This is a genomic window from Cytobacillus praedii, from assembly GCF_001439605.1.
GTDB lineage: Bacteria > Bacillota > Bacilli > Bacillales > Cytobacillaceae > Cytobacillus > Cytobacillus praedii.
Genome location: NZ_LMBX01000032.1, coordinates 1 through 54,594 on the forward strand (window position 1 = coordinate 1; position 54,594 = coordinate 54,594).

General features: G+C 38.6%; 52 protein-coding genes. 40 read left to right on the plus strand and 12 right to left on the minus strand.

What is annotated here, in order from left to right; all coding sequences use genetic code 11:
• Positions 1-128: 128 nt before the first annotated feature.
• The gene (locus ASU02_RS26115; RefSeq protein ID WP_082631908.1) at positions 129-302 is read right to left on the minus strand and encodes a YjfB family protein; all 174 of its coding nucleotides are present in this window, start codon (positions 300-302) and stop codon (positions 129-131) included.
• Positions 303-700: 398 nt separating this feature from the next.
• On the opposite strand from ASU02_RS26115, the gene ASU02_RS27440 reads away from it, so the two are divergent.
• Together ASU02_RS27440 and ASU02_RS22520 are read left to right on the plus strand one after the other, a co-directional pair.
• Positions 701-832: a recombinase family protein gene (locus tag ASU02_RS27440; RefSeq protein ID WP_408607307.1), complete on the plus strand. Its 132-nt coding sequence runs from the start codon at positions 701-703 to the stop codon at positions 830-832.
• A gap of 258 nt (positions 833-1,090) precedes the next feature.
• Positions 1,091-1,609: a hypothetical protein gene (locus ASU02_RS22520; protein WP_057767673.1), complete on the plus strand. Its 519-nt coding sequence runs from the start codon at positions 1,091-1,093 to the stop codon at positions 1,607-1,609.
• 217 nt (positions 1,610-1,826) lie between these two features.
• Here ASU02_RS22520 and ASU02_RS22525 read toward each other — a convergent pair whose 3' ends face one another.
• Positions 1,827-2,111 carry a hypothetical protein gene (locus ASU02_RS22525; protein WP_057767674.1) on the minus strand — a complete coding sequence of 95 codons (285 nt, stop codon included), beginning with the start codon at positions 2,109-2,111 and terminating at the stop codon, positions 1,827-1,829.
• Positions 2,112-2,487: 376 nt separating this feature from the next.
• On the opposite strand from ASU02_RS22525, the gene ASU02_RS22530 reads away from it, so the two are divergent.
• From ASU02_RS22530 to proC, 5 genes are all read left to right on the plus strand, one after another.
• Entirely contained in the window at positions 2,488-4,104 is a 1,617-nt protein-coding gene (locus ASU02_RS22530) for an ABC1 kinase family protein (protein ID WP_057767675.1), read from the plus strand.
• 118 nt (positions 4,105-4,222) lie between these two features.
• Complete coding sequence (kynB, locus tag ASU02_RS22535) at positions 4,223-4,852, plus strand: arylformamidase (protein WP_057767676.1); 630 nt, start codon at positions 4,223-4,225, stop codon at positions 4,850-4,852.
• A gap of 109 nt (positions 4,853-4,961) precedes the next feature.
• A complete protein-coding gene (locus tag ASU02_RS22540) occupies positions 4,962-5,912 on the plus strand; it encodes an MBL fold metallo-hydrolase (RefSeq protein WP_057767677.1) in 951 nt (316 codons plus the stop codon).
• A gap of 102 nt (positions 5,913-6,014) precedes the next feature.
• A complete protein-coding gene (locus ASU02_RS22545) occupies positions 6,015-6,626 on the plus strand; it encodes an NUDIX hydrolase (protein ID WP_057767719.1) in 612 nt (203 codons plus the stop codon).
• A gap of 36 nt (positions 6,627-6,662) precedes the next feature.
• Positions 6,663-7,481, plus strand: coding sequence for a pyrroline-5-carboxylate reductase (gene proC / locus ASU02_RS22550; RefSeq protein ID WP_057767678.1), 819 nt, complete (start codon positions 6,663-6,665; stop codon positions 7,479-7,481).
• 60 nt (positions 7,482-7,541) lie between these two features.
• Here the strand turns inward: proC and ASU02_RS22555 are convergent, their stop codons facing one another.
• Positions 7,542-7,727, minus strand: coding sequence for a hypothetical protein (locus ASU02_RS22555; RefSeq protein ID WP_057767679.1), 186 nt, complete (start codon positions 7,725-7,727; stop codon positions 7,542-7,544).
• 316 nt (positions 7,728-8,043) lie between these two features.
• Here ASU02_RS22555 and ASU02_RS22560 point away from each other — a divergent pair, with 316 nt between their 5' ends.
• Positions 8,044-9,432: an L-cystine transporter gene (locus tag ASU02_RS22560; RefSeq protein ID WP_057767680.1), complete on the plus strand. Its 1,389-nt coding sequence runs from the start codon at positions 8,044-8,046 to the stop codon at positions 9,430-9,432.
• Between the two features lie 168 nt (positions 9,433-9,600).
• On the opposite strand, the gene ASU02_RS22565 is transcribed toward ASU02_RS22560, so the two are convergent.
• The 4 genes from ASU02_RS22565 to ASU02_RS22580 all read right to left on the minus strand — a co-directional run bounded on the left by ASU02_RS22565 (position 9,601) and on the right by ASU02_RS22580 (position 14,623).
• Positions 9,601-10,974 carry a peptide MFS transporter gene (locus ASU02_RS22565; protein ID WP_057767681.1) on the minus strand — a complete coding sequence of 458 codons (1,374 nt, stop codon included), beginning with the start codon at positions 10,972-10,974 and terminating at the stop codon, positions 9,601-9,603.
• Between the two features lie 554 nt (positions 10,975-11,528).
• Positions 11,529-12,830, minus strand: a complete 1,302-nt coding sequence (locus ASU02_RS22570) for an NCS2 family permease (protein WP_057767682.1) — start codon at positions 12,828-12,830, stop codon at positions 11,529-11,531.
• A 162-nt stretch (positions 12,831-12,992) separates the two neighbouring features.
• Positions 12,993-13,991 carry an inorganic phosphate transporter gene (locus ASU02_RS22575; protein ID WP_057767683.1) on the minus strand — a complete coding sequence of 333 codons (999 nt, stop codon included), beginning with the start codon at positions 13,989-13,991 and terminating at the stop codon, positions 12,993-12,995.
• Positions 13,992-14,005: 14 nt separating this feature from the next.
• A complete protein-coding gene (locus ASU02_RS22580) occupies positions 14,006-14,623 on the minus strand; it encodes a DUF47 domain-containing protein (protein ID WP_057767684.1) in 618 nt (205 codons plus the stop codon).
• Positions 14,624-14,948: 325 nt separating this feature from the next.
• Between ASU02_RS22580 and ASU02_RS22585 the strand changes: the two genes are divergently transcribed.
• Together ASU02_RS22585 and ASU02_RS22590 are read left to right on the plus strand one after the other, a co-directional pair.
• Complete coding sequence (locus ASU02_RS22585; protein WP_057767685.1) at positions 14,949-16,013, plus strand: cytochrome-c peroxidase; 1,065 nt, start codon at positions 14,949-14,951, stop codon at positions 16,011-16,013.
• A 295-nt stretch (positions 16,014-16,308) separates the two neighbouring features.
• Positions 16,309-16,569 carry a GlsB/YeaQ/YmgE family stress response membrane protein gene (locus ASU02_RS22590; protein ID WP_053475071.1) on the plus strand — a complete coding sequence of 87 codons (261 nt, stop codon included), beginning with the start codon at positions 16,309-16,311 and terminating at the stop codon, positions 16,567-16,569.
• Between the two features lie 30 nt (positions 16,570-16,599).
• Here the strand turns inward: ASU02_RS22590 and ASU02_RS22595 are convergent, their stop codons facing one another.
• Positions 16,600-17,505, minus strand: coding sequence for an RluA family pseudouridine synthase (locus tag ASU02_RS22595; RefSeq protein WP_057767686.1), 906 nt, complete (start codon positions 17,503-17,505; stop codon positions 16,600-16,602).
• Positions 17,506-17,677: 172 nt separating this feature from the next.
• Between ASU02_RS22595 and ASU02_RS22600 the strand changes: the two genes are divergently transcribed.
• On the plus strand, positions 17,678-18,076 hold the full coding sequence (locus ASU02_RS22600) for a YhcU family protein (RefSeq protein WP_057767687.1): 399 nt from the start codon (positions 17,678-17,680) through the stop codon (positions 18,074-18,076).
• A gap of 46 nt (positions 18,077-18,122) precedes the next feature.
• On the opposite strand, the gene ASU02_RS22605 is transcribed toward ASU02_RS22600, so the two are convergent.
• Together ASU02_RS22605 and ASU02_RS22610 are read right to left on the minus strand one after the other, a co-directional pair.
• Positions 18,123-18,593, minus strand: coding sequence for a thioredoxin family protein (locus tag ASU02_RS22605; RefSeq protein WP_057767688.1), 471 nt, complete (start codon positions 18,591-18,593; stop codon positions 18,123-18,125).
• Positions 18,594-19,031 carry a disulfide oxidoreductase gene (locus ASU02_RS22610; RefSeq protein ID WP_057767689.1) on the minus strand — a complete coding sequence of 146 codons (438 nt, stop codon included), beginning with the start codon at positions 19,029-19,031 and terminating at the stop codon, positions 18,594-18,596.
• 257 nt (positions 19,032-19,288) lie between these two features.
• Here ASU02_RS22610 and ASU02_RS22615 point away from each other — a divergent pair, with 257 nt between their 5' ends.
• The 3 genes from ASU02_RS22615 (at position 19,289) to ASU02_RS22625 (ending at position 23,267) form a co-directional block, all read left to right on the plus strand.
• On the plus strand, positions 19,289-21,034 hold the full coding sequence (locus ASU02_RS22615) for a phospho-sugar mutase (RefSeq protein WP_057767690.1): 1,746 nt from the start codon (positions 19,289-19,291) through the stop codon (positions 21,032-21,034).
• Between the two features lie 463 nt (positions 21,035-21,497).
• Positions 21,498-22,613 carry a GAF domain-containing sensor histidine kinase gene (locus ASU02_RS22620; protein ID WP_057767691.1) on the plus strand — a complete coding sequence of 372 codons (1,116 nt, stop codon included), beginning with the start codon at positions 21,498-21,500 and terminating at the stop codon, positions 22,611-22,613.
• A gap of 12 nt (positions 22,614-22,625) precedes the next feature.
• Positions 22,626-23,267, plus strand: a complete 642-nt coding sequence (locus ASU02_RS22625; RefSeq protein ID WP_057767692.1) for a response regulator — start codon at positions 22,626-22,628, stop codon at positions 23,265-23,267.
• An 81-nt stretch (positions 23,268-23,348) separates the two neighbouring features.
• Here the strand turns inward: ASU02_RS22625 and ASU02_RS22630 are convergent, their stop codons facing one another.
• Complete coding sequence (locus ASU02_RS22630; protein ID WP_057767693.1) at positions 23,349-23,600, minus strand: YhdB family protein; 252 nt, start codon at positions 23,598-23,600, stop codon at positions 23,349-23,351.
• Positions 23,601-23,787: 187 nt separating this feature from the next.
• Here ASU02_RS22630 and ASU02_RS22635 point away from each other — a divergent pair, with 187 nt between their 5' ends.
• From ASU02_RS22635 to galE, 8 genes are all read left to right on the plus strand, one after another.
• Positions 23,788-24,108: a DUF3889 domain-containing protein gene (locus ASU02_RS22635; RefSeq protein ID WP_057767694.1), complete on the plus strand. Its 321-nt coding sequence runs from the start codon at positions 23,788-23,790 to the stop codon at positions 24,106-24,108.
• 111 nt (positions 24,109-24,219) lie between these two features.
• Positions 24,220-24,915 (plus strand): response regulator transcription factor, encoded by a 696-nt coding sequence (locus ASU02_RS22640; RefSeq protein ID WP_057767695.1) that lies wholly within the window; start codon positions 24,220-24,222, stop codon positions 24,913-24,915.
• Entirely contained in the window at positions 24,912-26,270 is a 1,359-nt protein-coding gene (locus ASU02_RS22645; RefSeq protein WP_057767696.1) for a sensor histidine kinase, read from the plus strand. Before ASU02_RS22640 ends, ASU02_RS22645 begins: the two co-directional genes overlap by 4 nt.
• Before the next feature lie 219 nt (positions 26,271-26,489).
• Entirely contained in the window at positions 26,490-27,056 is a 567-nt protein-coding gene (locus tag ASU02_RS22650) for a PepSY domain-containing protein (protein WP_057767697.1), read from the plus strand.
• Between the two features lie 101 nt (positions 27,057-27,157).
• Positions 27,158-27,703: a PepSY domain-containing protein gene (locus ASU02_RS22655; RefSeq protein WP_057767698.1), complete on the plus strand. Its 546-nt coding sequence runs from the start codon at positions 27,158-27,160 to the stop codon at positions 27,701-27,703.
• A gap of 88 nt (positions 27,704-27,791) precedes the next feature.
• The gene (locus tag ASU02_RS22660) at positions 27,792-28,709 is read left to right on the plus strand and encodes a PucR family transcriptional regulator (protein ID WP_057767699.1); all 918 of its coding nucleotides are present in this window, start codon (positions 27,792-27,794) and stop codon (positions 28,707-28,709) included.
• Positions 28,710-28,814: 105 nt separating this feature from the next.
• Positions 28,815-29,921, plus strand: a complete 1,107-nt coding sequence (locus tag ASU02_RS22665) for an ABC transporter ATP-binding protein (protein ID WP_057767700.1) — start codon at positions 28,815-28,817, stop codon at positions 29,919-29,921.
• Positions 29,922-29,993: 72 nt separating this feature from the next.
• Complete coding sequence (galE, locus tag ASU02_RS22670) at positions 29,994-30,965, plus strand: UDP-glucose 4-epimerase GalE (RefSeq protein ID WP_057767701.1); 972 nt, start codon at positions 29,994-29,996, stop codon at positions 30,963-30,965.
• A 60-nt stretch (positions 30,966-31,025) separates the two neighbouring features.
• Here galE and ASU02_RS22675 read toward each other — a convergent pair whose 3' ends face one another.
• Entirely contained in the window at positions 31,026-31,883 is an 858-nt protein-coding gene (locus ASU02_RS22675; RefSeq protein WP_057767702.1) for an AraC family transcriptional regulator, read from the minus strand.
• Positions 31,884-32,050: 167 nt separating this feature from the next.
• Between ASU02_RS22675 and ASU02_RS22680 the strand changes: the two genes are divergently transcribed.
• From ASU02_RS22680 to ASU02_RS22760, 18 genes are all read left to right on the plus strand, one after another.
• Positions 32,051-33,403, plus strand: a complete 1,353-nt coding sequence (locus tag ASU02_RS22680) for a carbohydrate ABC transporter substrate-binding protein (RefSeq protein WP_057767703.1) — start codon at positions 32,051-32,053, stop codon at positions 33,401-33,403.
• A 285-nt stretch (positions 33,404-33,688) separates the two neighbouring features.
• Positions 33,689-34,579: a carbohydrate ABC transporter permease gene (locus tag ASU02_RS22685; RefSeq protein ID WP_057767704.1), complete on the plus strand. Its 891-nt coding sequence runs from the start codon at positions 33,689-33,691 to the stop codon at positions 34,577-34,579.
• Positions 34,580-34,590: 11 nt separating this feature from the next.
• A complete protein-coding gene (locus ASU02_RS22690; RefSeq protein WP_057767705.1) occupies positions 34,591-35,472 on the plus strand; it encodes a carbohydrate ABC transporter permease in 882 nt (293 codons plus the stop codon).
• Between the two features lie 10 nt (positions 35,473-35,482).
• Positions 35,483-37,654: a 1,3-beta-galactosyl-N-acetylhexosamine phosphorylase gene (gene gnpA / locus ASU02_RS22695; RefSeq protein WP_057767706.1), complete on the plus strand. Its 2,172-nt coding sequence runs from the start codon at positions 35,483-35,485 to the stop codon at positions 37,652-37,654.
• Positions 37,644-37,811, plus strand: a complete 168-nt coding sequence (locus ASU02_RS26750) for a DUF6903 family protein (protein ID WP_165571510.1) — start codon at positions 37,644-37,646, stop codon at positions 37,809-37,811. Before gnpA ends, ASU02_RS26750 begins: the two co-directional genes overlap by 11 nt.
• A 729-nt stretch (positions 37,812-38,540) precedes the next feature.
• Positions 38,541-39,272: a GntR family transcriptional regulator gene (locus tag ASU02_RS27280; RefSeq protein WP_057767707.1), complete on the plus strand. Its 732-nt coding sequence runs from the start codon at positions 38,541-38,543 to the stop codon at positions 39,270-39,272.
• Positions 39,273-39,672: 400 nt separating this feature from the next.
• Entirely contained in the window at positions 39,673-40,722 is a 1,050-nt protein-coding gene (locus ASU02_RS22705) for a LacI family DNA-binding transcriptional regulator (RefSeq protein ID WP_057767708.1), read from the plus strand.
• Positions 40,723-40,806: 84 nt separating this feature from the next.
• The gene (locus ASU02_RS22710; RefSeq protein ID WP_057767709.1) at positions 40,807-42,090 is read left to right on the plus strand and encodes a Gfo/Idh/MocA family protein; all 1,284 of its coding nucleotides are present in this window, start codon (positions 40,807-40,809) and stop codon (positions 42,088-42,090) included.
• 79 nt (positions 42,091-42,169) lie between these two features.
• On the plus strand, positions 42,170-43,414 hold the full coding sequence (locus ASU02_RS22715) for an ABC transporter substrate-binding protein (protein WP_057767710.1): 1,245 nt from the start codon (positions 42,170-42,172) through the stop codon (positions 43,412-43,414).
• A 109-nt stretch (positions 43,415-43,523) separates the two neighbouring features.
• On the plus strand, positions 43,524-44,420 hold the full coding sequence (locus tag ASU02_RS22720) for a carbohydrate ABC transporter permease (RefSeq protein WP_057767720.1): 897 nt from the start codon (positions 43,524-43,526) through the stop codon (positions 44,418-44,420).
• Between the two features lie 89 nt (positions 44,421-44,509).
• Positions 44,510-45,268 carry a carbohydrate ABC transporter permease gene (locus ASU02_RS22725; protein WP_082631910.1) on the plus strand — a complete coding sequence of 253 codons (759 nt, stop codon included), beginning with the start codon at positions 44,510-44,512 and terminating at the stop codon, positions 45,266-45,268.
• A gap of 281 nt (positions 45,269-45,549) precedes the next feature.
• On the plus strand, positions 45,550-46,419 hold the full coding sequence (locus tag ASU02_RS22730) for an ROK family protein (protein ID WP_057767712.1): 870 nt from the start codon (positions 45,550-45,552) through the stop codon (positions 46,417-46,419).
• A 15-nt stretch (positions 46,420-46,434) separates the two neighbouring features.
• Positions 46,435-47,601 (plus strand): SIS domain-containing protein, encoded by a 1,167-nt coding sequence (gene agaS, locus ASU02_RS22735; RefSeq protein WP_057767713.1) that lies wholly within the window; start codon positions 46,435-46,437, stop codon positions 47,599-47,601.
• Between the two features lie 45 nt (positions 47,602-47,646).
• Positions 47,647-48,795 carry an N-acetylglucosamine-6-phosphate deacetylase gene (nagA, locus tag ASU02_RS22740; protein WP_057767714.1) on the plus strand — a complete coding sequence of 383 codons (1,149 nt, stop codon included), beginning with the start codon at positions 47,647-47,649 and terminating at the stop codon, positions 48,793-48,795.
• 27 nt (positions 48,796-48,822) lie between these two features.
• Positions 48,823-49,758, plus strand: a complete 936-nt coding sequence (gene lacC / locus ASU02_RS22745; RefSeq protein ID WP_057767715.1) for a tagatose-6-phosphate kinase — start codon at positions 48,823-48,825, stop codon at positions 49,756-49,758.
• Positions 49,759-49,773: 15 nt separating this feature from the next.
• Entirely contained in the window at positions 49,774-50,757 is a 984-nt protein-coding gene (gene lacD, locus ASU02_RS22750) for a tagatose-bisphosphate aldolase (RefSeq protein ID WP_057767716.1), read from the plus strand.
• Between the two features lie 46 nt (positions 50,758-50,803).
• The gene (gene galT, locus ASU02_RS22755) at positions 50,804-52,297 is read left to right on the plus strand and encodes a UDP-glucose--hexose-1-phosphate uridylyltransferase (protein ID WP_198317482.1); all 1,494 of its coding nucleotides are present in this window, start codon (positions 50,804-50,806) and stop codon (positions 52,295-52,297) included.
• Positions 52,298-52,469: 172 nt separating this feature from the next.
• Positions 52,470-53,882, plus strand: a complete 1,413-nt coding sequence (locus tag ASU02_RS22760) for a SpoVR family protein (protein WP_057767718.1) — start codon at positions 52,470-52,472, stop codon at positions 53,880-53,882.
• The last annotated feature ends 712 nt before the right edge of the window (positions 53,883-54,594 follow it).

Consider the following 54,594-nt stretch of genomic DNA (forward strand, 5'->3'; position numbering starts at 1 on the left):
AGTAGTTGTTATTTATGCATACGGTTAAGTGTTTTAAAAGTTACATTTATGAGGATTTTAATGTAACACAAGAGTAATGATGTTTCAAAAAAAGAAAATGCACTCTTAGTTGAATGCATTTTCTAATCTTAAGCTTTTAAGTCAATTGACTTACCTAAAGTGGGATGAGATGTTTCTAACATTTTAATTAATTCAGCACTATTTTGCTCTGTAGACTCCATGACTTTTTTTGTCAGAGCAATGCTAACATTTTGTTTAAGTGTAGCTTGATTCATTCCAATTGATAATGCTGCGATATCCAAAATACTCACCTCTTTTTAATATATCGGATAAGGTTTGAGAAATTAAATAAGCAATTAGTTTAATATTCAACTTAAAACTATCTCTATTTGGAATATCAGCTTGAATAATCTTCATACATATTGCACTCATCTGGTTAGTATTCACATACTTTTGGAAAGAAATATCATCATACGAATAACTTTATAGGATATGCTAGAGTATCTACTCCAAATTAGAACTTACATCTCCAGAATGCTGGTGCTTTAAAATAGTTGAAGAAAAATAACTGGAACGAAAAAGGATCAGCAAGCACTAAATGAAATGTTGAAAATGCTAAGATTCGGTGATCGAGTCGTTTTCTATAAGCTTGATTGAATAAGCCGCAATCGAGCTTGTAGAATTTGTTGAGGAAAAAGGGGTGGAGTTTGTTTCTATCCTGGATAATTATGATACATCTACTGCTTCTTTAGGAAGGTTTTTCTTCCGACCAATGGCTAGTATTGCGGAGTTGGAAAGGGATATAATTAGTAATGGACAAAAGCAGGATTGAGTGCAGCAGGGGAAGGTGTGGAGAAAGGCGAGTAGCTGATCCAAAGGGTAGCCCTAACATGAAAGATGTATGAATCTAAAGATTACAGTATCAGTCAAATTGTACATGCCACTGGAAATAGTTAGGCTACTTTATATACAAATTTAAAGACGCAAAATTAATAGGCTGTTTAATTAAGTCTTTTCTTTTTTATTTGTTAAAAATAATAATAGTTTTTCGTATGTATAATTAAACTTTTAATTAAAGGGGATAAATAAAATGATTCATGAGAGTAATAAAATGAATGAACTGGTTATATCTAGAAGTAATTTAAACTTTGGAAAAATTTATTCTAAATCGTATTTTCCTAGTGAACTAGAAGAGGATATGAAAAAAGCCAACTTATTATTGATCCCATTTGAGGAGTTTAGCACTTTTGAAGGTCCTGTATTTCCTGAGGAAACTAATAAATTCTATGAATTTATAAAGAATTATGATAATAAAGAGTTGGTTGGTGACATTTGTATTTCTGATGATGACTATATAGAAATTGAATTTCAGGCTGATTTAATTACTTTAGCTCATATTATAGTAGATATTGCGGTTTTTCCTATTACTGTAACCTTAATTGGGAATTATTTAGAGGGCAAGATAGAGGGACGAGAAAATAAATCTGAAGTGAAAGCAAAGGTTAACTTGAATGTTGTAGCTGGAGATAAATCGATAAATATCTCATACGAAGGAGATGCGGACAAATTTGAGGAAACAATTAACGCTGCTAATCAACCTGGAAATTGATGGGGGATGAAATACAGTGGAAAGAAAATATTTTGAGGCATACCTACAACTTGATCGTGCATATATTGAACTATTTTTTTGAGAAGGGTGTAGCAAAAAAGTTGATGTATCTCATGGGACGATGAGTTTCTTCATAAGAGGATTAAATACATGCTCAAATAATCTTTATCATAAAAACAGGCTGTCGAGGGTTCTCGGCAGCCTGAATTTTTTTAACTTACCGATGTGCTGGTATGGCTGGTATAACGGGTATGGAATGTGTAGGTACATGTATTTGGCCAATGTTAATAGGTGCAATACTAGGTCCTCCGCCATGCCCAACGTTAAACGGTGTATAAATCGCATTGTTGTATAGATTATGATAAGGGATCGGTTGTCCATGATGGATTTGCTGACTTATAGGAAAATAGGACGGAGAGACAGGGGGATACCATGGTCCATATGGGACACCTGGGTATCCGTAATAAAAAGGGTCATAAAAGCTATTGGTGATTATTGGCATACCTTCGCCTCCTTCTAATGCAATTTATTCAAAATGTTATTTTAAGGAGCTTGTATTCAAAAATATGGTTGATTACCTAATGGATGCTGTAAAGTTTGTACACTTCCATAGGCCGTTAGTCTACTGTCTTGAAAAATTGAATCAAATAATTCTGTCATTGCTATTCTGGTCAGAGTATCTCTCATTTGGTCCAAGGCATCATCCTGCGTATGCTGTTCAAACATGAAGTAAGTGGAATGATGAATAACCAGCCTATCAAATTTTATTAATCTTGAAGTGATTCTTTATAGAGGAATATAAAGATTAAGAAGGAGTCCCGAGCCTTTTTGTTGAACTGTACAATAGAGGCAGTTAAGGAGAAATGAGAGGTTTCTGTATGACAAAGAATAATAAAATGTACCGGATGGGTAAGGTGTTATCCTTGTTCTTTGGCATTTTTGTTCAGATTTACTGGTATAAGATAACGAAAAGGCGAGAAACAGAATGGGAAAAGCTATGGGGCAAAATCGGAAAAAGAGTGCGAAAGACGCTTTTCGAATTGGAAGGATTGCTCATAAAAATTGGACAAATCATTAGTACCCGGGCTGATCTTTTGCCACAAGCATTCATAAGAGAAATAGAAGATCTGACAGATAAAGTTCCTCCTTCAGATTGGAAAGACATTCAAGAGATTCTTGAAGTCGAGTGGAACGGTAAAATTACTGAAAAGCTGCATTCAATTAAGCGAGAAGCGATCGCATCCGCCTCTATTGGAGAAGTGTATAAAGGCACGCTCCTAAATGGAGCAAAGGTAGCAATTAAAGTGCAGCGGCCACATATTGAATCAATTGTTCAAACAGACTTTCGGACTTTGAAAATTGTTATCTGGTTCGCTAATTACTTTGTTCCCCTGCCAAAGGGATTTATTAATCTTAAAGTTTTGTTTTCAGAGATAAAGCATGTAATAGCGAGGGAGCTTGATTTCTTTAAGGAAAAGGAAACGCTTCTTTATTTTAAAGAAAGATTTAAGGAAAGTGAGATGGTTCAAATACCATCTGTTTATTCTGAGCTTAGCACGTCTAAAGTGCTTGTGATGGAGTGGGTAGAAGGAGTCAGACTAACAGATCACAAAGCAATAGAACAGGTACCGGTCTCACGTAAGGAATTAGCCCAGAGGCTCATCAAGATTTTTCTTCCGCAATGGCTTGAGCCCGGAATCTTTCATGCTGATCCTCATCAGGGAAATATACTTGTATCGAAGGATGGAAAAATCATATTACTAGATTTCGGGATGGCAGGCGAAATTTCCAAAAATGATGCATTAGCTTTTCAAGGGTTAATAGAATCCTTCCTTGCAAAAAATTATACAAAGGCGGTTAAATGTTTATCCCGTTTAGGTTTTTTGCTGCCTGAGGCAGACACAAGAACGATTGAAAAACTATTAGCTGAATGGATGTCTTTTCAGCCCTCTCAGTTAAAAGAAATGGACCTTTTCGCATTAAAAATCGAATTGAATGATATGATTCAAGCACTTCCCATTCAGGTTCCAACCCGATTTGTTTTTCTTGGCCGTTCTTTTATCACAATTGAAGGCCTTGTCATCAATCTTGTACCAGAAGAAGAGCTAATAGATTTAGGCAAGCCGGTTTTTATTGAATGGTTAAAAGGACAAGGGAATAAATGGTCATTTATATGGCAAGTGATCCAGTCTCAGCCTGTATTTAAAATCTTTCATTCTGTTAATGAGTTCTTAAAGGCACCGCAAAAAATGGAACAGCTAAAGGAAACGGAACTAAGAAGAAAATTCCAATTTACAATTTATGAAAATCGGAAAAAGTATTCTTTTCAATTGCTATTGCTAGGATTAATCGGGAGCGGGATTGGAAGTTCTCTCTCAAACCCATTGTTAATAAAGCTTTCACTTGGTGTAACTGTTCTAGCAATTACTGGCTATATGATTACAAGCCTGAAGCTCAAAAAATGGATGAAATATATGCATGAAAAGCGAAGATAAGCAGATTCAATGAAGAAGATAACAATGCAGACAAATAGCTCATAATCTCTATAGCAAATTTAATCTGTTTAATTTTTGCAATGAATTCTATAAAAAGGTAAACGTGGAGGAGAATATAATGAATAAGTGGATGGATGTTTCACAGCCTTTAAATAATAACATTCCTGTTTGGCCAGGAGATACGCCTTTTTCGTATAAGATCAACTGGAGCAAGGAGGAAAGCGGATCGGTAAATGTAGGTCAAATTACAATGAGTGCACATACAGGCACACATATTGATGCACCCTTTCATTTTGATAATGAAGGGAAACGGGTAATAGAGCTGGATATTAATTTGTATATCGGTCCTGCGAAAGTTATCCATCTTACGGATAGGGAGAGCATTTGTGTCGAGGATTTGCGCGGTCATCAGTTGTCTAATGTGACGCGTCTATTAATATATACCGGTGCTTGGAAGAATCGTTCAGTCTTTCCTGAAACGATTCCGCCTATTGAACCAGAAGCAGCTTCCTATTTAGCAGAACAAGGGGTCAAGCTGCTTGGACTTGATCTTCCATCTGTCGATAAGCTGGATAGCAAGGAACTGCCTGCTCACCATGAGCTTACTCGTCATGGACTACATATTTTGGAAGGGCTTGTTCTCGACGAAATCGATCCGGGAAACTATGAACTAGCAGCTCTACCATTACCTCTCTCAGAAGCTGACGGCAGTCCAGTACGGGCAGTCTTGAGAAAAATAGAGGAGTAATTCGTTATTTGCAAGAAAAGAGGAAATATGCAAAAATAACAGGGCATTTACAAGGAACATAATTAATTCACAAATTTAAGCAAAAGAGTTTTAGAAAGGCGGTTCTACTATGGATTTAGGCAGAGGGATATCAATTATAGATGCAATGGATTTAGGCAAAGAAAAAAGGACAGGCTGCTACATCCTGCATGCACAGGATTTAACAATCATTGAAACTTGTGCAAGTCCATCCATTCCATATTTATTAGAAGGATTTATAAATCTAGGTATTGATCTAAAAGATATAAAAAATATTATTGTCACCCATGTCCATCTTGACCATGCTGGCGGAGTAGGACTATTACTTGAAAGCTGTCCGAATGCCAAGGTAATTGTCCATCCAAGGGGGATGCGGCATCTAGCAGATCCTTCAAAATTAATTCTCGGCGCAAGAGCAGTATATGGCGAAAAATTTGATGAATTATTCGACCCGATTTTGCCAGTGCCGTCCAATCGGTTACTTGTTAAGGAGGACGGGGATACGCTCCAAATCGGGGAAGGTCGGATTCTGACTTTTTACGATACACCAGGGCATGCGAAGCATCACTTTTCGATCCATGATTCATTGAGTAATGGGATTTTTACAGGGGATACAATCGGAGTATTCTATCCACAGCTATTTGATCAGGGAATTGAATTGTATCTGCCATCTACTTCTCCCAATCAGTTTGATCCTGATGCCATGCTCGATTCACTTGAAAAAATTAAGGCATTAGAGGTTGATCGAATTTATTTTGGCCATTATGGAATGACCGACAATCCTTCTCATGTGTATGCGCAAATATACAAATGGCTCCCAATCTTTATGGAAGCTGGAGAAAAAGTGTGGAAAGATAAACAGGACGATTCCAATGAAACGAAATGTGAAGCATTATTCCAAAAATTATTTGCTGAAATCCACTCGTTCTTATCTGATAAGGAATGCACGTTAGATCAGGAAATGACCGAGATCATAAAGCTTGATTTAAGTGTCGGATCGATGGGAATCATTGATTATTTAGCAAAAAAATATCATAAGTAAGATTTTGTGCGGCCAGATGAATCAATTGTCTGGCCTGTTAGTTCGTTTTTCGCGACCATTCGTATTATAATGGGAAAAAGGTTGATGATATGGGGTGAGAAGTTGAACGTACAAGAAATAATCCAGAAGCTTGAGAACCGGAAGCCTGGTATTTTAGGAAGTGAAAGGTTCTCAAAATACTCCGTTTTATTGCCTCTCATTCAAAGGAATGATGAATTGCATGTTTTATTTGAAATACGGTCTAGTAAGTTAAGAAGGCAGCCGGGAGAGGTTTGTTTTCCTGGCGGAAGAATGGATCCTTCAGATGAAAATGAGCAGCACACGGCTGTTCGAGAAACCACAGAAGAACTCGGAATCAGTGAGAAAAGTATCGCTAATATCTCTCCGCTTGATTACATGATTTCTCCTTTTGGTACGATTATTTACCCATTTGCCGGCTTTATCGAACGTGTAGAGGATATTCGGCCAAATCCAAGTGAAGTGGACTCGATTTTTACTGTTCCGCTATCCTTTTTAAAGGATTACAAACCTGAGATTTTTCAGGTGGAATATAAAGTAATGCCGGAAAAGAACTTTCCGTTGAATCAAATTCCTGGCGGGGAAAATTATAATTGGCAGACAAGAAAGATGGACGAGTGCTTTTACTTCTATGAAGATAAAGTAATATGGGGATTAACTGCTCGAATTCTAAAGCATTTTATCGAGATTATTTAAAAGGTCTAATCACCTTAGAAATAGGAAGTGTTACTTTTGAAAAGAAAAATTGGCTTTATCGGATGCGGCAAAATGGCGCAGGCAATGATTGGCGGAATATTGCAATCAAATACTGTAGTTCCTAAGCAAATTGTTGCCAGTGCTCAGTCACAAGAAACGATTGATCAAGCAGCAGCTAAATTTCAGATTCAAGTTACTGCAAATAATAGGCTTGTTGCAGAGCAAGCCGATATTTTATTTTTGGCGATAAAGCCGAATATCCATGCTCAAATCATCGAAGAAATAAAACATGTAATCAAGCAAGAGGCAATTATCATTACGATAGCAGCCGGGATAAGCCTGAAGTTTCTTGAGGATTCCTTTAATCGGCAAATAAAAGCGATTTGTTCCATGCCTAATACCCCTTCCTTGGTAGGAGAAGGAATGAGTGCCATATGTGCGAATGATTTTGTAACGAAAGAAGAATTAGAGGAAATCATACACGTTTTTTCAAGCTTTGGGAAGGTTGAAGTGATTGAGGAAAAATTAATGAATGCCATTCCAGCGATTAGCGGATCCTCTCCTGCATATGTTTACATGTTTATCGAGGCTTTAGCTGACGGAGGAGTAAAGAATGGGTTAACAAGAGACCAATCCTATCATTTAGCGGCCCAAGCAGTTCTTGGAGCGGCAAAAATGGTTCTGGATTCAGGGAAGCATCCTGGAGAGTTAAAGGATGAGGTTTGTACACCAGGAGGAGCAACGATTGAAGCCGTCGCTGAGCTTGAGAAAAATGGGCTTAGGGCTGCTGTTTTAGCAGCAATGGAAAGCTGTACAGTAAAAACAAATTCTCTTGCACAAAAAAATAACGATTAAACAAACAGGAGGAGCAGTCATTACTGCTCCTCCTGTACTATGAAAGATCAATTTAATGTGCTAATTTTTAATGAGTGATTGGTTCAGTCCCGCATATAAATCCTTTATATGCACAGTAACAATTTTAGCACCTATTTGGACGTGGACCATGTTGTCAAAAACAGCAGTTACAAGGCCGTTTAATGAAACATTCGCACCAATGTTTAAGTCCTTTTTTACGTTCTTGTCTTTTTTATTTTCTGCCATCTTAACACCATCCCATCCAGAATTAGTAAAGGAATCCTATAAAGAATATATCCTTTTAATTGTAAAATAAACATGAAATTAAAAAAAGTCTAATAAAAGATTTTTTATCGACAAATTCCCCTCTCTTTCATCATACTCAGTTGGTCAGTAATGGTCAATTAAATAGCCTCGTAATAAATGGAATAATCTTTTTCAAGCGTGCATATATCCTATAAACCGTAACAGAAGGGAGGGAAAGCGGCAAGATAATTCCTACTAGATGGATGCGGATACAAGATTTAAACAGTCTATTAAAAAGGAATAAGGGGGGGTTATGGTGACAACATGGTTCGTCTTATTAAATATTGTTATCTTGATCATTCTTTTAATCGGTTTATTCTACATGCAGAAGAAGCATATTTCTTTTTCTAAACGTGTTTTTACAGCATTAGGATTAGGGATCATATTTGGGTTTGGGCTGCAGTTCGCTTACGGATCCGCATCTGAAATCGTAGCAGAATCCTCAGGATGGATTCATTTAGTTGGCGGCGGCTATGTGAAGTTTCTGCAGATGATTGTGATGCCTCTCGTATTTATCTCCATTTTAGCTGCTTTTACAAAAATGAAATTAAGTAATAATGTTGGAAAGATAAGTTCGCTAATACTCGGTCTGCTAGTTGGCACAACGGCGATAGCGGCTGCTGTAGGGATTGCAGCAGCAGTAGGATTCGATCTTGAAGCTGTCGAAATTACACAAGGTGAGGCAGAGTCAGCAAGAGGAGAACAACTTGAACAAAGCTTTCAAAGTATTGAAGGAAGAACCTTTCCACAGCAAATTCTCGATTTAATTCCAGCCAATCCTTTTCTCGATTTTACAAGTCAGCGTCCAACATCTACGATAGCAGTCGTCATATTTGCTGCATTCTTAGGAATCGCTTATCTCGGGGTTAGAAGGAAGTCAGCAGAACATGCTGAGCTTTTCTCAAAAATCGTAGACGCAATTTATGCAGTGGTTATGCGAGTTGTCATTCTTATCTTACGCTTAACCCCATATGGAGTATTGGCGATTATGACAAGAACTGTAGCGATGAGCGATGTGGATTCGATACTGAAGCTTGGGAAATTTGTGGTCACATCTTATGTTGCATTAGCCGTCATGTTCTTAATTCATTTATTACTGCTTACATTTGCCGGTCTTAACCCAGTCACCTATATGAAAAAGGCATTCCCTGTTTTAACCTTTGCTTTTACCTCTCGCACAAGTGCCGGTGCACTTCCATTAAATATTAAAACACAAAAGTCCCTTGGGGTGCCTGAGGGGATTGCAAATTTTTCTGGTTCGTTTGGATTATCAATTGGACAGAACGGCTGTGCAGGCATCTATCCTGCGATGCTGGCTGTGATGATTGCTCCAACAGTAGGGGTTAATCCATTAACACCATCCTTTATCATCACTGTCATTGCAATTGTTGCTGTCAGCTCATTTGGCGTGGCTGGTGTTGGGGGAGGGGCTACCTTTGCAGCAATATTAGTATTATCGGCATTAAATCTTCCAGTTGCATTAGCAGGATTACTCATATCGATTGAGCCGCTGATAGACATGGGGCGAACGGCAGTGAACGTCAGTGGATCCATGACATCAGGGATACTAACAAGCCGGATAACCGGAGAGATAGACAGCAGTGTTTATCATGATATGAATGAAAAGATTGAAGCAGAAGCATAATGAAAAAAGTCAGCAGGTCCTTGGACCTGCCGACTTTTTTTCTGCTTGCGCAAGCGTCTTATCGCCTCGAGGATCGTAAGCCAATCTGGCTAGAAGGTTAAAGAATAACCTTCCATCCAGATTGGCTTATGCTTGTCGGGGGTGAGCAAGCCGCTTCCGCCTTTCTAGTTAATCCATCATTTGCACTAATTTTTTCGATACTGAAAGAAGAATTAACCCTAAGACAATCGCCATTAGACCGATTAGTCCGAAAATTTCAAAGTAACCAAGGGTTTGTGTGAATGCAGCAAGCTGTCCTGCTAAGATATTTGCTATACCTGAAGCGGCGAGCCAAACACCCATCAATAAAGAGGCAAGCTTTATAGGAGCAATTCGGCTTACAAGCGAAAGTCCTACTGGTGAAAGCATTAATTCACCCATTGTATGCATGAGATACGTTAAAACGATAAACATGATATTTGCTTTTACTTGAATATTAGCTTCATCGCTTCCAGTTTTCATTACAGCAATTAGGAGGATCATGTATCCAAGTCCAAGAAGAACCATCCCAATTCCCATCTTTGAAGGAACTTTAATATCCCCACGTTTAGAAGAAGCAAGCTTAACCCAAAGAATGGAGAAAAGTGGAGCTAAAATAACAATAAATACAGGGTTTACTGATTGGAACCAAGCAGTTGGAACTTCCCAGCCAAAAATTTGTCTGTCGACAAAACGTTCTGTATATAGTGTTAAAGAACTGCCAGCTTGTTCAAAACCAGCCCAGAAGAAAATGACAAAACAAGTTAAGATAATAATAACAGTCGTTCTTTGTTTTTCTTTCTTAGTAAGTGGTTTATTTTTAGCTTGTGCATCAACAGTTCGATCAGGTGCGCCAGTTGGCTTCTTCCCGATATCCCCAAGATAGCGGTTCCCAAATACGTTAAAGATTACTTGACCAATAATCATACCGATTGCAGCTGCTAAAAATCCGTATTTAAAACCATATTGGATGATTCCATCCATAGTTGTTGTTTTAAAGAGATCATTGTATAAGAAACCGATTACTAATGGTGAGAGGAACCCTCCAATATTAATACCCATGTAGAAGATAGTAAATGCTGCATCCCTGCGAGGATCATTCGCTTCATACAATTCTCCAACAATCGTAGAGATATTTGGTTTAAAGAAACCGTTTCCAACAATTAACAAGATTAAACCTAAGTATAAGGCTCCTGCACTTTGGTGTGCGAATAAGACAAGGTTACCTACAACCATTGTAATACCGCCGATGGTGATTGCAAGACGCTGACCTAAGAAGCGGTCAGATAAGTATCCCCCGACCATTGGGGTGAGGTAAACGGCACCAGTGAAAAATCCGTAAAGCATCATTGCATAACTGTCACTAAAGCCCAGTCCACCGCTTACAAATGATGTAGTTAAGTAAAGGACGAGGATCGCTCTCATTCCATAATAACTAAAGCGCTCCCACATTTCTGTTAAGAATAATAAGTACAAACCAGGGGGATGCTTTTTTCTGGCTTTATTGTCTACTGCTGCATCCATTTTCTATGCCTCCAATATTTAAAATTTATAGTCAACTTTATTATTGTAAAGTAATGATAATTTTGTGGCAATAGAATCAAAATAAGTGGTAAAACTTAATATATTAGCAATTCATCAAATATTATTATTTATAAAATAATGGTGAAGTATACAGGGGAATTTTTGTAATATAATTTTTGAGGAAAATAGGGTAGATAAGAGGCTAAACAAAGCGGTATTCTTTGCGTAACCTCTTACAAGTAGAATAAAAAAATATAAGCTCTTTATAACATTAAAGAACTGATTAGCGCCTATCGCCTAACCAAACTTCAGGTCCCCTCCCTACGATAAGTCGACATCAATTCGCTATCGCTCATTGTGTCTCCTTTATCTCAGTCGGGTACCTTCCAGTTTGAACGGCGATGACCAAGCCGCCTCCGCTTTTCTTGATGTCTAGCTTCGGCGGCTAGGGGCTCGAGGTCATAAGCCAACTCGTCAAGAAGGCTAAAGAACAGCCTTCCTGCCGAATCGTCTTATGCTTGTCGCCCTTGGGCAAGCCGCCTTCGCTTTTCTATTTAATGCGGTAAAAAGGCAAGCTGATAAAAGAATAAGACAGCAAAAATGTAAACGAGCGGATGAACATCCCGCCACTTTCCCTTAAAAACCTTCATAATAGGATAAGAAATAAAACCTAGTGCAATTCCTGTGGCAATGCTTGATGTTAAGGGCATGCTCAAAATAATCAGGAAGGCTGGGAATGCTTCGTCAAGTTCTCCCCACTTAATTTGTGCAATGCTTCCCATCATTAAGCTTCCTACAATAATAAGGGCAGGAGCAGTGATGGCTGAAAGACCTGACACAGCACTCACTAATGGCCCAAAAAAGGCAGAAATCATAAATAGTACAGCAACGGTCAGAGAGGTTAACCCAGTTCGGCCTCCCGCAGCTACACCTGCTGTTGATTCAACGAAAGCCGATGTTGGACTTGTCCCAAACATCGCACCAACAGTTGTCGCAATGGAATCAGACAGCAATGCTTCTCTAGCCCTCGGCATGGTCTTCCCTTTCATTAAACCAGCCTGCTGTGCAACGCCAACCATAGTTCCGGTTGTATCAAAAATGGTCACTAGCAAAAAGGAGAATACAACAGCGTATAAGCTATGCTGAATAACGTCACCTAAGGCATGAAACGGATTAAGAATGATTAGACCCTCAGGAAGGGATGGCAATGATAAAAAGCCCTGATCAAATGAAAGCTGGCCTGTGAAGAAGGCAATTAAACCAGTAACAATCATTCCGAAGAAAAGCGCGCCATTCACGCGTAAAGTCATTAATATTAATGTAACAGTTAGTCCGATTAAAGCTAAGATCGCTGATGGCTGATGTAAATCTCCAAGTGCAACAAGATTTGACGGATGACTCGTAATAATTCCTGTTTGGCGTAAGCCAATAAAAGCAATAAATAAACCAATCCCAGAAGTGATTCCGTGTTTTAAATTATCGGGAATGGCTTCAATGAGTTTCGAGCGAAAAGGGGTTAAAGATAAAATAATGAAAATAATACCTGCGATAAAAACAGCCGCAAAGGCAGTTTGATAATCTATATTTCCATGCGTGCCAACAACTGAATAAGCGAAATATGCATTCAATCCCATTCCAGGAGCAATGGCAATCGGATAATTGGCGAAAATGGCCATCCACAGTGTCCCGACAATAGCAGCAACGATTGTGGCTGTAAATACTTGTTCAAAGGGTACTCCTGCATCGGATAAAATTACCGGATTGACAACGACAATATAAACCATTGTTAAAAAGGTTGTTATCCCAGCAAGGACCTCCGTTTTAGCATTTGTTTGATTCTCTTTAAGTTTAAACATGATAGTTCCTCCAAATACGAACATTAAAAAGCACATTTAATATAATATTCGTTATTAGAATGGATTACAAGTCCTTATTTACTATTATCTATAGAATGAACGAAAATCATTCAGCAGATTGGACACAAAAAAAAGATGGCCGTGTGACCATCCTCAAAAAGCTTAAAATATAGCATTTAATAAAAGGTAAATAAGTCCTGCAACAGTTGCGGAAATAGGTAAAGTAATGACCCATGTGATTAGCATTCTTTGAGCAGTTCCCCATTTTACACCCTTTAAACGATGCGCTGAGCCAACACCAAGAATAGAAGATGAAATAACATGGGTTGTACTAACTGGCAAATGAATTAAAGTAGAACCGAAAATAATCATAGCACCAGTTAAATCTGCTGCTACTCCATTAACAGGTCTAATTTTCATTATTTTGCCGCCGACAGTTTTGATGATTTTCCAGCCGCCAACAGATGTTCCAAGCCCCATTGCTAGCGCACAGGAAAATTGTACCCAAAACGGAATATCTGTACTTGTTACGTAATTGTTAGCAATTAAAGCCATTGTTATAATTCCCATTGCCTTTTGTGCATCATTTGTTCCATGTGTATAGGATTGCAGGGCGGCAGTGAAAATTTGGAAAAAGCGGAAATTTCTGTTTGTTTTTGTTAAATTATTATTTTTAAATACAACTTTAAAAATACTGTAAACGATATAACCAACGGCAAAGGCAATTAATGGTGATAAAAGCAGTGCCTCGATAATTTTTAGAAAGCCTTTATAATTAAGTGATGAAAACCCAGCTGCTGCTATGGCCGCACCAGCAATAGAGCCGATAATCGCATGAGAGGAACTGCTCGGTATTCCATAATACCAAGTAAGCAAATTCCAGAAAACTGCAGCAATTAGTGCAGCTAAGATGACGAGAGAGCCATTTTCTAAAGTGAACGGGTCAACGATATCCTTCGTGATCGTCTTTGCCACACCAGTAAAAGTCATGGCACCCACAAAGTTCATAACTGCTGCAAGAATAATTGCATGCCGGGGCTTAAGGGCTTTTGTCGAAACAGCTGTAGCGATGGCATTCGCTGTATCGTGAAACCCATTAATGAAATCGAACGCTAATGCCATAACGACAATTAAGATTGTTATTAGTAAAAATCCATCCATTTTGTTAAAGCTCCTTACGCATTTTTCATAATAATGGTTTCCAAAGTATTTGCTACCCCTTGACAGCTGTCAGCAATTTCTTCTAGATTCTCATAAATTTCTTTCGTTTGGATTATGCGTACAGGATCCTTCTCAACGGAGAAAAGATGCTTAATAGATTGGCGCAGTACTCCATCACATTTTGATTCATAGTCCTTTATTTTAATCGCATGTTCACGGATTTGCTGGAGTTTTTTATTTGATAGAAGTTCAATTGATTTCTCAATTTCATAAGCACAGTTTTTTATTGCATCCACAAATTTAAGCATAAAGTCATCTGCCTGTGTAATCGAATACATTTCGAATAGGGCTGCACAGTGTTCAATGCCGTCAATGACATCATCCAAACTCATTGCTAGGGCAAGAATATCCTCCCGCTCAATCGGTGTGATAAAGGCATTATTTAACTCCTTAATCACCTCATGTACATATGAATCCCCTTTTGATTCATAATCCTTCATTGTCTCAGAAAAAACTTTCAGATCACTGACATTATTTAGTTTATAATCTGCAAAATAATTTGCACCTTCTTTTACATTGAGTGCAATATTGCTTAACAGCGTATCAAATTTATCTTTCTTTTTAAAAGCCATTTTTTAACCTCCAAGGAATAAATATCATCCAAACGAAATAATTTTATACGAAAAATGGCGAATTAGATAGTTATATGCCTAAAAAAGTTGAAAAAAGTATTTAAAACTACCATTTTTTTTATTATGTGATTATTTTCATGGAAATATGTTTCCAATATACTTACTAAGTAAAACTTACATTGTGATTAATGTCACAAACTTTTCGAAAATGATACGTAAATAAGAATAAGTTTAATTATATAATCACTTTAAAGATGAATGGAAGAAATGGTTATACTTTCCACCTCTTCTGATGAATCTAACAAATAAATAGGGGGAGCTATTTATGAAAAAAATGGGTTTAGGGATCTTGCTGCTATTTGTTCTATTAATTCTTGGTGCTTGCGGTGCCAAAGAGGAAACCGCAGCTCCTGCTGACAAAAATGCGAATGAAACTGAAAAAGAAATTGTCATTGACAAAGAACTTGAAGAGGCTAAGGCTAAATTTGAACCATTAGGAGAAATTCCGGTTCCAGCTGATAATCCAATGACAGAGGACAAAATAGAATTAGGAAAAACCTTATATTTTGATCCTCGCCTATCAGGGAATAATGTTCAAAGCTGTATGTCCTGTCACGCGCCAGGAGCAGGCTATGGAGATGGAATGGCAAAGTTTATTGGCTTTGAAGGCTTTAATGGTCCAAGAAATAGCCCTACCATTATTAATTCCGGCTACTATCCATCAAATTTCTGGGATGGACGCGCTGGCAGCTTAGAGGAACAAGCATTAGGGCCGATACAATCGGAAGTAGAAATGAATCAAGATTTAGATGAGCTAGTGATTGAATTAAATGGGGTTCCAACCTATGTAGAGCGATTTAATACAGTCTTTAATGACAAAATATCTGCTGATAATATTGCAAAAGCGATTGCCGCGTTTGAACGAACGATCGTGATAGCTGATACAGCATTTGATCGTTATCTTCAAGGGGAGGAAGATGCCATTAGTGTCGATGCAAAAGAGGGAATGAAGTTATTTGCCGGCAAGGCAGGCTGTATTTCTTGTCATGCAGGTCCGCTGCTATCTGATTATAATTATCATAATTTAGGTATGAGTGGGGATGAAGGCCGTTTTGCAGTTACGGGAAATGAAGAAGATAAAGGGAAGTTCAGAACATCTGGATTAAGAGGAGTGGCCCATACTGCACCATTTATGCATGATGGCAGTCTTGAGACCTTGAATGATGTTATTGCTTACTATAATGAAGGCGGCGGAAAACATCCGAATAAAAGCGTTCAGATGAAACCGCTTAATTTAACTGATAAAGAAATAAATTCACTAGTTGCATTCCTGGAAAGCATGAGCGGGGAACTTCCAGTGGTTGAGAAGCCTGAAATCCCAAGTAACTAATTGCATTATTGATAAGACCTGTGGAGTCCTTGTGAAATATTGAAAGGGTTCCATAGGTTTTTTTTCTATAAATGATTATTCTTTTGTTTAGGACAATTTTAGTACGGGTAAAAGTGAAGTAACCAATCATTACGAATCCCGGCCATTGCCGTTAATATAGATTGCGATTGCTAAGACAGCAATCGCTTTTTACATTTTTCAATCACACAAAAAATTCCATTATATTCCTAAAGGGTTTTTGTAATAAAAACGGAAAAAAGACGAAAACTACGATAAAACAGCAAGGAGTGATCAAATGTTTACCTTTTTATGGGCATTAATTATAGGTGGAATTATTGGATGGATTGCAGGGATGGTTGTTGGTAAAGATATTCCAGGTGGAGTATTCGGCAATATTATTGCAGGATTTGTCGGAGCATGGCTTGGGACATTAATTTTTGGTAACTGGGGTCCCGTTGTTGCAGATTTTGCTATTATCCCTGCACTAATAGGTGCTGTACTGCTCGTATTTCTTTTAAGCCTGCTGATGAGAGCATTTAGAAAATCGACTGATTAAAAAATAAAAGCCTTCCAAGATGGAAGGCTTTTATTTTTTGAGCAGATGCAGGAATGGAATAGTCTTGAAATCTTCCACAACAATATTTTCATCTGTAAATGGATGAGGAATGACTAGTTTTCCAGCGTGCAGTGCTTGTCTCTCGAACAGCGGTTTTCCACCGTATAGTTTATCACCAACTATTGGATGTCCAATTGAGCTTAAATGAACCCGAATCTGATGTGTTCTTCCTGTATCAAGCTGACATTGAATGAGGGAAAGATTCTGTTTAGAATTGTATTCAAGAAGCTCATAATGGGTTATTGCGGGCTGTCCTGATGCAGATACGCGCCTTTTCGTAGGATGATGCCGGTCACGGCCAATGGGCTCCTGTATGGTTCCTTTTTTCCTTTTTAGTTGACCGTGGACGAGTGCAAAATACGTCCGTTTAATCGACCTTTCCTCAAGCGTTTTATCTAAAATGGAACCGGCAAGCGCGTGCTTAGCAAATAGAATGGCCCCAGTTGTGTCACGATCTAAACGGTGCACATGCTTAATTTTTCGCCGCTCGCCTTTTGCTTGTAAATAAAACGCTGCAGCATTTGCCAATGTGTTTGTTTGCTCAAGGGTATTAGGGTGTGTATCCATGTTTGCTGGTTTATTAAAAACAATCATGTGCTCATCCTCATAAAGAACATCAACCTCATGATAGGCTGGAATGACACCAAACTCCTCTTCCATAAAAAGCTTAAGCTGAAGGCGATCATTTTTCTTTAGAGGCTGAGTCCAATTGATCAGTTCTCCGTTTACCTTTACATGTTTTTCCATTCTTATGGTATGGATTTGTTTCTTTGGTGCTTTCCACACAATCCTAAATACATCATCTATGGAATATCCTTCCCAATTTGAAGGCAATGTGATTTCAAACCATTCGCCAAAACATTTTGTTTGTATCATTCTATTCTCCCTTTTAGGTAATCCAGTTTTTTACAGTGTGTACTATCCCTTGTCCTATCTGTATTTTAACCATTTCATGGATTTAATTACCACCCGAAAAACAGAAGTGGATGTGATATTCTTATTGTATATTACAAAATAGTTACATGGGTTATAAAGGTGGGTTTTATCGGTGAAAATCGTATTTGCATCAACTCCTGAACAAGAAGAAGAAATCAGGAACCTTGTCCAAAAAATGTATTCTACTATTTTTCCAAATTATTTTCCGGATGAAGATATTAAAGAATTTAAACAATTAAATGTGTTACATACTTCAACTAGGCATTTTGAATATTTTGGCACATTAAAGGAAGCCTATCAAGTGATTGTTAGCTTACAAATCATCACTTGTATTCTGGAGACAGAGAATCTTGGGGAAAGGTACGAAAAAATTTTCGATAAAAATGTAAGCATTTTACATGACTTTGGATTGTCATTTCCGTTTACCTTCAGCAATTTTTATCAGGGAAAAGGGATGAAGAACGATATGCTCAGTATGTACACAAAGGCTGCAAATGAATTATTAATTTGAATAAAAAATGCCTGCAAGCTATATGCAGGCATTTTTTATTTGAAAATTATTTTGTATTTTCATTAAACCATTTTTCAAATACTTCTTTTTCTTGATACCCAGTAATGCGATTTACTTCTTTACCAGCCTTATATTGAACAATGGTTGGCGTCTCCGTAATTCCATATTGATTCCAGCCATTATCAAATTCAAGCAGGTTAAACTTTGTAAGATTAATATTCATATCCTTAGCAAGGGGTGAAACGACAGGTGTAGTTCTTTGACAGTGAGAGCAAGTAGGGCTATAAAAATAAACTGTTACATCCTCTTTTTTATCTAGCTTTTTCTCTAACTGATCGGGAAGGATTAAGTTTTGATAATTTGGATCATCCAGCTGGGCAATCGTTTCCGGATGGAGGTCACTTTTCCCGTATGGATTCTCTTCTGAAACCTTTTCTTCATTCTGCATCTTTGTTAATAATGCAACAGCTCCGAATAAAAGGACAATGACTGCTAAAAAAATGATGACCTTCTTCATTTATGCTGCCTCCTTCGACTTTTTCCATAGTAAATAACTGCAAATGAAAATAATAATAAAAGCGATTAATGCCAAAAATGGGATTGTAATAAATCCGAGCCAATTTATGTATTGTCCCGTGCATGGCACTCTTCCGCAAGATGCAGCATGGTCTGCTAAAAAAGAAATTTTCTGGATTGAGTAATGATATAGAGAGATGCAGCCGCCAATTGCAGAAAGCACCATTGTATATATACTAATCCGATAATCCTTCCTAATGACAGCAATGCCTAATATGATAACCATTGGATACATAAGGATTCGCTGATACCAGCATAGCGTACAAGGTTCATATTGACGGATTTCTGAAAAATAGAGGCTTCCGAACATGGCAAGAACGGATGCAGCCCATGAAACAAATAACCATGTTTCCCTTTGATCTTTTCTTGTTTTCTCCATCTTATACTCCTCCAATAGATAATTACGATAAAATTATGACCTACTGTCCTGCCTTTGTAAATCAACATTTTCACAAAATCCTTGTTTGTTCTGAGTTTCGTCATAGTTTTGACATTCATTGTTACAAATAATATCGTAAGGAATAGATGAATACAATTAAAAGCAGAGGGTATAAATCTTTGCAGAAATATTTGGATGATTAGTAGATTTTTTTAGAGCAGAATGTTTTAATGTAGGAGAGTTTTGGAGGGATGTATATGAATTGGAAAATGAAAACTGAACGCTGGATTAATTTTGAAAAATTAGATCAAGAGTTAGTTTCAGAGCTTCAAAAGTTAGCATTAGATGAAAAAAAGCTTGAGGATGCTTTTTATAAAGATTTAGAATTTGGTACTGGCGGGATGCGTGGAGAAATCGGTGCTGGTACAAATCGAATGAATATTTACACGGTTAGAAAAGCTTCAGCTGGGTTAGCCGCATATATAGAAGAAGCAGGAAAAGAGGCAATGAAACGAGGAGTTGTTATTGCCTATGATTCACGTCATATGTCATTTGAATTTGCAATGGAAGCTGCAAAAACGTTAGCGACAAAAGGGATTCAGACATATGTGTTTAGTGAACTGAGACCGACCCCAGAGTTATCATTTGCTGTGAGGCATCTGCAAGCATTTGCAGGGATAGTTGTAACAGCGAGTCATAACCCGCCTGAATATAATGGCTACAAAGTATATAGTTCAGATGGTGCTCAGCTGCCGCCATCTATTGCAGATGTGGTTATTTCTAAAGTAAATGAAATTGAAAATGAACTGCATATTGCTGTTCAGGATGAAACCATGCTCAAGGAACAGGGTTTAATTAAAATGGTTGGGGAGGAAGTTGACAGCAAGTACATAGAGAAGCTTGTCACGATTTCGGAAAATCCAGCTATTAGTGAGGAGGTAGACCTTTCAATTGTCTTTACTCCATTACACGGAACAGCTAACAAGCCTGTAAGGGATGCTTTCCGGGCACTTAATTATAAAAATGTTCAAGTTGTTAAAGAGCAGGAGCTCCCAGACCCAGAGTTTTCAACGGTAAAAAGTCCAAATCCAGAGGAAAAATCGGCCTTCGAACTGGCCATAAAGGTTGGGAAGGAATCTAATGCAGATTTATTAATCGCAACAGATCCTGATGCCGACAGATTAGGAATAGCTGTGAAGGATCAAACGGGTGAATATGTTCTCCTGACTGGAAATCAAACAGGGGCGCTGCTGCTGGACTATCTTCTGTCACAGAAGAAGGAAAAGCATACAATTCCGGCCAATGGGGTGGTACTCAAAACAATTGTTACCTCAGAATTAGGAAGAAAGATTGCTTCCTCCTATGGAATTGATACGATTGATGTATTAACAGGCTTTAAATTTATTGCAGAGAAGATGAAAGAGTATGATGCAACAGGAGAATACACGTTTTTGTTTGGGTACGAAGAAAGCTATGGCTACTTAATTGGGGACTTTGCCAGAGATAAAGATGCCGTACAAGCCGCTGTCCTAGCAGCCGAGGCAGCCGCCTTCAATAAGAAAAAGGGATTGTCCTTATATGATGCCCTATTAGCGATCTATGAACAATATGGCTACTATCTTGAAGGACTCCGCTCAATCACGTTAAAAGGAAAAGAAGGCGCCGAGATTATTCAGCAAACATTAGCTTCATTCCGTGAGAATCCCCTTAAAGCGCTTGCCGGTCTGAAGGTAACCGCAGTTGAAGATTATTTAGCAGGTGTTCGAACGGATAACAAGGGACAGAAGCAGGTCATTGATTTACCAAAATCAAATGTTATTAAATATATCTTTGAGGATGGAACATGGATTTGTATGCGCCCATCGGGAACAGAGCCAAAGGTTAAATTTTATTTCGGCATTAATAGTCCATCATTAGAAGGAAGCAGACAAAAGTTAACTGCGATAGAAAATGAATTCATGAAAATCATTGATGAAAAAATAAAAGCATTATCATTAAAATAGATTGGAACAATGACACCGAGGGATGATCTCTTCGGTGTTTTTTGCAAGTAAACATGGAGGTTAGAGAATGGTTTAGCAATTCTCCAATCGTCTATCAAATCTCCTTGCGATAAGTCGACATCAATTTGCAATCGCTCATTGTGTCTCCTTTATCGAAAGAACCGGCCCTTCCAATTTGTACGGCGATGAGCAAGGCGCTTCCACTTTTCGATATGTCTAGCTCCAGCGCCTATCGCCTATCAAACTTCAGGACCGCTCCCTGCGATAAGTCGACATCAATTCGCTATCGCTTATTGTGTCTCCTATATCTCAGTCGCGGCCCTTCCAGTTTGTACGGCGATGAGCAAGGCGCTTCCGCTTTTCTTACAACTTTAGTCGTATGTGTTTTCATCCTAATTCCTAACGATTGTTTATTTGAAAAGTATTATAATAGTGAAAGGAATTAGTTTTTGGAGGAGAAACGGTGGAAAAACATCATTCTGAAATCCGGATATTAAAGGAAATCGCTGAATTATTAAATGAAGGAACCGAAGTCCAAGGAATTCTGTCAGAGGTACTGGCAAAATTGCTTCATGTCACAGGATTAACAAGCGGGTGGATTTTTCTAATTGAGCCTGATGGGAAGTATGTGCTTGCAGCAAAAGAAAATCTTCCTCCAGCACTCTCGCGCAATGAGTGTAAACCAATGTGTACAGGGGATTGCTGGTGTATTGACCGTTACAATAATGGCAGGCTTCATAAAGCCATTAATATTATTGAATGTAAAAGAATTGAAACAGCCCTGTTAGAAAAAAGAAATGACACAAACGGTTTGACTCATCACGCAACTGTACCTTTGCGGGCTGGGGATGAAAAGTTTGGCATTCTCAATGTAGGTGCCCCAGATAAAACTCATTTTGAGCCAGAGGAGCTTGCTTTGCTGGAGTCGATTGCCTTTCAAATTGGCACCGCACTCAAACGGATTAAACTGACCGAGGTAGAACAAGAAACAGCTCTAACGGCAGAGAGGAATCGGTTAGCAAGGGATCTTCATGATTCAGTTAATCAGCTGCTATTTTCTTTAAGCTTAACAGCCAGGGGCGGAGCTGAAATCGCAAAAGAAGCTGATTTAAAGGAAACGTTTTTATATATTCAAGATTTAGCCCAGGAGGCACTTAGTGAAATGAGAGCCTTAATTTGGCAGCTTCGTCCACGAGGCTTAGAAAATGGACTCACCAGTGCTTTAAACGGCTATGGTGAGATGCTCGGCCTTACACTGCAAACAGAGGTTAACGGTGTGATTTCCCTTCCAGGGAAAGTGGAGGAAGCGCTGTGGCGAATTGGCCAGGAGGCATTAGCAAATTGCAAAAAGCATTCGGGTCAGACAAATGTTGAATTAAGTTTATCAATTGAAAGACATAGAGTAATTATGGTGATCTCTGATTGCGGATTAGGATTTAATTATGACGGAAAGCAAGGGCGGATTCCTTCACTCGGCTTAAAGAGTATGAAGGATCGCACGGAAAGCTTGAATGGCGAGTTTGTTCTGCAAACCTCCCCGCAAAAAGGAACAAAAATTAGGATCACCATTCCAATATAAGGGGGAGTAGTAATGGCCATTCGAATTCTTATTGCTGATGACCATCATGTTGTAAGAAGGGGATTAGTATTTTTTCTCAAAACACAGCCGGAAATAGAAATCATTGGCGAGGCAAGGGACGGGAAAGAGGCAGTTGAAATGACGATGAAGCTCTTGCCGGATATTGTGTTAATGGATTTAGAAATGCCAAATATGAATGGAATAGAAGCAACACGTGCAATAAAACAAGGATGTCCAAATGTGAAAATTATGATGCTTACCAGCTTTTCTGATCAGGACCATGTGATTCCTGCCATTGAAGCAGGTGCTTCGGGATTTCAATTAAAGGATATTGAACCGGACGAGCTTGTACGTGCGATCATTCAGTTAAAAAATGGGGAAAACCAATTACATCCGAAGGCTACCTCACATCTGCTATCTCACTTAACAGCCAAAAATAGTGATGAAAGAAAACCTTTGGATGGGTTAACAAAAAGGGAATTAGAAGTGCTGAAGGAAATCGCAAAAGGAAAAAGTAATAAAGAAATTGCTTCAGATTTATTTATTACTGAAAAAACAGTGAAAACACATGTCTCGAATGTTCTTGCCAAGCTGGAATTAGCCGATCGAACACAAGCGGCACTTTATGCAGTGAGGAATGGACTAACAAAATAATATTTTGAACCTGAAATGAATGTAAAAACACGATCCGTTTGATTGGATCGTGTTTTTTATTGGTGGAATTCTTTTTGATGCTCAAGGAAGAATGGAAATCGTTTCAAGCATGTCAGTTTCTTTAAATTCATTCGCATGGTCGATGTATCTGAGTAAAGAATATAAATGTTTTTCAAGAATGGAGTAATCCTTTTCAAAATGATAAGCATGCAGGAAATGCTCAATTTTTTTTGAAAGAAATTGGTCCTCCGTTCTTACCATCAAAATTAATAAATTATCCCATTCGGATCGATGGGTGTAGAATAGAGCACGGTCATAATCAAGCTTATTCATTTGTCCTTTCCTCCTCTTTCAGGAGTTGATTATAGTTTGCGGTTCTTCAGGAGGAACTTGCACTGTAAATGTTGGACATGTTGATTTAATGGGGTTTTCAAGTTTTACCTTGAATAATGTTTGCATGCATAATATTAGAAAAGTCGTGAAAAATAGGGGTAATTACAATTGCAATCGGAGGGATAGAATGAAAAAGTTTTTGTTTGTTTTTATAATTATTAGCTTTTTTATGTGTGCATGGACTATATCAGCTGCAGCTAGCGAAAAACCTGATTATGAAAAATACGGTAGAATTGCAACAGCCGTTGTGAAAGAAGATTTCCCTGGTGAGGAAGTAGTCGAGTACCAATATACAGGCAGGCAAAAAGTATCTGCTGCTGATGTAATAGATTCATTTACATTCCAAGTAAATGAAAACGGGAAGCCGGTTACCATAATTGTGAAAGTCACCCATAGTCCTGATAATAATAGAACACTTCGTTTAACGGTTGAGGAGAAGAGAGGCTGAAGCCTCTCTACTCCTTTTTTTGTGTAATAACCATTGTAAATAATGAATTTCCCTAAGATTTCTGCTACTCTTGTTTTAACATGATTGGACGTTAGAGAAGGAGAGATCAAGTTGCCAAATGAGTCTATTTTAGTCGTTGAAGATGAGGAGAAAATCGCGAGACTATTGGAAATTGAATTGGAATATGAAGGATATACGGTGACAAAGGCAATGGATGGATTAGATGCGCTGGCGTTATGCAGGAAACAAGATTGGGATTTAATTTTATTAGATGTCATGCTTCCAGGGTTAAGCGGGATTGAGCTGCTTAGGCGTATCCGGGCGCATGATTCGCATACACCAGTCCTTTTACTGACAGCAAAAAGCTCAGTAGAGGATAAGGTATCTGGACTTGATCTTGGGGCGAATGATTATATTACAAAACCATTCCAAATTGAGGAGCTGCTGGCGAGAGTACGTGCTGCCCTAAGATTTAAAAGGAAAGAACAAATAGAAGATGAAACCGATTGGCTGACCTTAGCTGATTTAAAATTAAATGAAAAAACAAGAGAGGTGGTTCGAGGGGAAGACGCCATTGAGTTAACTCCAAGGGAATTTGATCTGCTCGTATATTTCATGCATAACAAGCGCCAAGTGTTAAATCGTGATCAAATAATCGAAGCAGTGTGGGGCTATGACTTTTTAGGTGATACAAATGTAGTGGATGTCTACATTCGCTACGTTAGGAAAAAGATAGATGCCATAAATAAACCAACACTTATTCATACCATTCGCGGGGTTGGATATGTGCTAAAGGAAGCAAAATGAAGCTGCGCAATAAGATTAATTTGTATACAGCCGTTCTGTTTTCATTTTTATTACTGGTAATGAATCTTTCTATATATGTTCTATTCAGCAATTTAATTCTTGAAAGTGAAACGAAGGCAGTTAAAGAAGAAACAGGAAAAATAGCAGAAATATTTAATCAATCAACAAATATGGCTCAGGAAAGGGAATTCTTGCGTGCCTATGTTCCAATTGATGGCATGATAAGAATCGTGAATCCTGCACTAACAGTGAACTCGACTGTCTCTCCATCAGAAAAGGACTTAAGCAAGCTAAAGGTCAGTTACTTCTCAGGAGAAGTGAGTGAAAGGAAGAGGTTCAATCATCGCACATATGCCTTTGCTTCTATGCCAATTATTCTGCCGAACGGGGATATAGCAAATTTGCAAATCACAAAAAGCATAGAAACGGCAATCGGAAATTTAAAAATCCTTCGTATTGTCCTGATAACGGTTACTCTGTTAGCGCTTATACCTGTATTTATTTCAAGCCGTGTTCTAAGTAATTTATTAATTAAGCCTGTTACGTCCATGATAAAAACAATGATTGAAATTAGGCAAAGCGGCCAATTTAAACGGCTTTCTCTAGATATGAGGTCAAAGGATGAGCTTCATGAAATGGGTGAAACGTTTAATCATATGATTGACTTGCTGGAAACAAACTTTGAAAAGCAAAAGCAATTTGTTTCCAATGCGTCACATGAGCTGAAAACGCCACTAACGGTCATTGAAAGTTATGCAAGCCTGTTAAAACGAAGAGGACTTCAGGAGCCTGAGCTTTTTGGAGAATCGATTGAAGCCATTCATTCTGAAGCGATTCGAATGAGAGAATTGACGGAGCAGCTGCTTTTGCTGGCAAAACATAATGAGCAATGGAATCTGCATCTATCACAAGTGAACTTAAACGAATTCTTAAAGAAGACACTTCATGCCTTTCAAAGTGCTTATAACCGGAAAATTATTTACAATACCGAAATCCAGGGGTCACTTGAGGTTAAAACAGATGAACAGAAGCTCAAGCAGCTCCTATATATCTTTCTTGATAATGCGAGGAAATATAGTGATAAGGCGATTACTGTATTAACAGGGGAAAAGGATCATCAAGTTTTTATTCAAATCAGCGACCAGGGCATCGGTATTCAAGAGGATGAATTGCCAAAGGTGTTTGATCGTTTTTATCGAGTGGATAAGGCCAGAAATAGGAAAAGCGGAGGATCAGGTTTAGGGCTTTCACTCGCTAAGGAGCTTGGAGAGGTGCTAGGCATCAGGATAGGCATTGAAAGCAAAGAGGGCATCGGGACGACAGTTACACTTTATTTGCACGTTAAGAATGGATAAGTTTTCAGTTGAAAGTATATTTGCGAGTTAAATATTTTTGGCATTAAAGGTCGCACTAGCTGCAGGGGATGGCTGCGATGAGCGGATATGTGCAAAGGCGTATCTATCTTCGCCTTTGCAGGACCTGCTTTTCGGCGAATGTTCTTAAATAATAAGGCGATTTCTCAGCAAAATCTCATTTTTATGTAAGAAAATAAAGAGATAAAGTGAGGTGTAATAATGAGAAAAAAGCTATGGCTCTGGATTGGAGGCAGTGTGCTGCTACTTGCACTGCTGTTTATAGGGTTTCAGCAATGGGGGAGAGTGACCACCTCGGCTGAATCTTTGTCACGGAATGAAGCAAAGGATCTAGTTGAAAAAAGATACAAAGGTGAAATTACGAACATTGAGCAGAAAGATGACAAATATGTGATAGAAATGGATAGAAATCAGATAATCTATGAAATAAAATTAAATGCTTTCAATGGGGAAGTGCTTTCCTTCTCAAAAATTGGCAGCAAGAAGGAGGAACAAGAGCAGGAGCCTTTTGAGGAGGGGCAACCAGATCAGGAGAATCAGCAGGAATTAGGCGAAGCGGGATCTGGCACAAAGGTAATATTATCGGAGTCTGCTGCGAAGGAAATCGCTTTAAAAGAAGTGGATGGGATTGTAGATGATATTGATTTAGAAACATCAGATGATCTAATGTACTACCTTGTTGAAATAGAGACGGCTGATGACAGGGAAGCCGTTGTTGAAATCCATGCTAGCACAGGAAAGGTACTCTCGATATCATTTGATGATTAAGCATTTCTCATCAAATTCTAATCTTTCTTTCCTTTTCCTCTAATATTTGCGGGGTATATTGTAGATGTAGCAAAGAAAGAGGAAAATAAAGGAGGAAATAAATGATGAAAAATAAACTATTAATAAGCGGAATTGCGGCAGCATTACTTGTAGGTGGAACGGTTGCAGTAAGTGCAGCTAAAAAAGAGCCAGTGGTTAATGAAGGGAAAATGATTACTGCTCAGGAGGCAGAAAAAATAGCGTTAACAAAAGCAGAAGGCAGGGTTGAAAGCGTAGAGCTAGAAAATCGATTTGGACAGCGTTATTTTGATGTGGATATTGAAAATGGAAATATGGATTATGATATTCATATTGATGCATACAGCGGTGATGTCCTAAAAGTGAAAGAACAAATGGATATGGATGATGACTGGGATGATGACAATTTTGATGAGAAATTAAATACATCAAACAAGAATCTCCTCTCATCTGAGAAAGCCATCGAAATTGCAGAAAAAACAGTGAATGGCAAAGTAACAGAAATGGACAAAGATGAAGATGATGGCAGAATGATTTACGAGTTTGAGCTGAAGACAAACAAAGGAAAAGTGGATCTTGAGCTTGATGCAATCACTGGGGATGTATTAAATGTGGAATACGATGATTAATATTGGAAAAGCAGGAGACTTGAATCTCCTGCTTTTTCTATTTTTATTATAAAATAGAATTAAATACTATATATAAAGTAGGGATAACATGCTTGAAAAACTAAAAAGGTATTTTCAAACAGCCTATACAGAACCATTTAACCAAGATGATAAAGATAGCTATTGGTTTCAAACGGATGATGGTCATACATTTGGAATTCGTAAAACTGAACTTACGGAAGATGAACTCAACCTATTAAACCATTTATTTACCTCTATTGATTTTTATTCAGATAGAAAATATACCTCTCGTTTAAAGCAAGAATGGCATGAATTTTTATATGAGCATTCCAATGTTCTTCCCGTTTCTAGTGTGGGAGAGACGGTGCGCTTATTTTATTTTTACCTTAAAACTCCGCTAGAAGATCCTAATAGCTTTGAAGAAGCAATTATCGGAGGATTTGGTCAGCCCATTTTATTTTGGCAGAGCCATACACATGGAGTTATTATTGATCAGCATCCTCAGGGTGCTTTTACTAAAAAGGAATGTAATGAATTAATTGATACATTGACTAGTGATTTTTTTGTTGAAATTCACGGGTATATCGGTCAATTACATAAATTTGATCTGACATTGAAAGAAAAGGTTTCTTACGAAGGGCAATGTATTGAGATCATGCATCAGGGCGTTCATCAGGAAAAAGTAATAACTTTTTATGAAGGTTTTCCATTATTGCTTATTGAATCACCTTCATTGGCAAATCCATGCATTTTATCGGATTATTTGCTAGAGAGTGTACAGGAACAAGAAATGCTCCACACCCTTCAAGTGTTTTTTCGAAATAATTTAAATGCTTCTTTAACGGCAAAAAAGCTATATATTCACCGAAACAGTCTTCAATACCGATTGGATAAGTTTATTGAAAAAACAGGAATTGATATTCGTACGTTTTCAAATGCTGCCTTTGTCATGCTGGCAATCCTATTAATAAAAAAGAAAAATTCCTTGATTGTACACGGTGCCTAATAATAATTCTGAATATTTCGTGCAGTTTGCATATTTACATACTCTATTAATGATTATTAAACTAATAATATCGAAAACTATACAACTAAAAAGAGGGGGAGAAAAATGGCTGAATTAAAACTGCAGCAAATTTATAAAAAGTATGATAATAAGGTAACAGCAGTAAAAGACTTTAATCTGGATATAGAGGATAAGGAATTTATTGTTTTTGTTGGACCCTCAGGATGCGGTAAATCGACAACTTTACGTATGATTGCAGGCTTAGAGGAAATTTCCGAAGGGGAACTTCTCATTAATGGGATGCGCATGAATGATGTTCCGCCAAAGGATCGGGATATTGCTATGGTTTTTCAGAACTATGCTCTTTACCCTCATATGACGGTTTATGATAATATGGCTTTTGGATTAAAGCTTCGTAAGTTTCCCAAGGCCGAAATCAATAGCCGTGTAACGGAAGCTGCACGTATACTGGGTCTTGAAGAGTATTTAAACCGTAAACCAAAAGCTCTATCTGGCGGTCAGCGTCAGCGGGTTGCATTAGGACGTGCCATAGTCCGTGATGCAAAGGTCTTTTTAATGGATGAGCCATTATCAAATTTAGATGCAAAGCTGAGAGTACAAATGCGAGCTGAGATTACAAAGCTTCATCATCGTTTACAAACAACAACCATATATGTTACGCATGATCAAACAGAGGCGATGACAATGGCATCTAGGCTTGTTGTAATGAAAGATGGTATTATTCAACAGGTGGGAACTCCTAAAGAAGTTTATGAGACACCTGAAAATGCTTTTGTTGGCGGCTTTATTGGTTCACCAGCGATGAACTTCTTTAAAGGAACGCTTTCAAATGGGAAAATTAATATTGGGAACGTTTCAATCGCTATACCAGAAGGGAAAATGCAATATTTACGTGACCAAGGGTATGTTAACAAAGAAATAATGATGGGGATTCGTCCAGAGGACATTCATGATGAGCCGATTTTCATTGATTCTTCTCAAGGTTCAAAAATTGATGTGAAAATTGAAGTGGCTGAATTAATGGGTGCAGAAACCATGCTATATTCCCAAGTAGAAGATCAGCAATTTATTGCTCGTATTGATTCTCGTACGGAAGTAAAAACAGGGCAAATGATCACTTTAGCATTAGACATGAACAAGGCTCACTTCTTTGATGTTGAAACGGACAATCGTATTCGCCCAGCGAAATAGATGAAGAAACAAAATCCAAGGATCGATTGATGATCAATCGATTGTAGAAATTGCAGCTGAGGAGAGATAAACTTGATTCTTGTTGTAGGCGGGGCTGGCTATATAGGCAGTCATCTAGTTAAGGAACTGGTAGAAAACGAAGAGGTCATTGTTCTTGATAATCTATCAACTGGGCATCGAGAAGCGGTGGATTCCCGTGCCATCTTTGTTGAAGGCGATCTTGGAAACGAAGAAGTGCTGCAAATGATCTTCAAAAGCTACCCAATCAAGGCTGTTATGCACTTTGCAGCTTATAGTCTAGTTGGCGAATCCGTAATAGATCCGCTCAAATACTATGAAAATAATGTGGCTTCTACATTAAGACTGTTAAAAGTAATGATGAATAATCATGTGAAAAACTTTATTTTCTCATCAACGGCAGCAGTTTATGGCATTCCTGCTGCTGAAATGATTGACGAAAAAACAGAGACATCTCCGATTAATCCTTATGGACATTCTAAATTAGCGATTGAACAGATTCTAGCAGATTTTAAAGCGGCTTACGAATTACATTATGTCATTTTGCGTTACTTTAATGCAGCAGGTGCGCATGAATCTGCTCAGATTGGCGAGAGCCACAATCCTGAGACACATTTAATTCCAATCATCCTTCAGCAGCTAGCAGGACATCGGGATAAAGTTTCTGTTTTTGGTTCAGATTATGAAACGCCAGATGGCACGTGCATTCGTGATTATATTCATGTGAATGATTTAGCTCGTGCCCATATTCTTGCACTCAAAGCCTTGTTATCAAAGGAAAAATCAGCAGAAGTTTATAATCTTGGCAATGGGCATGGTTTTTCTGTTAAAGAAGTGATTGAGACATGTGAAAAGGTAACAGGGCTAAAAGCAACGGTCGAAATGGCTGATCGCCGTGCGGGGGATCCAGCAAGACTTGTCGCCTCTTCACAAAAGATCTTTTCCGAGCTTGGATGGAAGGCAGAACGGAATTTAGAACAAATCATTTCCGATGCTTGGAAATGGCACCAAACTCAATTATATTAATGCAATGACCCTTGTTTACAAAAGTAAGCAAGGGTCTATTTTTTTATGGACTAATTTTTTTTAATGTCTTATAATTCTCGTTTTATTTTTCTTCGTGTTTTTCGACTTTCTATATTGTGAAGGAGATAGATTCGTCTCACGTTTAAAGGACTGTGCAAAGAAGGATTGGGACGAAAAGCCGGTTATGGTTGAAATATTGGAAATCGGATAATTAGTTGTTTCCAGTAAAATTTTGCTTTCTCTGATACGGGTTTGAATTAAGTATTCAATGGGAGAAATACCCACAATCTTTTTGAAGGAATGAGCCAAATAGTATTTATTAATATGGCTGGCTTTTGCTAAAGTATCTAGATTGATATTTTCGCGAAAATGCTGCTTAATATAGTTTTTGATAAATGCGATATCCTTATTAATTTTTTGAGTGGAGGTTTTCTCTAAGTTGAAGGCTTTTTTTCTCATCATTTTCAGCAGCAAAACTTCTAAAATATCTTGTATGACCAATTCATAATCTTCCTTTTGATTCTCCACTTCTTCAATCAATTGCTGGAGATAAAAGAGATAGACCTTCTGTTCCATTTTGTAATTGTAAAAAGAAACCTGTCCGGGATGATCTGGAGATGAGAAGGCTAGTCCTTGAATGCCTAATGCAATATATTCGAGCGGGTGATCGGCACAAGATTTTTCTGTGTGTTCGACATTCGGATTGATAATAATTAAATCATGCTCTTTAACGGGGATTTCTTCATTGGAAAATATAAAAGTTCCTTTGCCCTGAGTAATATACAATAGCTCTGTAAAATGATGCGTATGGTTCGTACTATGCCAATCTTTATCATATTTTGATTTGGTTACATAAAGAAGCTTTACCGAAAGATGGCTTCTTCGCAATTGCGGTACAGCATATATCTCATTAGACAAGCGATTCCCTCCCTCTAAAGAATTTTTAATTCATATTATAAGGATATTAGTAGATTATTACAATGGAAAGCAAGATACCTAAAAAACTGAACAAGATGTTTATTGTGAAAGCGCTTTTATCTTTCGTATACTTTACCTATTAAGGGAAAAGTTGGAGGGGGATTTGGATGAAGGGCAAAAAGAAGTTTTGGCTAGCTGGAATGACAGTATTAATATCTATTAGTTTAGTAGCTTGTCAGAGCAATGAAACGACAAAGACTGACGATTCTGGCAGTGAAAAAGACTCTAGTAAAAAACAAACCTTACATGTTGCCGCACTTGAATCAGCCTATGGGAAGGATATGTGGACAAAGGTAATCGATGCCTATGAAACGGCTAATCCAGATATTGATGTGGAATTAACAGTAGATAAAAATCTTGAAGAAGTGATCAGTCCCAATATGAAAGCGGGAAATTATCCGGATATTGTTTTATTAGCGACTGGAAGAAAGCTCGCATTGACAGAAACATTAATTAAAGACCAGGCCTTAGAGGATATTACCGATGTTTTGGATATGAATGTTTATGGTGAGGAGATGAAGGTTAAGGATAAGTTAGTACCGGGCTTTACTGATACCCTAGCAACAAACCCCTATAATGATGGAAAAATGTACTTATCCCCAATGTTCTACAGTCCAACAGGATTGTTCTACAATGCTGGATTGTTAAAAGAAAAAGGCTGGGAATTGCCAAAGACTTGGGATGAAATGTGGGCATTAGGTGATCAAGCAAAAGCAGAGGGAATTTCTTTATTCACCTATCCTACTACAGGTTACTTCGATGCTTTCGTGTATTCACTATTATTAGAAGCTGGCGGACCTGATTTCTATAATAAAGCAATGACATATGAAGATGGAATATGGGAATCGCCCGAAGCAGAGTTGGTGTTTGAAACAATTGGAAAATTAGCGGAATATACAGAACCAACAACGGTGGCAAATGCAAATGATAAAGACTTCACGAAAAACCAGCAAATGATTCTCGATAACAAAGCACTATTTATGCCGAATGGGACGTGGGTAGTTGGCGAAATGGGAGAAGCCCCAAGAGCAGACGGCTTTGAATGGGGAATGACTGCTCTACCAGCTCTTGAAGAAAGTGGCGACCAATACGCTTTTACATTCTTTGAACAAATGTGGATTCCTGCTGCAGCAAAAAATAAAGAGGCAGCTAAAGAATTCATGACCTATGTGTATTCAGATGAAGCAGCGGGCATTTTTGCTGAAGCTGGTGCGATTCAGCCAATCGACGGAATTTCTGACAAACTGACTGGCGACAATAAACTATTCTATAGCATTTATGATTCGGGTGCAAAAGCAGGAATGGGCGGATTTGCAGCAACAGAAGCGGTTGAAGGTGTAAGCATGGCAGATACATTATTTGGAACGATTAACAGTATTGTTTCTGGAGATAAGAAGGTAAAAGATTGGCAAGAAGCCGTTGAAAAAGTAAGTGACCAAATGCGTGATGCATTAAAATAACTAGCATTATAGTTTACACTTCGTATAACGGTGAGTCTCCTTGCTCACCGTTTTGTTTATTAGCAGTCTATGAATTTATAAAATCGAATGTTGTGAGTAACTCTAGGAAAAAGGAAATTGTCTAGCACAAGCGGCCTATCGCCTATCAAACTTCAGGTCTCCTCCCTGCGATAAGTAACATCGGTTCGCTCACTCACCGTGTTTCCTTTATCTCAGTTGAAGCCCTTCTGCGTTTGTATGGCGATGATCAAGAAGCTTGCGCTTTTCTTATTAGGGGTGATGGGAATGAGTAAAACAATAGAAAAAAGAATTTTTATCTTTGCTTGTACAGCACCTGCATTGCTATTGTTTGCCATCTTTATGATTGTGCCGACAATCGAAGTATTTAGGATGTCCTTATACAAATGGGGCGGATTTTCGAACGAGAAAGTATTTGTCGGTCTGAATAACTTCAAAATTTTATGGAATGATATGAACTTTATTCGTTCTCTCCAAAACAGTATTGTTTTAATTGTTATCGTCACACTCATCACTATGGTACTAGCAATCTTGTTCGCTACTCTATTAACGAGGGAAAACTTAAAAGGAAATAGTTTCTTCAGAGTAATTTTCTACATTCCCAATATTTTATCAGTTGTAGTTATTGCAGGGATCTTCTCTGCAGTATACGATCCAACCACTGGGCTGCTGAATAATATGCTTGCCTTATTTAACCTTGAAAATCTTCAAAAAATGTGGCTTGGTGATCAAAAGATAGCGATTTACAGCATTGGAGGCGCGCTTGTTTGGCAAGCGATTGGCTATTATATGGTCATGTATATGTCTAGTATAGCTAGCATTCCAGAAAGCTTTTATGAAGCAGCATCATTAGAAGGGGCAGGCCGTATAAGACAGTTTTTCAGCATTACGCTGCCGCTCATTTGGAATAATATTCGAACGACATTAACTTTTTTCATTATCAGTACGATTAATTTAAGCTTTCTGCTCGTCCAAGCGATGACAGGCGGCGGACCTGATGGATCGACAGAAGTATTTTTAAGCTATATGTATAAACAGGCATATACGAATTCTTCTTATGGGTATGGGATGGCGATCGGCGTGGTTATTTTCCTATTTTCATTCGTATTATCAGCCGTTATTAGCTATGTTACCAAACGGGAAGTGCTTGAGTATTAAGGGGGATGAACATGAAAAAACAAAAAGGCATGAGCGCGGAAACAATATATCGTTTGTTTATCTACGTCGCCTTGATTACATTAGCCATTTCAATCATTATCCCTGTTGCATGGGTTTTCTTAGCCTCAGTGAAGGAAAATGCGGAATTCTACGGAAGCCCATGGGCTATGCCCAAAGGCTTCTACTTTCAAAACTTCATCGATGCGCTGCAAAAGGCAAACATGGGGACGTATATGTTTAATTCTATTTTAGTGACTGCTTTGGCACTAATGATCTTATTGATTGTCGCTTTGCCAGCAGCTTACGTATTAGCAAGATACACCTTTAAATGCAGCCGATTCATGAATTCATTGTTCAAAGCAGGTCTTTTTATCAATGTGAACTATATCGTTGTTCCGATTTTTTTAATGCTATTGGATGGGGATACTTTCTTCCGCAGCCAATTTGGTGATAGTTTCTTGTTGGATAATTTATTTGTCCTTGCTGTCGTTTATGCAGCAACAGCTTTGCCATTTACGATTTACTTGCTATCTAGTTATTTCCAATCACTTCCATCCACATATGAAGAGGCAGCATTTGTCGATGGAGCGGGTTATTTCAAGACAATGATTAAGATCATGCTTCCAATGGCACGGCCAAGCATTATTGCCATTATTTTATTTAACTTCCTTGCCTTTTGGAATGAATACATCATTGCATTAACTTTGATACCGGGTCCAAATAAGACCTTGCCTGTTGGGTTAATGAATTTAATGGCAGCTCAAAAATCAGCTGCCAATTACGGGCAAATGTATGCGGGAATGGTTCTCGTTATGCTGCCAACCTTGATTCTATATATCATTGTTCAAAAAAAATTGACACAAGGAATGACCCTTGGTGGTTTAAAGGACTAGGAGGATTTATATGAATAAGAATAAAGGACGGGTAACCCTGCCAAGTGAAGAAAACTTTTTAAAGGAAACAAAGGAATTGATGGAGCGCTGGGGAGCAGATGCGATTCGTGATAGTGATGGAACCAAGCTGGATTCAGCTATTAAACAATTAAATGCGAAGATCTATACGACTTATTTTGTTGCACGGGGACAAAATGAGTTTGCTAAGAACCATATGGATGAATGCCAGCAGCTTTATTTGATGAGCTTATTTCATACAGCAACTGCAGAACAACTGGAAATTGATTTTATGAAAGGTTATTTTGAAGAACAATTGCAGCCAGATTATCTCCATGATCCTAAGAAGTATTGGGAGATTATTGACCGGACAACCGGAAATGTCGTTGATGTGAAGGATTGGGAAGTCAATGAAGAGATGAATCGGGTCATTATTACGAAGGCGATTCCTTGGCATGAATACACGGTATCCTTTCTGGTATTTGCGATTTGGGACCCTACCCAAATGTACAATCATATCACAAACAATTGGGGAGAGAAGGAGCATGATATCCCCTTCGATGTTAGGCAGCCGCATTCCAATGAATTTATGCAAACCTACTTAAAACAATGGCTGACTGAAAACCCGGAAACAGATGTTGTTCGATTTACCACCTTTTTTTATCACTTTACTCTGGTGTTTAATAATCTTGGCAAAGAAAAATTTGTTGATTGGTTTGGGTATGGGGCTAGTGTTTCAGTTGCAGCCATGGAAGCTTTTGAAAAGGAAAAAGGCTATCGTTTAAGACCTGAAGACATTGTTGACCAAGGATATTACAACACTTCATTCCGAATTCCAACACCAGCCTTTTTAGATTTTATGGATTTTGTCCAAAAGTTTGTTGCTGAAGAAGCAAAGAAACTTGTGGATATTGTTCATGATAGCGGCAAAGAAGCGATGATGTTCCTAGGCGATAACTGGATAGGGACAGAGCCGTATGGGGAATATTTTGAAAATATCGGCTTAGATGCAGTCGTTGGCAGTGTGGGTGGTGGTGCTACATTACGAATGATAGCTGATATTCCACATGTCCGTTATACGGAAGGACGCTTCTTGCCATATTTCTTCCCAGACACCTTTTATGAAGGGAATAACCCAGTGATTGAAGCAAATGAAAACTGGCTGACAGCCCGAAGAGCGATTCTGCGGAACCCTGTGGACCGTATCGGCTACGGCGGGTATTTGAGCCTAGCTTATCAATTCCCTGAATTTGTTACCTATATTGAAAAAGTGACAGATGAATTCCGTGAAATATATGACACAATCAAAGGAGTTAAACCATACTGCGGTCTTAAAGTCGCCATTCTGAATTCATGGGGCAAGCTCCGAACGTGGCAGACGCATATGGTCGCCCATGCTTTATGGTATAAACAAATATATTCCTATTTAGGTGTATTGGAGTCTTTGAGCGGAGCTGCAGTGGAGGTTACATTCATAAGTTTTGATGATATCATCAATGATGGAATACCTGATGATATTGATGTGATTATAAATGCCGGCGATGCGGATACGGCTTTTTCAGGAGGGGCTCATTGGATTAATGAAAAGGTAGTCACAACCATTAAAGCTTGGATCTATAATGGCGGCGGCTTTATTGGGATCGGAGAGCCAACTGCGTATCAGCATGAAGGGCATTATTTCCAATTGGCGAGTGTCTTAGGCGTTGATAAAGAACGAGGATTCAGTTTATCAACAGATAAATATTTTGTCACTCCTGTTGAAAACCACTTTATTTCAGCTGAAAGCACCGTATTCGATTTCGGTGAGGGAATGAAAAATGTGTATGCATTAACAGAGGAAACCGAAATAATTGAGTACTCAAATGGAGAAGTTCATCTTTCCAGTCATCCTTTTGGAGAAGGAAGAGCGATCTATATGGCAGGCTTGCCATATAGTGAAGAAAATACGCGTCTATTGATGAGAGCGTTATATTATGCAGCACATAAAGAGAAAGAATTCGAAAAATGGCATGTAAGCAATATGTATTGTGAGATCCATGTCTATCCATCCATTCAGAAAATGGCTATTGTCAATAATACGATGAAGGAACAAACAACGTTTGTGTATGACGAGCAAGGCAATAAGAAGGAAGTAATATTAGCCCCGAGTGAAATCAGATGGGAGAGTTTTTCAAATGAAGGCTAATGCTTTAGTCATAATAAAAATAGTAGTTTTTATTAGCTGTCTTACACTGATAGTTATTGGTCAAAAGACAGCAGGAAAGCTCGAGCTGGGAATGATGTTAATAGGATTAACTGGCCTTTTAGCACTGCTCTATGATTACAATCGAAAATATATTTAAAGAGGGTAAAACTTTATTGAGGTGATTTAACACTTCAATAAAGTTTTATTTTTTTTAAGAGTTTCAGAATTTATAACTTAGGAGTTTGAGAATTGTCTAGCTTCGGCGGCTAGGGGCTCGAGGTCATAAGCCAATCTGGCTAGAAGGTTAAAGAACAACCTTCCATCCAGCTCGTCTTATGCTTGTCGCCCCTGGGCAAGCCGCCTCTGCATTTCGTGATGTCTAGCTACAGCGCCTATCGCCAACCAAACTTCAGGTCCCCTCCCTGCGATAAGTCGACATCGGTTCGCTCTTGCTCACCGTGTTTCCTTTATCTCAGTCGCGGTCCTTCCAGTTTGTACGACGATGATCGAGGCGCTTCCGCATTTCGTGATGTCTAGCTTCGGCGGCTAGGGGCTGGAGGTCATAAGCCAACTCGTCAAGAAGGCTAAAGTGCAGCCTACCTGCCGATTCGACTTATGCTTGTCGCCCCTGGGCAAACCGCTTCTGCATTTCGGATTGTCTAGCTGCAGCACCTACCGCCTACCAAACTTCAGGTCCCCTCCCTACGATAAGTCGTCATCAATTCACTATCGCTCATTGTGTCTCCTTTATCGAAAGAACCGGCCCTTCCAGTTTGTACGGCGATGACAGAGGTGCTTCCGCATTTCTTTTACTTGTTGGGTTGACACGATAAGTGTCAATGATATAATTTGTTAGAAGAAATGGTTGGAAGGTAGGCATGTGATAATGGAACCATTGCAATATGATAGTGTCATCCCGCTTTATCACCAATTAATGGAGAGATTAAAGGGTGCGATTCAGAAGGGGCATTGGACACATGGGGATAAAATCCCCTCAGAGAATCAGCTGATGGATCAATTTAGTGTAAGCCGGAATACGGCAAAGAAAGCGATTGAAGAGCTAGTGCAAGAAGGCATCCTTTATCGTGTTCAAGGAAAAGGAACCTTTGTGGCAAAGCCAAAATTGCAGCAGTCATTAATGGGATTTTATAGTTTTAGCAAAGTTTTAAAAGAAAAAGGGATGAACCCAAAGGATATCATTCTAAAAATAGAGGAAACGAAACCAACGGCAAAAATAAGAGAAGCGCTGATGCTGGAAAAAAACGATTATGTGATAGAAATGAAACGTCTTCGCTGCGCAAATAATGAGCCGTATATTTTGGAATCATCTTTCATTCCGAAAAGCGTGGTTTCTACGATCGACCAACTGAAAAATGTTGGGGAAATTTCCTTATATGATTTATTTGCACAACAATTCAATATTGTAGTAACGAGGGCAAAAGAGGCGTTTGAACCTGTTTTGATACGTCCGGAAGAAAGTGAGTATCTTCAGACAGAGGTGGGCAGTCCAGCCCTATTGCTTGAACGAACTGCCTATGATAGGAATGGAACACCTGTTGAATTTTGTCTTTCCATTGTACGAGGCGACCGATGCCGCTTTTACACAGAATTAACATAAATGATTGCTCATAGCGTTTTGGCTATGAGTATTTTTTATTCTTGCTTTAAAAATGTCCTGGAAAATAGGGGTTATTGTAAAGGTGAAAAAAATATCAGATTATTTTTTTAGTTGTTGGGTTGACAGGTTAAGAGTGAGAAGTTTATATTTATATTACTTATAATTTTCTGTTAACATTATAATGCCCCATCTTAGAAAACAGAAAATATGAGGCTATTTTTTCGCTTGTGTTGTACCTACAACCCAACCTCTATTCGGGCAATAGATTCATAGGATGCATGGAAATAGAACAGCTCTTAATAAATTTACAATATTCAAAAGATCTTTCTTATAAGGGATGAAAATTTGGTATCCTAGTAAAGAAGGATCATCAGTACATAATTTAAGAGGTGTTTTATCAGTGACAAGATTAAAGGATATAGCGGAACATGTAGGTGTTTCTATCTCTACTGTTTCGAGAGTCATTCAAAATGATCAGACTCGAAATGTTAATCAGGAAACAAAAGCAAAAATTTGGGAAGCTGTTAAGGAGCTAGGGTATGTACCAAATAAGCATGCGAGAAATTTAGTTGCTAACAAGAAAGAGAAAAGCAGCATACGGACAATGAAAATAGGCTGGGTAGCCAACCCAATACAGGCGGAAATGAACCCTTATTTTGCAACGATTTATACAGGTATTCGTGATGCCTTAGCCAAAAATGATTACAGCTTGGTTAGTATTACTAAGGATGAGCTTGAAAATGAGACACTGCTTCTAAAGACCATTCATGAGCTGGGAATTGAAGGACTGCTTCTTATCGATCAGATTGATTGCAGTATTATCGAATATATTCAACAAACGATTCCTCTAGTAGGATTAGACTTTTTTTACACGGATAAAAATATTGCGACCGTAGATTATGATCGTGAGGCAGCAGTCAAAATGGCTGTACAGTATTTAGTAAAGCAAGGTCATAAAGAAATTGGCTTTATTGGTGGAGGAATGAATGAAACGCTGGAAGGTCTTTATGCTGAACACCGTTTCAAAGGCTTTCAACAGGGCATGGAAGAGGCTGGCCTTGCCATTCGACCCGAATGGATTATACATACAAAGTGGAAAATGGAAAATAGCTATGAGAAAATGGGGACTTTGATTAAAGAACAGCCACTGCATTTGCCAACAGCTATGGTATGTGCAAGTGACTTAATGGCGATCGCTGCGATGAGGGCAGCTAGAGAGAATGAACTTAGAATTCCAGATGATATCGCTTTCTTCGGTGTTGATAATATTGAAATGAGCAACTATTCATCTCCACAGCTGTCAACGGTTGATATCCCAAAATATGAAATGGGAAGAATGGCAGCGAAAACAATAATGGAAATGGTGGAAGGGAAAATTACTCTTCCTATAAAAATGATATTGCCTTTTGAATTAGTCCTTCGGGAGTCATCTAACATAAAACGAACCTAAATGGTTCTTTTTTTAAAAGCTGTTGGAAAACGTTTGGCTAAAAAGAGGAAAACATCAGGAAAATGAAGGTGAGGAGATCTTAATATGAAACCATTAACAGCAATTATCATCGGAGCTGGTGATAGAGGTGTAAGAGCGTATGCGCCATTCGCGCAGAATTACCCAAATGAACTAAAAATCATCGGGGTTGCAGAGCCTAATATGGAAAGAAGAACTAAATTACAGCAAACACATAATATTTCCAAAGAATTTTGTTTTGAATCTTGGGAAGAAGTATTCAATCAAGAAAGAAAAGTTGCAGATATTGCGATTATTTGTACACTTGACCGCAATCACTTTAAGCCAACGATGAAAGCGCTAGAACAGGGGTATCATGTGCTGCTGGAAAAGCCAATGTCGCCAGACCCTCTGGAGTGCATTGCAATGGAACAAGCAGCGAAAAAATATAATCGCAAGCTTACAATATGCCATGTTTTGAGGTATACAGAATTTTGGGCAACGATAAAAAAAGTGATTTCATCAGGAGAAATCGGGGAGGTAGTATCCCTTCAGCTTAATGAAAATGTAGAAGTGATGCATATGTCTCATAGCTTTGTACGAGGCAATTGGAATAATAAAGAAAAATCAAGTCCGATGATTTTGCAAAAGTCCTGTCATGATATGGATATTATTTCTTTTGTAATTGGCAAGGAATGCAAGCGTGTAAGTTCTTATGGCTCCCTTATGCATTTTAGGGAAGAGAATGCACCAATTGGAGCACCGAAGAGATGCTTAGATGGCTGTCCAGTTGAACATGAATGCCCTTATCATGCTGGCAGATATTATCTTGGTGAAGGAAAAGGGTGGGCAAAGAAATTTACGGAGGATTATACAAATGAAGGAATTATTAAAGCATTAAATGAAACACCATACGGAAAATGTGTGTACCGCTCAGATAATAATGTGGTCGATCATCAAGTTGTCAACATGGAATTCGAGGGTGGAGCAACAGCTACATTCAGCATGTGCGGATTCACAAGAGAGCAGACGCGGATTGTTCAAATCATGGGAACAAAAGGCGAAATCCGCGGAAATATGGAGGAAAACAAACTATCCATTTTTGATTTTCTCACTAAACATGAAACAATCATCAAATTTGACAATCCAATTGGCGGACATGGAGGTGGTGATAATGGCATTATGAGAACTTTCTTAAGAGAAGTTCGAAATGGAAGCAAGGAGGGCGATGTTTCTTCAGCATCCGCTTCAGTAAGAAGCCATTTAATGGCATTTGCAGCTGAAGAGTCAAGATTAAAACAAGGACAGTCCATTAATATTGACGATTATTATGCTAGTTTAGCAGCTGATTCCACAAGTTATGTCAATTGAGCTCCATCCATAATGTGTAAATGTTTTGAAGAACTCAATTTATGAGTCTATTAAACTACAAATGAAAGAAGGGGAAAAGATGAAAAAGTGGCTATTGATGTTTGTAACTGTAATTATTGGATTCATCGTGTTAGCTGGGTGCAGCAAGGATGATGCTGCATCTAGTGATGGGAAGGTCGAAATTACATATGGATTTTGGGATAAGAAACAAGTCCCTGCCATTGATGAAATTATCAAATTGTTCAACGAAAAAAATCCTGACATTAAAGTGAAAACAGAGATTACTCCTTACGGTCAATATTTCCAAAAGCTAGAAACAGCTGCAACAGGCTCTGCATTGCCTGATGTCATGTGGATGAATGGGGCTCATGTGAATCAATATGCTGATGGAAAAGTAATCCTTCCGCTTACAGATCTTGCCCAAAAAGATAATTATAGCCTAGATAATTACCCTGAATCATTAATTAAACTTTATACAGTGAATGAAGACATTTACGGGATTCCAAAAGACTTGGATACAACAGGCTTATGGTATAACAAAAAGATTTTTGATGAAGCTGGCGTGCCATACCCTGATGAAACATGGGATTGGGATAAGTTAAAAGAGGTAGCAAAAAAATTAACAAATAAAGACAAAGGAATTTGGGGTTATGCAGCTTTAATGGGAAACCAAGGAGGCTATTATGATTTCATCTGGCAAAACGAGGGATATGTTATTTCTGAGGATGGGAAATCTGTCGGATTTGATCAGCCCGAGGCGATAGAAGCACTTAAGTACAATGTTAGTTTCATAGAGGAGGGTTTATCACCAACTCAAGCGCAGATGACAGAAACGGCAGCTTCTGAATTATTCTCATCTGGCAAAATTGCGATGATGTTTGATGGCCCATGGATGGTCCCTGAGTATAAAAAGAATCCTGATGTAGATGTGGCAGTTGTTCCTAAGGGAAAGCAGCGTGCAGTTGCTATTCATGGACTAGCTAATGTTATTGCTGCAAATACAAAACATAAGGATGCCGCATGGAAGTTTGTTCAATTTCTAGGCTCTAAAGAGGCAGCAGAGGTATTTGCTAAAACTGGAACAGTTATTCCTGCATACAATGGTACACAAGATGCTTGGATACAAGCTGTTCCAACGATAAATCTTCAAGCCTTTATTGATGGAATCGATTATTCTTTTCCTTTGCCTAGTGTGAAAAGCACAGGGGAGATTTGGCAATATGAAATTGATGTGCTTAAGAAAGCCTGGAGTGAGGAAGTAAGTGTGGAAGAAGCGGTGGAAGAGCTAACGAAAAAGGCAAATGAGGCACTAGCTAATGAATAAAGAAATGAAGAGAAGAAACTAATTCTTCTCTTCACTTTCCTTAAAAGGAGGGAATACAGTGAAAGGAATTCCTCAACAAGTAGAAGTGAAAGCGAATACAAAGGTGAAGATGTCTAACTTAGCAAATACTAGGAAACGATCAGATTATTTTTGGGCCTATCTGATGATCGCCCCCACGATGCTTGGATTGATGATCTTTTATTTATGGCCGATTCTCCAAACCTTTTATTATAGTTTTACTGAATGGGGGGCTTTTGGTCAGTATGAGTGGACAGGCTTAGATAATTATAAGCGAATGATTGAGGATACAAACCTTATTAAGTCGTTTAAGAATACGGGGATTTATATTATTTTTACTGTTCCAATTGGCATTTTCTTATCTATTCTAATAGCGGTGCTACTGAATCAGAAAATTAAAGGCAAATCTATTTATCGAACCTTATATTTCTTGCCAGTGATTACGATGCCGGCTGCCATCGCCATGGTGTGGAAATGGCTTTATAACTCTGATTATGGACTGCTAAACTATCTTTTATCATTAATTGGAATCAAGGGCCCGCAATGGGTAAGCGATCCTAAGATTGCATTATATTCACTTATTGCAGTAGCAATCTGGAGTGGAATTGGATATAACATGGTTATTTTTCTTTCTGGATTACAGGGAATTCCGAAAACATATTATGAGGCAGCGGAAATGGATGGAGCTGGCCCCATTCGGGTATTTTTTAAAATTACATTGCCACTTCTCTCCCCAGTCATTTTCTTTGTGAGTATCATGTCATTAATTGGTGCTTTTCAAGTATTTGATTTGATTTTTATGATGATTGGGAAGAGCAGTACCGCATTGGAAAATACACAATCGATTGTTTATTTATTCTATCAGCATGCGTTTGTATTGAACGATAAGGGCTATGCAGCTGCCATTGCTGTTCTTTTATTAGTCGTTATTCTGATTATCACAGCTATACAATTTGTCTTACAGAAAAAATGGGTTCATTATGATTGAGGGAGGGAGAACCATTGGAAAGAGCGAGACAGCTTGTAACAAGTAAGACATTTTTAATTCATTTCATCCTAATAGTAGGATCTATCGCAATGGTTGTACCCTTTTTATGGATGATCTTAACCTCATTAAAGACGTACGCAGAATCTATTCATGTTCCACCTGTTATTTTTCCGGAGAAATTTCAATGGGGGAACTATAAAGAAATTTTTGAATTGCTGCCGTTTTTCAAGTTTATGTTAAACACGCTTATTATTACGATTGTACGGACAGTAGGACAAGTATTCTTATGCTCGCTAGCCGCCTATGCCTTCGCTCGGATTGAATTTCCGGGCAGAAACTTCTTATTCTTATTAGCGTTAGCAGTATTAATGGTGCCAGGACAAGTATTTTTACTGCCTCAATATATGATCATGGTTAAACTTGGATGGCTGAATACATTGCAAGCGGTTATCGTTCCTGGTTTGTTTAGTGCATTTGGTACATTCCTGCTAAGACAATTCTTTATGGGACTTCCAAAAGAACTGGAAGAGGCTGCAAGACTTGATGGCTGCAACCATTTCCAGATTTATTGGAAGATTATGCTACCGCTAGCGAAGCCAGGTTTGGTTGCTTTAGGGATTTTCACTACTCTTTGGAGCTGGAATGAATTGATGTGGCCAATGATTGTGAATAGTTCACCAGAATCAATGACTCTTTCTGTCGGATTATCATCGCTTCAGGGACAATACTTAACCAACTATCCGATCCTAATGGCAGGCTCCTTTTTAGCGATACTCCCAATGCTTATCTTATTTATCATCTTGCAAAAGCAATTTATTGAAGGGATTGCTGTCACGGGAGGAAAGTAAGCAGATAAATATTTTGCTGTGTCGGGTTGACCCAACAAGTAGTAGTATTATAAAATTACATTGTAATATTTTTGAAGACTGACTTTCTTTTAGTGGTTTCATAGTGAAAGAAATTAAAAAAGACTCATAGTATACTGACTATGAGTTTTTATTAAGTATAACTTGTACCAACAACCCAACTTTAAATGTCAGGTAAAAAGCAAAAATTTGTGCATAAGTTGAGGTTCGGTGTAATAAGTGTTCCCAATGTAGAAGACGTCTTAGTTTTTAGGGGTGAAAAGATGAAAAGGGCTCTCGGTATTGATATAGGAGGGACAAAGATTGCTGCAGGAATTGTTTCAGAATCAGGTGAACTGCTGCGTCGTGTAGAGGTGGAAAGTGAACCTGCTGACCGTGAACGCATGTTTAAACAAGTAGCTATAGCTGCAGAACAGGCTCTTAAAGGGACATCACTTTCTGACTTGGCAGGCATCGGCGTTGGGGTACCTGGAAAAGTGGATCGCGAGAACGGCATTGCTATTTTTCAAAACAATCTGCCCTGGCAGCAGTTTCCGCTTACTGCAAGGCTTCAGAAGCATTTTGGCATAAAGTCAATTACCTTGGATAACGATGTCTATATGGCAGCTTTTGCTGAATGGAAAACTGGACAAGGAAGGACAAATGAAACATTTGTTTATGTGACGATCAGTACAGGCATTGCCTGTTCGATTATTCATCATGGGGACTTTATCAGAGGAGCTGGTTTTGCTGGGGAACTGGGGCTCATTCCAGTTCTGTCGAAGATGGGGAATGAACGGCTGGAAACAATCTCTGCCGGTCCTGGCATTCAGAAAATTGCTGGCATTCCAACAAAAGATGTCTTTAGTGGATATATAAATGGATCAGAGGAATTTCAATCAATTATTGGAGAAATGGCTAATCACTTGGCCCAAGGACTCTATTCCATTTCTAGCTTACTAGATCCGCATCGCATGGTCTTTGGCGGCAGTGTAATTGTGAATAATCCCTTTTTACTTGATTTAGTTAAAGAAAAATTGAAAATCTATCAGCTTCCCGAACAACAGCATCTTTTAGACATGATGAGCATTAGTACGCTAACACATAATAATGGCGTTATAGGTGCGGGATTACGGGTATTCGAAGATATATAAAGAGGAGTGTCGGAAATGTTTACGCTTAGTAAAGAAAAATTAACATCTTTAGGTGCATTCATTACTACTGAAGAAATCAAGCAGCAGCCTGAATTATGGGATGAAACATTTGCATTATATGAGCAGAAGAGGGAAGAAGTTCAAGCATTCTTGAAGAACATATTAGATAAACATGAAAGAATTCGTGTCATTTTCACTGGTGCTGGGACTTCTGCGTATGTTGGTGATACGGTTACCCCCTACTTAAAAGCGAAAGTGGATGAGCATAAATGGGAATTATTGAGTATTCCAACAACAACTTTAGTGTCCAATCCATATGAATTCTTTAAAGATGATTTTCCGACCTTGCTTGTTTCATTTGCACGAAGCGGGAATAGTCCTGAAAGTGTAGCAACAGTGGAATTAGCTAAACAACTTGTAACCAATCTTTATCAATTAACAATTACCTGTGCAAGTGGCGGAGAATTGGCTCTTAGAGCAAAAGGGGATGAAAATAATCTATTATTGCTTATGCCCGAAAGAGCGAATGACCAAGGGTTTGCCATGACTGGAAGTTACACATGCATGACATTATCAGCGCTGCTTGTCTTTGATACGTTAGCATGGGAAGAAAAAACGGAGATAGTTCAATCCATTCGTCAAATGGGTGAAAGTGTTATTCATAGAGAACAGGACATACAGCATATGATTGATCGTGATTTTGACCGAATTATTTACCTCGGTGCCGGCAGCTTAGAAGGTTTAGCAAAAGAAGCACAATTAAAAATTTTAGAACTAACAGCTGGAAAAGTTGTTACCGCATATGATTCGCCGCTAGGATTTCGTCATGGTCCTAAGTCTTTTGTCAATGAAAAAGCAGCAGCCTTTGTTTTCGTTTCAAATCATCCATATACACGTCAATATGACTTAGATATGTTAAATGAATTAAAGCATGATGAAATTGCCAACTATATCTGTGCCATTGAAGTGAAGGGCAAGACGAATTATGATGGGCACACTTTCGCATTTAATGAGAATGGCCAATCGATTCCAGATGCATACTTGGCATTGCCATATGTGATGGTGGGGCAAACGATCTCACTTTTGGCTTCTATTAAAGTAGGAAATACCCCTGACACACCTTCACCAACTGGAACGGTTAACCGTGTAGTGAAAGGCGTTACTATTCATAGATATGAATAATAGATTTGGCAGTCTAGAACTTTTTAATAGTTAGGGGAAATAAACATGTCTGCATTTATTTGTGCCGATCAGTTTTTTCTTGATGATCAAGTGGCAGGCCCAGGCTTCTTAGAAATTGAAAATGGGAAGTTTGGTGCTTTTACTGAAAAGAGACCGGATGCAGGAGCTGAAATCATCGATTATCGTGGACATTGGATTGCACCTGGTTTAGTAGACACACATATTCATGGCTTTAAAAATCACGATATTATGGATCATAACTTTGATGGATTGAACCAGATTTCAGAAGGTCTGTTATCCTGTGGTGTCACTTCCTTTTTGCCTACTACTTTAACATCCTCTCATGAATTATTAAATAATGTGGTTGAAATGATTGGAGCCAATTATGCGAAAGTGCAAGGGGCAAAAATTAAAGGAATCTTTTTGGAAGGGCCATTCTTTACAGAAAAGCATAAGGGGGCCCAGAATACAAAATACTTCCGTGACCCTTCAATTTCTGAACTGGAGATCTGGCAGGAACGATCGAATCAATTGATAAAAAAAATCGCGATTGCTGCTGAAAGAAAAGGGGCCTCAGAATTTATAGAATATGCAGTGAAAGAAAAGATTGCTGTTGCCCTAGCCCATAGTGATGCTACATATGAAGAAGCGAAGCATGCGGTCGATAAAGGGGCATCCATTTTTGTACATACCTTTAATGGGATGAGTGGTCTGCACCACCGCGAGCCTGGAATGGTTGGTGCTGCTATGAGCTTAAAAGATGTCTTTGCTGAAATTATCTGTGATGGGCACCATGTTCATCCAGTCGCTGCCAACATTTTAATGAATGCTCGTGGCAGAGATTCAATGGTTATGGTAACTGATTGTATGATGGCAGGCGGGATGCCTGAGGGAATGTATCAGCTAGGAGAATTTCCTGTTGAGGTTAAGGCCGGCGCTGCCCGTATGGAAGGCGGGAGCTTGGCAGGGAGTATTCTGCAATTAAAGGATGCGGTCAAAAATGTTGTCCAATGGGGAATTGCCACACCTTCAGAGGCCGTTTATATGGCAAGTACTATTCCGGCAAAAAGTGTTCATATTGATAGTGAATGCGGAAAGATAGCAAAAGGGTACGCTGCTGACTTTATCGTTTTGAATCCTTCAATGGATTTAATAGCGACTTATTTGAACGGTATCTGTCGTTATCAGGCTTAGCCTAATCAACGAGAAAGAGTGAGTGCAATGATTTTAGCTGTAACAATGAATCCTTCGGTTGATATTTCTTATCACGTTGATCCATTCAAGCTAGATGATGTCAATCGTGTGGAACATGTCAGCAAAACAGCAGGCGGCAAAGGCTTAAATGTTGCCAGAGTAATTGTACAAATGGGTGAGAACGTGTTAGCAACCGGTGTGCTGGGTGGCACGATTGGTGAATATATCATTCAAGAATTAAACAAAAATTCCATTCCCAATACCTTTTTAAAAATTGAAAAGGAATCAAGAAATTGTATCGCGATTCTTCATGGAGGCAAGCAAACAGAAATATTAGAAACAGGTCCAGCTTTATCTGAAGATGAAGGGAAAGCGTGTTTAGATAAATATGAAGAATTGCTGTCTTCCATATCACTTGTCACCATTTCAGGCAGTTTGCCGAAAGGCTTACCGGCTGATTTTTACTGCAACATGGTGGAGATCAGCAACAGAAGAGGCATACGAGTGATTCTGGATACTTCTGGGGAAGCATTGAAACAAGTGCTGCAGCAGGGTGAAAAGCCATTTGCTATTAAACCGAATACAGCAGAATTATCACAAATGCTTGGTATGGATGTGAATAATGATTCAAATAGTATTCAGCAAGCCTTGAAACAGGATATTTTCCAAGGAATTGAATGGATTATTGTCTCCATGGGCAGTGAGGGTGCCATCGTCAGACATCAGGCGGACTATTACCGGATTACGATCCCAAAACTAGATGTCATCAATCCTGTAGGATCTGGGGATGCGACCGTTGCGGGATTTGCGGTAGCCCTGACACGGGATAATCCTCCAGAAACTCTGCTGAAAACAGCGATGACGACTGGAATGTTAAATGCGATGGAAAGCGGAACTGGCTCTATTAATATGGAAAAGTTTGACCATTACTTTGATTTAGTTAAGGTAGAAAAAATAGATTGATAGAGGAGAATGATGATGGTGGAACTTACCACAAATAAATTGGAAGCACTAAAACGTATATCAGATGAAAATGGTGTAATAGGTGCATTAGCGATCGATCAGCGCGGATCTTTGAAAAAGATGATCGCTGCTTATTCGAATGAAATTGGTGATGCAGGAGTGACGGACTTTAAAAAGTTAATTTCTGAAGAATTAACTCCCTACTCCACATCTATTTTACTCGATCCTGAATATGGTTTACCTGCTGCAAAGGTTCGCGATAAAAATGCCGGCTTATTAGTGGCTTATGAAAAAACGGGCTATGATGCAGCAGACGAGGGACGTTTGCCGGATTTATTATCTGAATGGTCAGTAAAACGTTTGAAAGAAGCGGGCGCTGATGCGATCAAGTTCCTGCTTTATTATGATGTGGATCAGGCAGAGGAAATTAATGACTATAAACATGTTTATATGGAGCGAGTGGGGTCAGAGTGTGCAGCTGAAGACATTCCTTTTTTCTTAGAAATTGTTACATATGATGCAAAAATTGCTGATGCGAAGAGCAAAGAGTATGCAAAAGTGAAGCCACATAAAGTAATTGAAGCCATGAAGGAATTCTCCAAGCCACAGTATCATGTGGATGTGCTGAAAGTTGAGGTTCCTGTAGATATGAATTTTGTAGAAGGCTATGCAAAAGGCGAGGCTGTATATAGTCAAGAAGAAGCTGCATCCTATTTCAAAGAACAGAGTCAGGCAACCGAGCTTCCATTTATCTTCTTAAGTGCTGGTGTAAGTGCAAAGCTATTCCAAGAAACACTAACATTTGCTAAAAGTTCGGGATCTACTTTTAATGGGGTATTATGTGGACGTGCAACCTGGAAGGATGGCGTGGCCCCATTTGCTGCAGAGGGAGAAAAGGCAGGACGCGACTGGCTGCAGCATTCAGGAAAAAGAAATATAGAGGAACTAAATGCAGTATTAAGGAAGACTGCTAGTTCTTGGTTTGACAAAGTAAAGTAATTTTATGCGTGACTAGTAAAGTATGCTTCAGATAGAGGTGAAGAAATTGATTAATCAATGGGTTCAACAACTAATCAATCAAGCGTTTGCTGCCCATTTAATTGAGCAGGAAGATGTGATCTATGCCCGAAATCAAGTCTTATCACTTCTGCGTCTTGCTGAGTTCATAGATGAAAATGAAGATAGGGGAAATGACGATAATATCCCTGATTTACTTGAAAAAATAGTTGATTACGCTTGTGCTCATAGAATCATAGAAGATGTTTTTGATGAAAAGGAAATCTTCTCAAGCAAACTAATGAATGTCTTGATTGCACGTCCATCTGCCGTTAATCAAATTTTTTATGATAAATATGAGCAGAGTCCCATGTCTGCAACTGAGTATTTTTATGAATTAAGTAAAAATAGCCAATACATTCATATGAAGAGAATTCGTCAAAATATTGAATACAAGGTCGATACTGAATATGGAGAATTAGATATTACGATTAACTTATCGAAGCCAGAAAAAGATCCAAAAAGTATCGAGCTTGAACAAATGGCTAGAAATATGAACTACCCAAAATGCCTGCTTTGTATTGAGAATGAAGGATATGCGGGGAGAATTGGCCATCCTGCCCGCTCGAATCATCGGATGATTCGTTTGAAGTTGCTTGGGGACAGCTGGTATCTCCAATTTTCGCCATATGTTTATTATCAGGAGCATTGTATTGTGCTTTCTGAGAAGCATACCGATATGGTGATCAGTGCTGAGACGTTTTTACGGCTGTTAACCTTTGTGGAGAAGTTCCCCCACTATTTTTTAGGTTCGAATGCGGAGCTGCCGATTGTCGGCGGATCGATTTTATCCCATGAACATTACCAAGGGGGCCATTACGAATTTGCGATGGCTAAGGCAGATTCCGAGTGGACCTTTGAACTGACTAGGTTTCCAGATGTGGAATGTTCTATTGTCAAATGGCCGATGTCATTGATCCGTCTTCGTTCAAAGCAAATCCAATCTCTTGTTGAGGCAGGAGCCCATTTTTTAGAAAAATGGCGAAATTATAGTGATGAAGCATTAGAAATCATTGCGAGAACTGATGAGATTCCTCATAATACGATTACCCCTATTGCCAGAAAAAAAGGGAGCTTCTTTGAATTAGATATAGTTCTGCGAAACAATCGCACGAACGAAGATCATCCACTAGGGATTTTTCATCCTCACGAAGATGTTCATCATATAAAAAAGGAAAACATCGGTCTAATCGAAGTGATGGGGCTCGCCGTTTTACCTGCTCGTTTAAAAGAGGAACTTGAGGAAGTGAAAAAGTATATTCTTGGCGAAGTTCATATGGTTGCCGACTATCATAATGCATGGGCTGAAGAACTAAAGGGAGGTTACCAATCGATTGCCTCTGAAGCGGATATTGACTCATTTGTAAGTAAGGAAGTCGGGAAAAAGTTTTTAAAAGCACTAGAGGATGCCGCAGTTTTTAAGCGGGACGAAGAGGGAAGAGAAGGATTTCAACGTTTTATCAGCGCTTGTCAAAGTGACTAGGCATAGTATTTGATTATTAGCAGCTTGCCTCTGTTATTCATTCCGTATGGTGATGTTCTAGAGCATCTCCCTATGGGATTTTTTTTGTAATCCTTGGAAGATTAACCTTATAATACATCATTCCTGCCTTTTTCTCATAGATTGTGATAAGACGAAAAAGGGGGAGTAGTGAATGCGTGAAGACGAAAGGAAAGCACTGAATTATGCAATTCAGGAGATTACAGAAATTGCTACTGGCTTCGGACTCGATTTCTACCCTATGCGTTATGAAATTTGCCCTGCTGATATCATCTATACATTTGGTGCATATGGAATGCCAACACGCTTTTCTCACTGGAGCTTTGGCAAGCAGTTTCATAAAATGAAGCTCCACTATGATCTGGGGCTGTCAAAAATTTATGAGCTGGTCATTAATTCAAATCCTTGCTATGCATTCTTGCTCGATTCGAATGCGTTAATTCAGAATAAATTAATCGTCGCCCATGTTTTGGCCCATTGTGATTTCTTTAAAAATAATATGCGCTTTCAGAACACGAAACGGGATATGGTAGAAAGCATGGCTGCCACAGCAGAACGCATTAGACAATACGAAATTGAACATGGAAAAAAAGAAGTCGAAACGTTTCTTGATGCCGTTCTGGCAATTGAAGAGCATATTGATCCCTCCCTCATGAGACCGAAGCTAACATGGAATTTGAACGATGATGAATATGAGGAAGAAGAATCAATCGCCTCATCCCCTTATGATGATTTATGGAATCTGGATGAAAGAAATAAACCAAGAGCTGTCCGAAAAAGGAAAAAGAAATTTCCTCCACAGCCAGAAAAAGACTTGCTCTTATTCATTGAAAACTACAGCAGGGAATTATCTGATTGGCAGCGAGATATTTTAACGATGATGCGAGAAGAAATGCTGTATTTTTGGCCGCAGCTGGAAACAAAAATCATGAACGAGGGCTGGGCATCGTATTGGCATCAGCGGATTTTGCGTGAAATGGATTTAACAAGCGGAGAGGCATTGGAATTTGCAAAATTAAATGCTGGGGTTGTCCAGCCATCAAGAACAAGCATTAATCCATACTATCTTGGGTTAAAAATCTTCGAGGATATTGAAGAAAGATATGATAATCCGACTGAAGAAATGAAAAAACGAGGGGTGGAACCAGGATCTGGCCGTGAAAAAATGTTTGAAGTTCGTGAAATAGAATCAGACATCTCATTTTTGCGAAACTATTTAACAAAAGACCTTGTTATGCGTGAGGATATGTATTTGTTTCAGAAACAAGGCAAGGACTATAAAGTAGTTGATAAACAATGGGAAAATGTTCGTGATCAGCTAGTCAATATGCGTGTCAATGGCGGTTTCCCTTATTTAACAGTGAACGATGGCGACTACCTGAAAAATGGCGAGCTTTACTTAAAGCACTGGTTTGAAGGGATCGAACTAGACCTGAAATATTTGGAAAAGGTCCTGCCGTATGTCCAGCAGCTCTGGGGCAGAAGTGTCCATATGGAAACAATCGTTGAAGGGAAAAATATGCTGTTTACGTATGATGGGAAGAGTATTCATAGGAAGTATTTATAATTCCTCGATTGGATCGGTGCTAGCTTATGAATCTTGCGGATTTCGGTCATCACAAGAAGAGATCGAATATAATTTTAGCAGATTTAAGCCAAGTCCATTATTAAATGTAACTTAATCCTTTAAGTAGCTAAAATATGTTTGGCATTGTGGAACTGGAAGAGCATCCCCTTCCAGTTTCACAATAATTTATGTTTCCATTCGCGGATATTGAGTTCATAATTCCACAATTTTGCAAGGTTACGCGAATCAATGAGCTCGATTGAGTCCATATTTCCGCTATTTCACAGCGTCCTGGGAATCAATGAGCCCAATTGAGTTCATATTTCCATCAATTCGCAAAGTTAAGGGAATCAATGAGCCATATTGAGTTCAAAATTCCATCAGTTTGCATTGTTAAGGGAATCAATGAGCCAAATTGAGTTCAAAATTCCATCAGTTTGCATTGTTAAGGGAATCAATGGGCTATATTGAGTTCATAATTCCATTAGTTCGCAATGGTATGGGAATCAACGGGCCATATTGAGTCCATATTTCGATTAGTTCGCAATGGTATGGGAATCAACGGTCCATATTGAGTCCATATTTCCATCAGTTCGCATTGTTAAGGGAATCAATGAGAGTCAAGTCCGGATTAATGTGTAAAATCAAAAGCAATTGTTTTCAGCTTTACCTTTGAATATTCTCTATCCATACCCTTTCATTTTTTTTAGCG

What these genes read in the sequence shown, in the direction of transcription:
- ASU02_RS22520 (WP_057767673.1), top strand. Translation starts at nt 1,091, where the DNA reads ATGATTCATGAGAGTAATAAAATGAATGAACTGGTTATATCTAGAAGT.
- ASU02_RS22525 (WP_057767674.1), bottom strand. Translation starts at nt 2,111, where the DNA reads ATGCCAATAATCACCAATAGCTTTTATGACCCTTTTTATTACGGATAC.
- ASU02_RS22530 (WP_057767675.1), top strand. Translation starts at nt 2,488, where the DNA reads ATGACAAAGAATAATAAAATGTACCGGATGGGTAAGGTGTTATCCTTG.
- kynB (WP_057767676.1), top strand. Translation starts at nt 4,223, where the DNA reads ATGAATAAGTGGATGGATGTTTCACAGCCTTTAAATAATAACATTCCT.
- ASU02_RS22540 (WP_057767677.1), top strand. Translation starts at nt 4,962, where the DNA reads ATGGATTTAGGCAGAGGGATATCAATTATAGATGCAATGGATTTAGGC.
- ASU02_RS22555 (WP_057767679.1), bottom strand. Translation starts at nt 7,727, where the DNA reads ATGGCAGAAAATAAAAAAGACAAGAACGTAAAAAAGGACTTAAACATT.
- ASU02_RS22565 (WP_057767681.1), bottom strand. Translation starts at nt 10,974, where the DNA reads ATGGATGCAGCAGTAGACAATAAAGCCAGAAAAAAGCATCCCCCTGGT.
- ASU02_RS22570 (WP_057767682.1), bottom strand. Translation starts at nt 12,830, where the DNA reads ATGTTTAAACTTAAAGAGAATCAAACAAATGCTAAAACGGAGGTCCTT.
- ASU02_RS22575 (WP_057767683.1), bottom strand. Translation starts at nt 13,991, where the DNA reads ATGGATGGATTTTTACTAATAACAATCTTAATTGTCGTTATGGCATTA.
- ASU02_RS22580 (WP_057767684.1), bottom strand. Translation starts at nt 14,623, where the DNA reads ATGGCTTTTAAAAAGAAAGATAAATTTGATACGCTGTTAAGCAATATT.
- ASU02_RS22585 (WP_057767685.1), top strand. Translation starts at nt 14,949, where the DNA reads ATGAAAAAAATGGGTTTAGGGATCTTGCTGCTATTTGTTCTATTAATT.
- ASU02_RS22590 (WP_053475071.1), top strand. Translation starts at nt 16,309, where the DNA reads ATGTTTACCTTTTTATGGGCATTAATTATAGGTGGAATTATTGGATGG.
- ASU02_RS22595 (WP_057767686.1), bottom strand. Translation starts at nt 17,505, where the DNA reads ATGATACAAACAAAATGTTTTGGCGAATGGTTTGAAATCACATTGCCT.
- ASU02_RS22605 (WP_057767688.1), bottom strand. Translation starts at nt 18,593, where the DNA reads ATGAAGAAGGTCATCATTTTTTTAGCAGTCATTGTCCTTTTATTCGGA.
- ASU02_RS22610 (WP_057767689.1), bottom strand. Translation starts at nt 19,031, where the DNA reads ATGGAGAAAACAAGAAAAGATCAAAGGGAAACATGGTTATTTGTTTCA.
- ASU02_RS22615 (WP_057767690.1), top strand. Translation starts at nt 19,289, where the DNA reads ATGAATTGGAAAATGAAAACTGAACGCTGGATTAATTTTGAAAAATTA.
- ASU02_RS22625 (WP_057767692.1), top strand. Translation starts at nt 22,626, where the DNA reads ATGGCCATTCGAATTCTTATTGCTGATGACCATCATGTTGTAAGAAGG.
- ASU02_RS22630 (WP_057767693.1), bottom strand. Translation starts at nt 23,600, where the DNA reads ATGAATAAGCTTGATTATGACCGTGCTCTATTCTACACCCATCGATCC.
- ASU02_RS22635 (WP_057767694.1), top strand. Translation starts at nt 23,788, where the DNA reads ATGAAAAAGTTTTTGTTTGTTTTTATAATTATTAGCTTTTTTATGTGT.
- ASU02_RS22645 (WP_057767696.1), top strand. Translation starts at nt 24,912, where the DNA reads ATGAAGCTGCGCAATAAGATTAATTTGTATACAGCCGTTCTGTTTTCA.
- ASU02_RS22650 (WP_057767697.1), top strand. Translation starts at nt 26,490, where the DNA reads ATGAGAAAAAAGCTATGGCTCTGGATTGGAGGCAGTGTGCTGCTACTT.
- ASU02_RS22655 (WP_057767698.1), top strand. Translation starts at nt 27,158, where the DNA reads ATGATGAAAAATAAACTATTAATAAGCGGAATTGCGGCAGCATTACTT.
- ASU02_RS22660 (WP_057767699.1), top strand. Translation starts at nt 27,792, where the DNA reads ATGCTTGAAAAACTAAAAAGGTATTTTCAAACAGCCTATACAGAACCA.
- ASU02_RS22665 (WP_057767700.1), top strand. Translation starts at nt 28,815, where the DNA reads ATGGCTGAATTAAAACTGCAGCAAATTTATAAAAAGTATGATAATAAG.
- ASU02_RS22680 (WP_057767703.1), top strand. Translation starts at nt 32,051, where the DNA reads ATGAAGGGCAAAAAGAAGTTTTGGCTAGCTGGAATGACAGTATTAATA.
- ASU02_RS22685 (WP_057767704.1), top strand. Translation starts at nt 33,689, where the DNA reads ATGAGTAAAACAATAGAAAAAAGAATTTTTATCTTTGCTTGTACAGCA.
- ASU02_RS22690 (WP_057767705.1), top strand. Translation starts at nt 34,591, where the DNA reads ATGAAAAAACAAAAAGGCATGAGCGCGGAAACAATATATCGTTTGTTT.
- gnpA (WP_057767706.1), top strand. Translation starts at nt 35,483, where the DNA reads ATGAATAAGAATAAAGGACGGGTAACCCTGCCAAGTGAAGAAAACTTT.
- ASU02_RS26750 (WP_165571510.1), top strand. Translation starts at nt 37,644, where the DNA reads ATGAAGGCTAATGCTTTAGTCATAATAAAAATAGTAGTTTTTATTAGC.
- ASU02_RS27280 (WP_057767707.1), top strand. Translation starts at nt 38,541, where the DNA reads ATGGAACCATTGCAATATGATAGTGTCATCCCGCTTTATCACCAATTA.
- ASU02_RS22710 (WP_057767709.1), top strand. Translation starts at nt 40,807, where the DNA reads ATGAAACCATTAACAGCAATTATCATCGGAGCTGGTGATAGAGGTGTA.
- ASU02_RS22715 (WP_057767710.1), top strand. Translation starts at nt 42,170, where the DNA reads ATGAAAAAGTGGCTATTGATGTTTGTAACTGTAATTATTGGATTCATC.
- ASU02_RS22720 (WP_057767720.1), top strand. Translation starts at nt 43,524, where the DNA reads ATGTCTAACTTAGCAAATACTAGGAAACGATCAGATTATTTTTGGGCC.
- ASU02_RS22725 (WP_082631910.1), top strand. Translation starts at nt 44,510, where the DNA reads ATGGTTGTACCCTTTTTATGGATGATCTTAACCTCATTAAAGACGTAC.
- ASU02_RS22730 (WP_057767712.1), top strand. Translation starts at nt 45,550, where the DNA reads ATGAAAAGGGCTCTCGGTATTGATATAGGAGGGACAAAGATTGCTGCA.
- agaS (WP_057767713.1), top strand. Translation starts at nt 46,435, where the DNA reads ATGTTTACGCTTAGTAAAGAAAAATTAACATCTTTAGGTGCATTCATT.
- nagA (WP_057767714.1), top strand. Translation starts at nt 47,647, where the DNA reads ATGTCTGCATTTATTTGTGCCGATCAGTTTTTTCTTGATGATCAAGTG.
- lacC (WP_057767715.1), top strand. Translation starts at nt 48,823, where the DNA reads ATGATTTTAGCTGTAACAATGAATCCTTCGGTTGATATTTCTTATCAC.
- lacD (WP_057767716.1), top strand. Translation starts at nt 49,774, where the DNA reads ATGGTGGAACTTACCACAAATAAATTGGAAGCACTAAAACGTATATCA.
- ASU02_RS22760 (WP_057767718.1), top strand. Translation starts at nt 52,470, where the DNA reads ATGCGTGAAGACGAAAGGAAAGCACTGAATTATGCAATTCAGGAGATT.